Raw genomic sequence first — 57,671 nt, 5'->3', positions numbered from 1 at the left:
ACCCGCGCGTGGGCCTTTGACGCCTGGATGTCGAACGGTGCGAGCACCCAGTCGAACTGCGTCGACTTGCTCAGCGCGGCCATCGCGTCGGCGGGGCCCGATGCGAATCGGCCACCCCAGAGCGATCCCTGGTTGGTCGTGCCCGCGGCCGCGTCGCCCCGATCACTCACCGAGCAGGTCCCGCTTCGCCGCGATCTTCGACGAAAGTCCGTGCAGCTCAACGAATCCACGCGCCGCCGACTGGTCGAAGCTGTCACCCTCGTCGTAGGTGGCGAGATTGAAGTCGTAGAGCGACTCGCCGCTGCGTCGACCGTTGACCGAGATGTGTCCGCCGTGCAGGACAAGTCTGATATCGCCGGAGACATGCTCCTGTGTGGAGTCGACGAACGCGTCGAGCGAGCGCTTGAGCGGCGAGAACCAGAGTCCGTCGTACACGAGCTCCGCCCACTCGCGGTCGGTGCGCCGCTTGAAGCGTCCGAGTTCGCGCTCCAAGGTGACGTGCTCGAGCTCCTCGTGCGCGGTGATCAGCACCATCGCACCCGGTGCCTCATAGATCTCGCGACTCTTGATGCCGACGAGACGGTCCTCGACGACGTCGAGGCGACCGACGCCCTGCGCACCCGCACGCCGATTGAGTTCCTCGATCGCACCGAGGACGCTGACCGGCCTGCCGTCGATCGCGATCGGGCGCCCCTTGTCGAACGTGATGATGACCTCGTCGGGCGAGTTCCAGTTGACCGTCGGATCCTCGGTGTAGCTGTAGACGTCCTTGGTGGGCGCGTTCCACAGGTCCTCGAGGAAGCCTGTCTCCACCGCACGACCCCAGACGTTCTGGTCGATCGAGAACGGCGACTTCTTGGTCACGTTGATCGGGATGTCGTTCTCCTCGGCGAAGGAGATCGCCTTCTCCCGGGTCCACGCGTAGTCACGCACCGGGGCGATCACCTCGAGATCGGGGGCCAGCGAGGCGAAACCGACCTCGAAACGGACCTGATCGTTCCCCTTACCCGTGCAGCCGTGTGCGACGACGGTGCCGCCGTGATCGCGTGCCGCGGTGACGAGATGCTTGGCGATCAACGGTCGCGACAGGGCCGACACCAGCGGATAACGGTCCATGTAGAGGGCGTTCGAGGTGATCGCCGGCAGGCAGTAGTCGTCGGCGAACTCGTCGCGCGCATCGACGAGCACTGCCTCGACGGCGCCGCAATCGAGCGCACGCTGGCGGACCACCTCCATGTCCTCGCCGCCCTGTCCGAGGTCGAGCGCCACCGCGACGACCTCCTTACCGGTCTCCTTGCCGATCCAACTGATGGCAACCGAGGTGTCGAGGCCGCCGGAGTATGCAAGTACGACGCGTTCCGCCATGGTGGTGTCTGCTCCTATGTCGTGGTTCGACATCCATCATCGGATGTCGTGCCCGATGCGATCGGGCTGGGGTCTGATTGTGGTTTCGGGTACGGGCCTCATGCGCGTCCTGATCATGCTGCGGGCTGCCGGCCATCAGGAAGGTGGTGTCACACGAGGCCCTCGATTCGTCGTGCGACCTCGGCCCCGTCGATCGGGGCCCGAGCACACACGAAGATGGTGTCGTCGCCGGCGATCGTGCCGACCACATCCGGCAGGCTGGCCCGGTCGATGGCGCTGGCGAGATAGTGGGCGGCGCCGGGCGGGGTGCGCAGCACTGCGAGATTCCCGCTGGCATCGGTCGACACCAGTAGCTCGCTGAGCAGGCGCGACAGCCGGGCCGTGCCACCGAAGACCCCGCGGACGGGCGCACCGTCCTCGGGGACGACGTACACACCGACGCCGCCATCGGCCGCGCGCAACTTGACGGCACCGAGTTCGTCGAGATCACGCGAGAGCGTCGCCTGCGTGGCGTCGACTCCCCGGTCGGCAAGCAATTGCTGCAACTCCGACTGCGACCGCACCTGATGCGACCCGAGGACTTCGACAATGAGTGCGTGGCGCCCCGCCCTGGTGCTCGCGAGTCGGTTCTCGGAGTGGTCGGCCATCCGTGCTGCACCGCCTGACTCGACGCTGTCTGATTCAGCGCTGCTCGTCACTTCTGCCCCAGCAGCCAGATGAGCAACGCCTTCTGTGCATGCAGACGGTTCTCCGCCTCGTCGAGCACCGCGCTTGCTGGGCCGTCGATCACGTCGTCGGTGATCTCATCGCCACGGTGGGCCGGCAGGCAGTGCAGGACGACCGCGTCGACGTCCGCCGAGGCGAGGAGGTCGGAGTTGATCTGATAGGGCCGGAACGGCGCACGACGGTCCTTACCGTCGTCCTCCTGTCCCATCGACACCCAGGTGTCGGTGACCAGCACGTCCGCACCGCGCGATGCCGCTTTCGGGTCGGATTCGACGCGTACCGATCCCCCGGTCATCGCTGCTCGCTTCTCGGCGTCGGCGATCACGATCGGGTCGGGGGCGAAACCATCGGGCGCGCTGATCGTCACATGCATGCCCGCGGTTACACCGCCGAGCGCCAACGAGTGCGCCATGTTGTTGGCACCGTCACCGAGATAGGTCATCCGCAGCCCCGCGGTCCGGCCTTTGCGCTCAATGATCGTCTGCAGGTCGGCGAGCACCTGACACGGATGGAACAGGTCCGAGAGCGCGTTGACGATCGGGATCGTCGCCGTCGACGCCATCGCCTCGAGACGATCCTGCCCGAAAGTCCGCCACACCACTGCCTCGACGAACCGCGACAGCACGCGACCGGTGTCCTCGAGCGACTCGTCGCGTCCGAGCTGCGTGGTGCGCCCGTCGACGACGACCGCGTGCCCACCCATCTGTGCGATGCCCATCTCGAATGAGAAGCGTGTCCTGGTGGAGTTCTTGTCGAAGATCACGCCGACGCCCCGCGGCCCCTCGAGAGGCCGATACGCGAACGGCTGACGTTTGACCTCGGCAGCGAGGGCCAATACCTCGGCCTGCTCGTCGGGGGTGAGGTCGTCGTCGCGAAGGAAATGTCGTGTCACTGTGTACTGCTCTCGTCTGTTGCGGCGTCGAGGATGTCGGGTAGTACGTCCACGAAATCGCGTGCCTGGTCCTCGGTGATGATCAGCGGCGGTGCGAGCCGCAGGACATCCGGTGCGGGCGCGTTGATCAAGTACCCCTTGTCGCGCGCAGCAGCCTCGACCTTCGCCGACACCGGCTCGGTGAGAACGACTCCGAGGAGCAGCCCCGCCCCGCGAACATGCGAGACCAACGGATGCCCGAGCTCCTCGATACCTGTTGCGATCGACTTCCCCACGGCGGCGACATGTTCGACGATGTCGCCGTTGTCGATTTCCGCGAGCACCGCGAGCGCCGCGGCGGCCGAGACCGGATTGCCGCCGAACGTCGTGCCGTGCTGCCCGGCGGTGAACAGTTCGGCAGCGGGACCGGTGGCGATGCATGCACCGATCGGCAACCCGCCGCCGAGCCCCTTGGCGAGCGTCATCACGTCGGGCACGATCCCGGCGGCCTGATGTGCGAAAAATGTTCCGGTACGTCCGATCCCGGTCTGTACCTCGTCGAGAATCAGCAGGGCGCCGTGCTCGGCGGTGAGGGAGCGTGCATGCGCGAGATAGTCGGCCGGCGGTACCACCACGCCTGCTTCGCCGAGCATCGGCTCGAGAATCACCGCAGCGGTCTCGGCGGACACGGCCGCGGTGAGCGCGTCGCGGTCGCCATAGGGAACGAAATCGACGCCGGCTGGCATCGGCTCGAAGGGTTCGCGCTTGGCAGGCTGGCCGGTCATCGCGAGCGCACCCATCGTGCGTCCGTGAAATGCCTTGTCGGCGGCCACGATCTGCGGCCGGCCGGTCCGTCGGGCAAGTTTGAACGCGGCCTCATTGGCCTCGGTGCCGGAGTTACAGAAGAACACGCGACCCTGCTGCCCGAACTTGTCGAGCAGACGTTCGGCGAGTTCGACGACCCGCGGATTGATGTACAGGTTCGATACGTGGCCGAGTGTCTGGAGTTGTTCTGTCACAGCGGCGACAATCGCCGGATGCGCATGGCCCAGCGCGTTGACTGCGATGCCGCCGAGCAGATCGAGATAACGGTTGCCGTCGGCATCCCAGACATACACGCCCTCGCCCTTGGTGAGGGCGATCGGCGGGGTGCCGTAGTTCTTCATGAGGGCGGCCGACCACCGCTCCTGCCAAGGTGCGGTCATGAGGGGCACGCTCCGTCTCTGGGTGTGGGAGAAAGGTTCTCGGCCGCGACGACAGTCGTGCCGGTGCCGGTGGCTGTCAGCAACTGCGCCAACACGGCGTGCGGCACCCGACCGTCGATCACGTGGGCGCCTGCGACGCCGCCCTCGACCGCGCGCAGGCACGCCTCCATCTTGGGCACCATCCCGGCGTCGAGACCCGGAAGTAGCTGCGCCAGTGCATCGGTCGAGATCTGCGACACGAGCGACGAGCGGTCGGGCCAGTCGGTGTAGAGACCCTCGACATCGGTGAGCATGACGAGACGCGTGGCGCCCAGCGCCTCGGCGAGTGCACCTGCTGCCGTGTCGGCGTTGATGTTGTGCACGACACCGTCGCGGTCCGGCGCGATCGTCGAGACGACCGGAATGCGCCCGGCACCGACGAGATCTCCGATCACGGAGGTGTTGACCGCGGTGATGTCACCGACCAACCCGATGTCTGTGGCGACACCGTCGACGAGCACGGTGCGCCTTGTCGCGGTGAACAGCTGTGCATCCTCACCGGTGAGGCCGACGGCGTAGGGGCCATGCGCGTTGATCAACCCGACCAGCTCACGACCGACCTGACCGAACAGCACCATACGGGCCACCTCCATGACCTCCGGTGTGGTCACCCGGAACCCGCCGCGGAACTCACCCGAGAGCCCGAGACGGGACAGCATCGCTGAGATCTGCGGTCCCCCACCATGAACCACGATGGGGTGCATCCCGCAGGCCCGGAGATACACGATGTCGGCGGCGAAGGCTCGTTTGAGTTCGTCGTCGATCATCGCGTTGCCGCCGTACTTCACGACCACGGTCGCCCCGTGCAATTCCTGCAACGCCGGTAGCGTCTCGGCGAGAACTGCAGCCCTCTGACTACCGTCGAGCGAGCCGTCGCTGCTGATCGTGCCGCCTGAACCGGTGATGTCTGTCGCGGTCATGACGAGTACGCCGAGTTCTCTTCGACATAGGCATGCGAGAGGTCGGTGGTCCGGATACTCCCACTCTCGACGCCCAAGCCCAGGTCCACGAGGACCGCGACGTCGGGGCCCGACAAGTCGACGTCGCGCGCACCGTCGACACCGGTTCCGTTGACGCACACGGCTTTACCGTTGAACGAGACGGCGATCCGATCCGGGTCGATGGTGACCGGCGCGATTCCGGTTGCCGCGAGCACGCGGCCCCAGTTGGGGTCCGACCCGAAGAGCGCCGTCTTGACGAGGCTGTCACGGGCGATCGTCCTGGCGACGGCGATGGCGTCGTCTTCCGTTGCTGCGCCCGTCACGGTGATGACGATCCGTTTGGTGACCCCCTCGGCGTCGGCCATCAGCTGGGCGGCGAGATCGTCGCAGACGGCGAGTACCGCTGCGTCGAGTTCGGCCTGGTCGACCGGGATCTGGCTGGCGCCCGAGCTGAGCAGCAGCACGGTGTCGTTGGTGGATGTGGAGCCATCGATGTCGAGTCTGTCGAAGGTTGTCGACGACGCGCGCCGTAACGCGAGGTCGAGTTGCTCCGCGCTCGCGCGAGCGTCGGTGGTGAGCACACACAGCATCGTTGCCAGCGACGGTGCCATCATGCCCGCCCCCTTGGCCATTCCACCGATATTCCAGCCCTGCGGGTGATGCAGCGCAACCTGCTTCGGAACAGTGTCGGTCGTCATGATCGCGTACGCGGCGTCGGTCCCACCCGAGAGACCGCCGCCCATGTCCTGGACGATCTCCGTCACGCCCGCGAGGATTCTGTCCATCGGCAGGCGGTCGCCGATGAGTCCGGTCGAGCACACCGCGACCTCAACCGCTCCGGTTTCGGTTCCCCAGTTACTCAGCGCCTCCGCGACAGCCTCCGCCGTCGTGTGCGTGTCCTGGAAGCCGAGCGGGCCTGTGCAGGCATTCGCGCCACCGGAGTTGAGGATCACCGCACGGAGCCTGCCGGTGGTGAGAACCTGCTTGCTCCAGAGCACCGGCGCGGCTTTCACCTGGTTGCGGGTGAAGACACCGGCGGCCGCGTAGTCGGGCCCCTCGTTGAAGACGAGCGCGAGGTCGGGCGCTCCGGATGCCTTGATACCGGCGGCGATTCCCGCCGCACGAAAGCCGAGCGGCGCCGTCACACCCTGATTGCGGACGAGTCGAGGCCCCGTTGCGGGAGCGCCACCTGTGATCCGGTCGTCTGTGTCGGCGGAAGTGGTGTCGGCCGACTCGTCGTTGGTCGAGTTGCTGTTCGACGTGCTGTTCGTGCTCACGGTGCGACTCCCACTGTGCTCAGTCCTTCAGCCTCGTCCCAGTCGAGTGCGAGATTCATCGACTGGACCGCTGCGCCGCCGGTGCCCTTGGCGAGGTTGTCGATCGCGCCGACCGCCACGAGCGTGCCCGCTCGCTCATCGACGGTGACCGCGAGCTGCACGGCATTCGAGCCCATCACCGAGCCGGTTGCCGGGAGCCGCCCCTCGGGCAGCAGATAGACGAATTGTTCGTCTGCGTATGCCTTCTCGTACACCGCGCGAACATCTGCGGCCGATGCGGTGGTGCGTGCCGTGCAGGTTGCGAGAATCCCCCGTGACATCGGGACGAGTACCGGCGTGAACGACACCGCCACCGGCTGGTCCGCGGCCTCCGAGAGCGCCTGCGCGATCTCCGGGGTGTGCCGGTGCGCCCCCCCGACCCCGTATGCACGCGCGGAACCGATCACCTCCGACGCGAGCAGGTCGACCTTGGCCGCACGCCCGGCACCCGACGTCCCGCTCACCGCGACGACGGTCACCTGGGGCTCAACGAGTCCTGCGGCCAACGCGGGAAGCAACGAGAGAATCGACACCGTCGGATAGCATCCGGGCACAGCGATTCGACTCGCGTCGCGAAGCACGTCGCGGTTTCCCGGGATCTCGGGAAGGCCGTACGGCCAGGTTCCCGCGTGATCGCCGCCGTAGTACGCCGCCCAGTCATCGGCGTCGCGCAGCCGGAAGTCTGCACCGCAATCGACGATCAACGTCGTCGGCGGAAGTGCGTCAGCGATCTGTGCAGACGTCCCGTGCGGCAGAGCGAGAAAGACCACGTCGTGGCCGGCGAGGGTCTCGGGCGTCGTCTCCAGGAGTTCACGCTCGGCGAGCGGCAGCAGGTTGGGGTGATGAGAGCCGAGCGTCGTTCCGGCATTGCCTCCGGCAGTCAGGGCACCGATCTCCAGTTCACCCGATCGCAGGCGGGGATGTCCGCACAGGAGCCGAAGCACTTCCCCACCCGCGTAGCCGCTTGCACCAGCGACTGCCACCTTGATCGTCATACACATCATTATGCACGGCGACGCAAATCAATACAGGACCGCCCAGTAGGCGCCGTCCTCATCCTTGCACGCACCGCTCGACGGCGCCGACCCTACGAGATCCGGAATGCTGCTCTGCTAGCGAAGACGCGCTCCGACGCCGTCGGCCGCCCGGGAGACAGCTGCCATCTTCGCTTCCGTCGCCTCGTCTTCGGTCAGGGTCCTGTCGTCGGCCCGGAACGTGAGCGCGAAGGTCAGCGACTTGTGTCCGGTTCCGACCTGATCCCCGGTGAACACGTCGAACAGCTCGATGGAGTCGAGGAGTTCGCCTGCTCCCTCGCGGAGGAGCGCCTCGACATCGGCGGCCGGAACATCGTCGGACACGACTACCGCGACGTCTTGCAGCACGGCGGGGAACACCGAGATGTGCGGTGCAGGCAGGCGGGAATCGAGCGGAAGCGCGTCGACGTCGATCTCGACGGCGCAGACGCGCGGGGGCAGATCCGCACGCTCGAGCACCGCGGGATGCAGCTCGCCGGCATGTCCGACGACTCGACCGTCGACGACCACCGCGGCACACCGCCCGGGATGCCACGGGGCGTACGCGTCGGCAACGAGGGTGACATTGACCCCGGCCGCTACCCCGATCTCGCGCGCTGCCTCGAACGCGTCAAGGTAGTCGGCCCGGCGCGCGGGACCCCAGGGACCCGCAGGATCACGCACACCGGTCAGTGCCACCGCCACATGGAGCGGCTGCACGGGCAGTGAGTCGTCGAGTTCGGCGATCTCCTCCGCCGTGGGGCGCCGGGTGACGTCGAGTTCGGCCACCGGGTGCATCTGATCGGTGGCGAGCACCACCTGTCCGATGGCATACAGCGACAGGTCGCGGCGTCCACGTGAGATGTTGCGCGCAACCATCTCCAACAGTCCCGGCAGCAGTGTCGTGTTGAGCTCCGGCCGATCGGACTCGAGTGGATTGAGGACCTTCACCGTGCGCCGGCGGGGGTCGTCAGAGGGCAGATCCCAGACGTCGAACACCCCTGCGGGCATGAAGGGGAACGGCAGCACCTCGACGTATCCGTCGAGCGCCAGGGTGCGGCCGATGCTGCGGCGGCGCCGCTGGGTCGGCGTCAGGCCACGCCCACCGGGAGCCGACGGCAGGACAGCCGGAATGTCCTCGAGTCCTTCGAGACGCAGGACCTCTTCGACCAGATCGGCACGCTGACGTAGATCCGGACGCCACGAGGGCGGCGTCACGGCCAGTGGGTCGGTCCCGGCGACGGTGCACCCGACCTCGACCAGTCGGGCGGCGGTTGTGCCCTCCGGATATTCGACCCCGGCGGTGCGGTCGGGCTCGTCGGCCGCGATCGTGATGGGCGCAGCCGCCGGGACGCGGATCCGTTCCTCGGACAGCGGTGAGGCGATCGCGCCACCGGCCAACTCGACGATCAGCGCTGTTCCGCGATCGGATCCCGCCGCTGTGATCTCGGGGTCGACGATGCGCTCGAAACGCTTGCTTGCCTCCGAGGTGAGTTTGTGGCGCTTGCCGGTACGGAAGACACGGACCGGGTCGAAGGTCGCCGCCTCCAGCAGAACACGCGTGGTGTCCGGGCCGACCTCCGTGGACTCGCCCCCCATCACGCCCGCCAATGCAACGGGGCCGCTGTCATCGGCGATGACCACGTCCTCCGGATCGAGCTCGCGGACGACACCGTCGAGCGTCGTCAGCTTCTCTCCCGACCTGGCGTTGCGCACCGTGATGGTCCCGGAGAGCTTGTCGGCGTCGAAGGCATGCAGTGGTTGGCCCACTTCGAGCATCACGTAGTTGGTGACGTCGACGATCGCCGAGATCGGGCGAACTCCGGCGACCATGAGTCGCTTCTGCATCCACCATGGCGAGACGGCGCCCGAATTAACGCCCTCGATGAGTCGCGCGGTGTACCGGGTCGCGCCGGTGTCCGCCTCGATGGCGACGGGCCACGGTTGGCCGTTCGAGACCGAGATCGTTTCGACGGAGGTTCCCGGGTCGACGAACGGCACGCTGAAGCTGCCTGCCAGCTCCCGACCGAGTCCGCGGATGGAGAACGCGTAGCCGCGGTCGGGGGTCACGTTGACGTCGATTGCGGCGTCGTCGAGACCGAGAACCTCGCGGGCATCGGCACCGGGCTCCGCTGTGCCTGGAGCGAGGACGAGAATGCCGCTGTGGTCGGACCCGATGCCGAGCTCGGACACCGAGCAGATCATGCCGTCGGAGATGTGCCCGTAGGTCTTTCGTGAGGCGATCTCGAACGGGCCTGGCAGCACGGCGCCGGGAAGCGCGGCGACGATGAGATCGCCGGTGCCGAAGTTACGCGCACCACAAACGATTCCGCGTGGTTCCGACTCCCCTACCTCGACCTGGCAGAACCGGATCGGCTTCTTGAATCCGGTCAGTTCTTCGATCTGCTCCACACGCCCGATCACCAGCGGTCCGGTGATCTCCGGGAAGGGCTCGATGTCTTCGATCTCGAACCCGACACGGACAAAACCCGCGTCGATCTCTTCGGTGGTCGCCGACCATGTCGGGTCGCCTGCGCGGAGTACCTCGGTGTACCAGGACTGTGGTGCACGCATCGGTCAATCAGCTTCTTTCATCGGTGAATCGGTGCGGTCGTCTGCGGGCGGAACTCAGGCCGCCGGGCCGAATGGAAGGGTGAAACGGACGTCGCCCTCCACCATGTCGCGCATGTCCGGGATATCGTTGCGGAACTGCAGCGTGCGCTCGAGTCCCATTCCGAACGCGAATCCCGAATAGACATCCGGGTCGATCCCGCTGGCGCGCAATACATTCGGGTTGACCATGCCGCAGCCACCCCATTCAACCCAGCCCGCTCCGCCCTTCTTGGCGGGGAACCACACGTCGACCTCGGCCGACGGTTCGGTGAACGGGAAGTAGCTGGCACGCATGCGGGTCGTCGTCTCCGGGCCGAACAGCGCACGGGCGAACGCCTCGAGCGTGCCGCGCAGGTGCGCCATCGTGAGTCCCTTGTCGACCGCGAGTCCCTCGATCTGATGGAACACCGGCGTGTGTGTGGCGTCGAGTTCGTCTGTGCGGAACGTTCTGCCCGGACATGCGACGTAGATGGGGAGATCCCGCGACAGCATCGAACGCACCTGCACCGGCGAGGTGTGCGTACGAAGCACCTGACGGGAGCCCTCCGGTGCGATGTAGAAGGTGTCCTGCATCGAACGCGCGGGATGATCGGGCAGGAAGTTCAGGGCGTCGAAGTTGTAGTGCTCGGTCTCGACCTCGGGTCCCTCTGCGATCTCCCAGCCCATCCCGACGAAGACGTCGGCAACCTGTTCGGAGATCACCGTGATGGGGTGGCGAGCGCCGGCGGGGCGTCGTCGACTCGGGAGCGTGACGTCAACGGACTCGGAGACGAGGACGGCGGCATCGCGCTCGGCCTTCAACACCGCCGTACGGTTGTCGAGAGCCTCGGCCGCCCTCGCGCGAACCTGGTTGACGAGCTTGCCCGCCTCCGAGCGCTGGTCCTTGGGCAGCGAACCGAGCGCGCGACGGGCGAGCGCGATCGGCGAGCGATCGCCGAGATGCTCGGTCTTGGCGATCGCGAGGGCGTCGAGGTCAGCAGCTGCACCGAACGCCGCAGCAGCGGCCTCGGCCGCCGAATCGAGTTCCTCGATGCTCGGGAACGTTGGCTGCGCTTGATCGTCGGCAGAGCTGGCCACGGGCGGCGGTCTCCTAATGCGTGCGGATTCGGATGGCTGCAGTCTTTTCGGCCATCCCGATCGCGACGTAACCATGGAGCGATTTGCCGGTCGGTGGCCGTGAGACCTCACATCGAGATTAGTCGACCCACCTCGCCCGACGCCCCGACGCCCCCACGAACACCTCGCCTGCGGATAAGTGTCATCCCGACGATCCGAGCAGAACGTCGCGGAGCACTGCCGCCTCGCTGATGTCGGCACGTCTGGATGCGGTCAGCAGTGTCAGCGGCCCCTTCGCCATCAGTTCGCGGAGTTCGTGCAGTGCCCGAGCGTGATCCCGGTCGTCGAGTTCGGCACGGTACCGGCTGGCAAACTCGTCGTACTTCGACGGGTCGTGGTGATACCAGCGGCGGAGTCCGGTGGAGGGCGCCACGTCCTTGAGCCAGAGGTCGAGGTGTGCGCGCTCCTTGCTCATCCCCCGCGGCCACAAGCGGTCGACCAGTACACGGGCGCCCTCGGTGGTGTCGGGATCGTCGTAGACGCGAGCTACCCGGACGTCGTCAGCGGTCATCGTCGAACAGTCCTTCCCGGCGCAGGGTCGAAGGCACGTAGCGGCCACCGTTATGTCTCTCGTGCCGCGATCCCGGCCCGTGTCCAGTGTGCACCGACCACGAGCACACACCGCAGCGCCGTCACCCCACGGCTGCGCGCCGGACGCAAGGCGGGATGCGTGTCGCGCAGCGGCCACGGCACAGAAGCCCCGCCCGCGCATGTCGACGCGCCGTGCGACGTCGGGTCGTAGACTCGTCTTCCGTGCGATACACCGTGGAAGACTCCGTCGTGATCGAGCGTCGTGTGGACGATGTGTACGCGCTGGTCAGCGACGTCACGCGTACCGGCGAATGGAGCGAACAGTGCCACGCCTGCGACTGGGACAGTTCGGCACGCGGCGCAGGCGCGACGTTCACCGGGCACAACCGGACACCGGTGCGCGAGTGGTCGACTGTCTCGACCGTGACCGTGGACGAGCCCGGGGCACGCTTCGAATGGACCGTCGGATCGGGCGGGGTCCGGTGGGGTTATCGACTCGAGGCGGCCGGAGAGAACGTCACCAGGCTGACCGAATACACCGCGTTTCCCGAGACGGGCGAAACGTTCTTCCGCCAGAAGTTCGGCGACGATGCAAACACTCAGATGACGATCCGACTGTCTGCTGCCGCCGCGGGCATACCCGCCACTCTCGCTCGTATCAAAGAGGTTGCCGAGGCCTGATCCGGACGCCGTCTACGTGCCCGTCTGCTGCGCCACCGCACTTTGATACAGGCAGATCGCTGCCGCAGCAGCGAGGTTCAAACTCTCGGCGCGACCATGGATCGGGATCGACACTCGATGGTCGGCGGCACCGAGCACCTCGGCGGGCAAGCCGTGGGCCTCATTACCGAACAGCCATGCCGTCGGTCGGGTGAGCAACTCCCCCGCGGCATCCAGTGACACCTCAGCGTCCGCGGCGGTCGCAAGCACGGTGATCCCGGCCGCGGAGAGCGTGGCCAGGCCGTCTGCGACCGACCGTTCCCGCACGAGTGGTAGATGAAACACACTCCCCGCGGACGAACGTACACACTTTCCGTTGTGTGGATCCACCGAATCACCTAGCAGCACAACGGCATCCGCGCCCATCGCATCGGCGGTGCGGATCAGTGTGCCTGCGTTGCCGGGCTCCCGTGGTTCGACGGCGACAGCGAGAAGTCGAGGTCGGGTCGCCAACACGTCGTCCACTGAGGCGTCGAGCAGCGAGCAGACCGCGAAGATTCCTGGCGTCGTGGTCGTCTCGGAAAGCTTGTCGGCAGCTCGATCGGACAGCTCGACGAGTTCGATGCCCGCACGCGTCGCGCGTTCGATGATCTCCTGGTGCCTGCCGGCGTCCGACCCCCGCACCAGCACTACCTGCGCCCGACCCGTATCCAGCGCAGCGACAACCGAATTGGCGCCCTCGACCAGGAAGCGCCCTTCGGCACGTCGCACCGAGGCCCGATGAAGTTTTGCATACGACACGACCCGCGATGAGCGCTCGGTCAGAACGTCCACCGCGGGTCGGCTCGTATGTCTGGTCGTCGTCAGGCCGCGGGGGCGTTGACGTCGGCGGGCAGCGCCTTGCGGGCCACCTCGACCAGGCCGGTGAAGGCCTCGGGGTCGGTGACGGCGATGTCGGCGAGCACCTTGCGGTCGACCTCGACACCCGCGGCCTTGAGGCCCTGAATAAAGCGGTTGTAGGTGATGTCGTTGGCGCGGGCCGCGGCGTTGATACGCGCGATCCACAACTTGCGGAACTCACCCTTGCGGGCGCGGCGGTCCCGGTAGGCGTAAGTCATCGAGTGGAGCTGCTGCTCCTTGGCCTTGCGGTACAGGCGCGAGCGCTGCCCGCGGTATCCCTTGGAGGCCTCCAGCGTCGAACGACGCTTCTTCTGGGCGTTGACAGCCCTTTTCACGCGTGCCATGTCAGTTCCTCTTGTTCGTCAGATGTGGTGGTCGGGTGCGTCAGCGGTTGAGCAGTCGCTTGATACGCGGTGCGTCGTTCTCGCTCACCACGGCGACGCCGTCGAGACGGCGGGTACGGCGCGAGGACTTGTGCTCGAGCAGGTGGCGACGGTTGGCCTTCTGGCGGACGATCTTGCCGCTACCGGTCACCTTGAAGCGCTTGGCTGTGCCCTTGTGGGTCTTGCTCTTCGGCATGTTGTGTTCCTTCATTCGAGCGAACAGCAACCACACCCGCGGTGGTCGGGTGCGGTGTGTCCGCAGTGGTTCTCCGACGGCCCATGCGGACCGTGTGGATTCAGCTGTTGGTGTCGTCCTTCGCGCCCTGCTGGCGAGGCGCGCGGTCATCACGGTTCTGCTGCGCTTTCACGCGGGTCTTCGCGCCCTTGTGCGGGGCGAGGACCATCGTCATGTTGCGGCCGTCCTGCTTGGCCGAGGTCTCGATGAAGCCGTAGTCGGCGACGTCGTTACCGAGGCGCTGCAGCAGGCGGTACCCGAGTTCGGGTCGCGACTGCTCGCGGCCGCGGAACATGATGGTGACCTTCACCTTCGAGCCTGCCTCGAGGAACCGGATGACGTGACCCTTCTTGGTCTCGTAATCATGGTCGTCGATCTTCGGCCGGAGCTTCTGCTCCTTGATGACGGTCAACTGCTGGTTGCGACGCGACTCGCGTTGCTTCTGCGCTGCTTCGTACTTGAACTTGCCGTAGTCCATGATCTTGCACACCGGCGGTCGGGCGTCGGGTGCGACCTCGACCAGGTCCAGGTCGGCCTCGTAGGCCAGGCGCAGCGCATCTTCAACACGCACGATGCCCACCTGCTCCGAATTGGGTCCGACGAGTCGGACCTCCGGTACGCGGATGCGCTCGTTGATGCGGGTCTCAGTGCTGATGGGGCCTCCTTGATAAATCCTGACAGGGTGGCCGTCGCGGAGCGGTCGAAGGCCGCGCATGGATGGGGCGCTCTCAGCAGAAGAGCCCCGAGATGGTGATCACCATCGTCAGGGCTCCGATACCGACCGGTCCGACATCGACGACGATGCGCAGCGCCAACAGACCGGATACATCCGTTGCCTGCCGGCGGGACCGGACCGCACAACTGCGTGAACACTGGTGCGTAAAGCGCACTGATTCGACGCGTCGTAGCGGTGGGAGCGGAACTCCACTTGCGACCCCGGCGCCAACCGGGGCGGTCGTGCTATGGAAGTCTATCAGCCATGCCCGAAAACACCTATTCGCCCTCGGGCGACGATGCAGGTGACGACCTCGCCACCGTCCGGAATGATGCTCTCGGCGATACCGAGCGTGTCGATGTGACGACTTCCGTAGACGCAATGGATAACGTCCGCGACCTCGTCGACATTCCCTCGATCGAGATCGTCACCAGAGCCATCGTCATGCTGATGAGTGCATCGGCCGAGAAACTCGGATTGGCGCCCGGGGCATCCGAGGACGACGCCGACCTCGACGAAGCCCGCAAACTCATCACCGCTCTGGCCGGGCTCGTCGACGCGGCGAAGCCCGACCTCGGCGTCCACGCCGCGCCGATTCGCGACGGCCTCAAGCAACTGCAGTTGGCGTTCCGTGACGCGAGCGCCTACCCGGACGAGCCCGGCGAGGGGCCCGGCGAGAAGTACACCGGACCGGTCCGCGACCGTCGGCGGTAATGCGGTAGTGCGGTAGTGCACGTTCGTCGCAGACGCGGCTAGCCTGAATTCATGACCTCCGACGGCGCTCACGATCACGACCAGGCCGATCAGACCCGCGCATCCGCGCACACCGGCGATCATCAGCCGATCGGTGAGGTCGTCGACGCGCAGATCGTCGACTCGGATGTGGCCGAGACCGGCGGCACCCCCGCAACTCCGTGTGCGGGTAGCCCTGGACACACCGACCCGGACTACACCGAACAGGGCGTACCGAGCTTCGATTTCGTCCGCGACAAGATCGAGAAACGCATCTCGACCGCTATCGGGTCCCAGGAACTCGCCGAGGCGACGTCCGAGGGACGGGGCGTCGACGAGATGCTGCGCGCACGCGACGAGGCGGCCAGGAAGAAACTCGAGGAGATCCGCAAGTCGATGGGCTCCTGACCGCGTCAATCCAGACCGCGTCAATCCTGAACGGTCGACCTGAGCAGGTCAGCCAGCGGTGGCGACCTGCTCCCCGATATCGAGTACCTCGGCGAGAAACTTTCCGGTGTGGCTGCCGGGAGTTTCGGCGACGTCTTCCGGTGTCCCTTCGGCGATCACTGTGCCGCCTCCGGTTCCGCCTTCGGGCCCCATGTCGATGACCCAGTCGGCGGTCTTGATGACGTCGAGATTGTGCTCGATCACGATGACGGTGTTGCCCTTGTCGACCAGCCCGTTGATCACGTCAAGCAGCTTCTTGATGTCTTCGAAGTGCAGGCCGGTCGTCGGCTCGTCGAGGATGTAGACAGTTCTTCCCGCAGATCGCTTCTGCAGTTCGGCGGCCAGCTTGACACGCTGCGCTTCGCCGCCCGACAGCGTCGGCGCGGGTTGCCCGAGTCGGACGTACCCGAGACCCACGTCGACGAGCGTCTTGAGGTAGCGGTGGATCGAGGTGACCGGCTCGAAGAAGTCGGCGGCCTCCTCGATCGGCATGTCGAGGACCTCTGAGATGGTTTTGCCCTTGTAATGCACCTCGAGCGTCTCCCGGTTGTACCGCGCACCGTGACACACCTCGCACGGAACGTAGACGTCGGGCAGGAAGTTCATCTCGATCTTGATCGTGCCCTCGCCCTGACACGCCTCGCAGCGCCCGCCCTTGACGTTGAACGAGAACCTGCCCGGCTGATAGCCGCGCACCTTGGCCTCGGTCGTCGCCGCGAACAGCGTGCGAATCTTGTCGAATACGCCGGTGTACGTCGCCGGGTTCGAACGCGGCGTCCGACCGATCGGTGACTGGTCGACCTGCACCAACTTGTCGAGGTTGCCAAGGCCGTTCACCCGGGTGTGCCTGCCGGGAACCTGCCGCGCACCGTTGAGCTTATTCGCCAGGACGGTCGCGAGAATGTCGTTGACCAGCGTCGACTTGCCCGAGCCGGACACGCCCGTCACTGCGGTGAGGACTCCGAGCGGGAACGAGACGTCGATGCCGCGCAGGTTGTGCTCGCGCGCTCCCACCACGGTGAGCTGTCGGTTCTTGTTGATGGGCCGACGGATCGGCGGCACCGGGAGCGTGTCGCGGCCGGACAGATAGTTACCCGTCAGCGACTTCCGGTTCTTGAGCAGATCCTTGTAGCTGCCCGAGTGCACGACGTTGCCGCCATGCTCACCCGCGCGCGGACCGATGTCGACAATCCAATCCGCTGCACGGATCGTGTCCTCGTCGTGTTCGACGACGATCAGGGTGTTGCCCAGGTCGCGTAGCCGCGTGAGGGTGTCGATCAACCGACGGTTGTCGCGCTGGTGCAGTCCGATGGACGGTTCGTCGAGCACGTACAGCACACCGGCCAGTCCGGAACCGATCTGGGTGGCCAGTCGGATGCGCTGCGCCTCACCACCCGAGAGGGAACCCGCGGCACGGGACAGCGACAGGTAGTCGAGCCCGACGTCGAGCAGGAACGTGATGCGCGCCTGGACCTCCTTGAGAACGCGACCGGCGATGGCCTGCTGGCGTTTGTCGAGCTTGAGTCCCCCGAGGTAGTCGGCCGCGTCGGCGACCGATAGGGCCGACACCTCGGCGATCGACTTCGGACCGTACTCGGGGTGGTCGAGCGTCACGGCGAGGATCTCCGGACGCAAGCGAGCACCCTGGCACACCGGGCACGGGACGTCGCGCATGTAGCCCTCGTAGCGTTCCTTCATCTGTTCGGATTCGGTCTGATCCATCCGACGGTTGAGGAACGCCATCACGCCCTCGAACTCGGTGTAATACGACCGCGTCCGCCCATACCGGTTGCGGAACTTGACGTGGACCTGGTGGTCACTGCCGTTGAGCAGGGCGTTGCGTGCCTTGGCCGGGAGCTTCTTCCACGGGGTGTCGACGTCGAATCCCATCTGGTCGGCCAGGCCGGACATCAGACGCAGGAAGTAGTCGGCGTTGTGACCGGTCGACCAGGGTGCGATGGCCCCCTCGGAGAGCGAGAGATCGGGGTCGGGTACGACAAGATCCTCGTCGATCTCCTTGCGGATTCCGAGGCCGTCGCATTCCGGACACGCCCCATACGGCGAGTTGAACGAGAAGGCACGGGGCTCCAGGTCGTCGATGGCGATCGGATGACCGTTCGGGCACGCCATGCGCTCGGAGAACCGGCGTTCGCGGTGCGGATCCCTCTCGTCGACGTCGACGAAATCGAGCACGACGATGCCGTCGGCCAGTCGTAGCGCCGTCTCGACCGAATCGGTGAGACGTTGTTTGGCGCTCGACTTGACGACGAGACGGTCGACGACGACATCGATGTCGTGCTTCTCCTGCTTCTTGAGCTTCGGCGGATCAGACAACGAGTGGACCGCTCCGTCGACGCGCGCACGGGAGAACCCCTGGGTCTGCAGCTCAGCAAAGAGATCGACGAACTCACCCTTGCGGGTGCGGACGACCGGCGCCAGCACCTGGAAGCGTGTGCCCTCATCCATCGCGAGCACCTGGTCGACGATCTGCTGAGGAGTCTGTTTGGCGATCACCGCACCGCAGATCGGACAGTGCGCGACACCGGCGCGCGCATACAGCAGACGCAGATAGTCGTACACCTCGGTGATCGTGCCGACGGTCGACCGCGGATTGCGGTTCGTCGACTTCTGATCGATCGACACCGCGGGCGACAGCCCCTCGATGAAATCGACGTCTGGTTTGTCCATCTGTCCCAGGAACTGCCTGGCATACGCCGACAGCGACTCGACGTAGCGCCGCTGGCCCTCGGCGAAGATCGTGTCGAAAGCCAACGATGACTTTCCCGAACCCGAGAGGCCGGTGAACACGATGAGGCTGTCGCGGGGCAGATCCACATCGACACCGCGAAGATTGTGTTCGCGGGCACCACGGACGATCAAACGATCAACCACTACTGTCCTATCTCACAAGTCTGGGGCGGCCTTCTGCGCGAACGCTCCGCACCCAGCCGCCAATGCGCATCGGTTGTCAGGCCGTGCCGCGTCGGACGTGTCCGCGGCCACCATAACGGCGGCCACCGACAAGAATTCTCGGCGCCGAGCCGGCAGTCTCCTCCGCGGCGCTCAACACTTGTCAACGATACGCGGCCCACCTGGTGTTCCCGCCGCCATCAACACCACGCCATCAATAGAGGCATCGGCACCGAGACCCGTCCGCGGTGAACGAGTCCACAGCATCCACCTGCGTCGCTACGCTTGAATTCATGACCTCGTCCGACCTCACCATCACCGACGACTACACCGGCGATCTCTCCGCGAGCGGCCCGCAGCGCCGCACGCTCGGCAACGCCTCGATCGTGAAGCTCTCGGTCGGTCCGATGGACAACAACGTCTACATCGTGACCAGCACCGCCACCGGAGACCAGCTGATCATCGACGCCGCCAACGACGCCCCGACCATTCTCGCCCTGCTCGACGAACTCCCCGGCGAACCCCGCATGATCTTCACCACCCATCAGCACTACGACCACTGGCAGGCTCTCGCCGACGTCGCGAAGGCCACGGGCGCCCCGACGGCGGCAGGCAGGGTCGACGCTCCGGAATTGCCCGTCGCCCCCGACATCCTGCTCGATGACGGAGACGTGCTGACCGTCGGCGACCTGACCTTCGACGCGATTCACCTCGTCGGCCACACGCCCGGCTCGATCGCACTCGCGCTCACCGATCCCGCAACCGGCGTCGTCCATCTGTTCACCGGCGACTCACTGTTCCCTGGCGGAGTCGGGAAGACCTGGGCGCCGGGCGATTTCGAGACACTCGTCGACGACGTCGAGGCCAAACTGTTCGAGCGGTACGCCGACTCCACCGTCGTGTACCCCGGCCATGGCAAGGACACGACCATCGGCACCGAACGCCCGCACCTCGCCGAATGGCGAGAACGCGGCTGGTGACAGAGGTTCCACACCCGCGACGCTTGCACCAGATCATCAACTCGCCCGAGCGCCACCACAGCGGCCAGGTAGCCTCGATAGAGCGCCGTCCAGCTACTCCAGCGCGTGATCGACCAACGCAGTGACGACCAACGCAGTGACGACCAAACGCATGACCACCGAAGGGACCGTGTCAACAAGATGATCCTCCGCCGTATTGCCCGACCGATGCTCGCATCGGTGTTCATCGTCTCCGGCTATGACGCCCTGCGTAACCCGCACAAGCGGGCCGAAATGGCGGAGCCCTTCCTGGAGAGCACCGTCGGCGTGCTTCCCGACGAGGTGACCTCCGCAATCCCGACCGACCCCGTCACTCTGGTCCGGGTCAACGGCGGCGTCCAACTTGCAAGCGGCGTCCTGTTGGCGACGGGCAAGCTCCCGCGCTTCGCCTCCGCGGTGCTCGCGGCTTCGCTTGCGCCGACAACGTTCGCAGGCCATCCGTTCTGGGAAGAGTCCGACCCGGTCGCCCGGAGCATGCAGCGCACACACTTCCTCAAGAACCTGAGCCTGATGGGCGGCCTGCTGATCTCGGCGGCCGACACCGAGGGCAAGCCGTCCCTCGCATGGCGTGGCCGTCGCAAGGCCGACGCCGCGCTCGCAGCACTTCCGATCGGCGCGAAGGCCGGCACGACGGCGTGGGATTCGATCCGTGAGCACGCACAGGAGTCCGCATCGACCCTGGGAGAGAAGTCCAGCGAGGCAGCAGGCCTGCTGAAGCAGGACGCGCACAAATTGGGCGAGCGTTCCGCGGAGGCAGCAGACAAGTTCCGCGACCGTGCGCCCGTGGTCGCCGAGAATGCACGCGAGCGCTCCGCGGAGTTCGCCGACAAGGTCCGCGACCGCGCTCCCGAGATCGCCGAGAATGCACGCGAGCGCTCCGCGGAGTTCGCCGACAAGGTCCGCGACCGCGCTCCCGAGATCGCCGACAAGGTCCGCGACCGCGCTCCCGAGATCGCCGAAACCGCACGCGAACGCTCTGCCGAGTTGGCAGAACTGGCCCGTGAACGCTCTGCCGAGTTGGCCGAGTCGGCGAAGGAGTTCGTTTCTACCGCGGGCGACAAGGCCGATACCGCCGTCTCCGACGGCAAGAAGCGCTGGCGCAAGGCCCGATCCTGACCCCTTCGCTCGACGCGCGGACCCCACCGCCCCCGACGGAATCGACTCCGTACGGGCGCGTGGGGTCCGTCGCGTTTCCGCCTCAGCTCTACCCGTGGCCGACGACGCCGTGCACCTACACGAAGCTCGGGTCGGCGCGCGACGGCGACACACTCGTGGTCGCGGTGGGATCAAACGCTTCACGTGCTGTCCTGAGCGCGAAACTCGCCGACGTTCGCGGCGCCGACATCCTCCCGGCGTGCGTGATCCTGACCGGCATCGCGGTGGGGTATTCAGCCCACGTCTCGGCTCGCGGGTACATCCCGGCGGCACCGTTCGTGTCGCGCGACGCCCGCACGACCCTGACCGCCTTCTGGCTCGAGGACGACCAACTCGCCGCCCTCGACCACACCGAACCGAATTATCATCGATTGACAGTGACCACGACCTCTTACCCGCTACGCGAACTCGCCGACGGCGTGGAGCCGGCCTCTGCGGCCGATGCACACACGCCGGTGCGCGAGTTCGACCTTTACGCTTCTCTGCACGGGGTTCTCACCGACGGACATTCGACACCGCTCCCCTTCACCACTCAGAGCGCGGTACTCAGCCACCTGTCGAACGTCCTCGGCGACCCGTCATTGGCGCAGCCGTCCGCCGAGGTCTGCGCCCGCCTCGCCCAGCCCGGCGGAGCCGAGACCCTGACGCGACGGATCCACCGCTCGGGGCACCGTCGATCCGATGGGCTCGCACATCCCGAGCCCGATGACCGCGCCGAACGCGATGATCAGCTGCACGACGATGAGAGCCGATGAGTACCTCGCCGATACATACCGAACAGACCGATCCGCGCATTGACGAGGAACAGGCACACCTCGACGCCGTCTATCGGCGTCTGGATCGGATGCGCGCCAACACCCGGCGTCGACTCGCCGCAACACTGCGTGAGTCCGCCGGCACCCCACAGGCATTGTCCGAGCGCGAGTCGTACGAGCGCATGTACGTCGACGACCTCGCCAAATACGATGCCGCAGAACATAATCTGTACTTCGGCCGACTCGACCTCGACGATGGCGAGACCCGCAGGATCGGACGCATCGGCGTCCTCGACGACGATGACGACGACACGACGCTCCTTCTCGACTGGCGCGCGCCACTGTCACGAGCGTTCTATCTCGCAACTCCCGCAGCCCCGGAGGACGTCGCTCGACGCCGACACATCCGCACGCGCAACCGCGGCGTTCGTCAGGTCAACGACGAGTTCCTCACTCCCGGTGAAGCCTCCGTCGAGGAGTCGGCGCACGGCGACGTCGTGAACGAGTCTGCACTCGTCGCAGCGCTCAACGCGGCGCGAACCGGCGAGATGACCGACATCGTCGAAACCATCCAGCGCGAGCAGGACCTCATCATCCGGTCACCGCACCGCGGTGTGACCGTCATCCAGGGCGGCCCGGGCACCGGCAAGACCGCGGTGGCCCTGCACCGCGCCGCCTATCTGCTGTACACGCATCGGGACATCCTCTCGCGCAGCGGGATCCTCATCATCGGCCCGAACTCCGACTTCCTCGACTACATCGGACAGGTGTTGCCGTCGCTCGGTGAGTCCGGGGTGTTGCTGGCAACGATCGGTGAGCTTTTTCCCGGCGTCACCGCGACCGCCGACGAACCCCGACGCACCCGCGAGGTGAAGGGCCGGCTACGCATGCTCGACGTCCTCAAGCGCACCGTCCGCGCGTATGAGTCACTGCCATCCAAGCCCGTGTCCGTGGAGTTCGACGGCTACCGGGTGGAGATCGACAGTGCTCTCGTCAAGGCCGCCCGCACGGCCGCACGCGGCTCACGAAGAGCCCACAACCAGGCTCAACCGGTCTTCCTGCGCTCGGCTCTCGACGCTCTCGCCGCCAAGCACTCCGCGGCGATCGGCGCCAGCCTCCTCGACGGGACGCAACTCCTGACGCCCGCCGATCTCAAGGACATCCGCGACGACATGGGGCGCGATTCGGACATACGCGACGCGGTCCTCGCCTTCTGGCCGACGCTTACGCCTACGGACGTTCTGCGTGATCTTTACGACGATCCGGCCGCCGTGCGGAAAGCCACCCCTGGCTGGTCAGACGACGACCGTGCTGCGCTCTTCCGCGCACGAGCGGCCGACGGCGACGACGAGTTCACCCCCGCCGACGTGCCGCTTCTAGACGAGCTGGCCGAGCTCGTCGGCTACGGCACCGACGAAGCGGAGCGCGCCGAGCGCGAGCGCTGGCGTCGACAACTCGCCGATGCTCAGGACGCACTCGATATCTTGACGGGTTCGGCCCCACAGGATCTCGAGGACGAACTCGACCCCGAGATCCTCATGGCGTACGACCTGATCGACGCCGAGCAACTGGCCGCCCGCCAGACCGACGTGCAACGCACGACCACCGCGGAGCGCGCCTTCAACGACCGCACGTGGACCTTCGGCCACGTCATCGTCGACGAGGCCCAGGAGCTGTCGGGTATGGCGTGGCGCATGGTGATGCGTCGAATCCCCAACCGGTGGATGACCATCATCGGCGACACCGCCCAGACCGGCGACCTCGCAGGCACGACGTCGTGGAGCGAGGTGCTGACACCTTACGTCGCCAATCGGTGGCAGTTGCGTGAACTCACCGTCAACTACCGCACGCCGAGCGAGATCATGACCTACGCCGCGCGCGTCCTGGCGCATGTCGGCGACTCGCTCACTCCCCCGACGTCACTGCGCAGCAACGGAATCGAACCGTACGCCCAGTCGGCATCCGCCGCGGACATCGTGTCGACCGCCATCGCGGAGGCGACGAATCCAGACTTGCACGGGCTGACCGGAATCGTGGTGCCGGACGCTCTCGTCGACGCAACCTCCCAAGCTGTCGCCGACCTCGATTCCGCGGCGCTCGGCATCGACGAACTCCCCCGCGTCCACACCGTCACCACATGCAAGGGACTCGAGTTCGACACCACCGTCGTCGTCGAGCCGGGTGCACTGATCAACCAGTCTCCGCGCGGGTACAGCGACCTCTACGTCGCACTGACCCGCAGTACGCAGCGCCTCGTCGTGGTCAACACCGACCCGCTACCAGCAGAACTCGACGACATGCCCCGTCGCTGAACGGCTTTCGACGACGCTCTTCACGCCGTTGAGCGCTCATCCCGATTGCCCGCACACTTCCTCGGGGTACAGGATGACGAGTTCGCGGGTCGCGCGAGTCATCGATACGTAGCGGTCGACGGCCCCGGTGATCCCGGCTCGGAAGACCTCGGATTCGACGACCACGACCAGATCGAACTCGAGGCCCTTCGCGGTGATCGGATCGAGTGCGCGCACCCGGTCGGTACCAGCAAAGTCTGGGTCACCGATCACACACGCCACGCCCTCGTCGTTGCGTGTGAGCCACTCGGCGACAATCGCATCTCGGTCGCGGTGCGAGGCATGTCGCGCGGGAAGTCCCGACGCCCTGATCGACGACGGAACGTTGGCGTCGGGTATGGCGGCTCGGATCACCGGTTCAGCTGCCTCCATGATCTCTGCGGGCGTTCGGTAGTTGATCGACAACGACTGGACGCGCACGTCCCGGCATCCGACACTGCGGAGTCGCTCCGACCACGTCTCGGCGAACCCCGCGCGCGCCTGCGCCCTGTCGCCGACGATCGTGATGCTCCCGGACGGGTTGCGCCGCAGCACCATTCGCCACTGCGCCGGCGTGAGTTCCTGCGCCTCGTCGACGATGATGTGCGCGAAGGGTCCGTCGAGAGCGTCGGGTTCGACGTCGGGCGCGGCCGAATCGTCCACAAGAACGTCGCGCAGGTCGTCTTGCCGAAGCATCGACATCAGGCCCTCGCCGTCGTCGTAGGTCGTCGACGCCATGAGGTCGTCGACGACGAGGTCCATACGACGGCGCTCAGCGCGGAGGGCGGCCGACCGGCGGCGGTGACGATCGTCTGCGTTGCGGTCTCCCAATCGGTTGCGCGCGGCGTCGAGAAGCGGGAGGTCGGCGTCGGTCCACGCGTCCGGACGTTCTCGCTGGAGGAGTCGCAGATCATCCGGCGTCAACCACGGGGCGCACATTCGGAGGAACGCGGGAACCGACCACAGGTCGCCGACGAGATCCGTTGCGTCGAGCATCGGCCACGCGCGCCCTACTGCCGCCGCAAGAGATTCATTGCGCTGCAACGCTTCCTGCACCTCGTCCCGGTCGAGGTCGTCGTCACCTATGCGTCGCTGCACCGTCTCGGCCAGGTACTGCCAGATCGTGCCGCGCGCCTCGTTGTGTGGCGTTCCCGCCTCGGGCGCCGTGAATGCTTCGGCCCAATCCCGCCGCCGCACAGTCACATCCGCCCACTCGGTCTCGACGAGAAGCGGCTCTGTCGGCGGTTCCTCGTACCACCGCACCGCCGTCTCGATCGCGTCGACCATCCCGGCCGTCGACTTCAGTGCCGTCACGGCGTCATCGGTCTCGGGCACCGCGGCATCGCCCTCGGCGACCAGATCGCGCAACGTGCACGTCTGCACGCCTTCTTCACCGAGGCTCGGCAAGACATCGGCGACATAAGACAGGTACTGCTCGTGCGGCCCGACGATCAGGAGGCGGCCACGCGTAAGCCTCGCGTCAGAGTAGAGCAGATAGGCGGCACGATGCAACGCCACCACGGTCTTTCCTGTACCGGGGCCGCCATCGACGACCAGCGCGCCTGCCGAGTCGGCGCGGATGATGGCGTCCTGGTCGGCCTGGATCGTCGACAACACGTCGCGCATGCGTGGCGACCGACTCGCCGAAAGGCCTGCGAAGAGCGCTGAATCGCCATCGAGCCATACCCCGTCGTCGACGGCGTCCGCGGTGAACACTTCGTCCCAGTAGTCGGTGATCTGCCCGCGCGCCCATCGATATCGTCTGCGCGAGCGCAGACCCATCGGCTGCGCCGCCGTCGCGTTGAAGAACAGAGCAGCGGCGGGAGTTCGCCAGTCGACGAGCAGTTGTCGGCCCGTCGCGTCGGTCAGTCCGACGCGGCCGACATACACCGGCTCCGGCTCATCGGTCAGCGTCATCCTGCCGATACACAGGTCGAGCCCGAAGCGACGAAGCGTCCGTAGGCGGCCCGTCAACTGGTGTATCTCGAGGTCGCGATCCGATGCGCGCTGCCCACCTCCGCCCTCTGCCTTTCGCGTGGCATCGAGTCTGGTCGAGAGGACGTCGACGGTGCTGGCGAGCGACGCGGCGGTGTCGGCGAAATGGCGCACGTCGCTCTCGATGCGCGTCGAGGCGGATTTCGGTGAACCGGCGGGAAGGTTGAAGACATGGTCGGTCACTGCAGGCACTGGGCGATTCCGAAAAGGGCTGGGCGGGGGCGGAAGCACCGATTGTGCACCCGTCAGGGGCCTTGCGGCAAGGCCCCTACCTCGCGTTATAGTGAAATGGGCAGGGACGTAGCGGCGATCACGGCGGATCAGGACACGCTCCCCTGAGCACACATCACGACGGCACGCATCACCACGACAGTCATCACAGCCAGCAGCACACGCGCAACAGCCGGGAGACGAATGTGTCTGCCCGGCTGCTGGTTACGCGAAGGAGGACCGACTTAGGTGGTGTGCACGATCAGCACGTCGCACGCCGACTTCCGCGCGACATCGGCGGGCACCGAACCCAGCAGACGACCCGCGATCGAGTTCAATCCCCGGTTTCCCACGACCAGCAGATCGGCCTGCACATCAGTGACCAATTGGAGCAACGCATCGACGGGTGCACCTTTCACCGGGCGCGGGACGATCTGTGTAGCGCCCGACTTCGACGCACGTTCCTTGGCCCGTCGCAGGATCTCGTCCGTCGGAGCGCTCCCGGTAACCTGGTAGGCCTCGTCCTTGAGGACATCTGCAGCCTCACCGGCTCCCCGGTCGTTCGGAAAGTATGCGCATGCGATCACCAATTTCGAATCGCCGGCGATCGCACCCGCGCGATCAACTGCCTTCAACGACGATTCCGACCCGTCGGTTCCGACGACGATCGTTTGGTAAGCGCCCATCCCTGACCTCCACACATGTCTGATTCCGCACGTTCGCGGACTTCATCGATCCACGACAACTCTAGAGTCACCTGAATCGGCAGAGTAGTGTGCCACGCAACATTTGTCCGGTGATCACAGCGATCACTACAATGACGCGCCAGTGGGACGAACGTCCCACATCTGGTGGGGTGACTATTTGATTCCGGCAGCGTCCATCCCCCGGAGCTCCTTCTTGAGGTCGGCGATCTCGTCGCGCAGTCGTCCTGCGAGTTCGAACTGCAGATCACGGGCCGCGCTCATCATCTGCTCGGTCAGTTGAGCGACCAGATCGGCGAGTTCGGCTCTCGGCATCGACCCGACGTCTCGCTTCTCGATCACCCCGGCCGAGCCACCCTTCGACTTGGAGACCTCTCCCTGCGCGCGCCGACCACGGCTCGCATTGCGGCCGGACCCGCCGACGTCGACGGCCGAGTCCTCCGCCTCGCGATACACCTGGTCGAGGATGTCGGCGATCTTCTTGCGCAGCGGCTTCGGGTCGATCCCGTGCTCTTTGTTGTAGGCGATCTGCTTCTCGCGACGACGCTCGGTCTCGTCGATCGCATTGCGCATCGACTCGGTGATGGTGTCGGCATACATGTGCACTTCACCGGAGACGTTACGAGCGGCGCGCCCGACGGTCTGGATCAACGACGTCGTCGATCGCAGGAAACCTTCCTTGTCGGCGTCGAGGATCGCAACGAGCGACACCTCGGGAAGGTCGAGCCCCTCACGCAGGAGGTTGATGCCGACCAGCACGTCGTACTCACCGGACCGCAGTTGTCGCAGAAGCTCGACCCGCCGGAGAGTGTCGACCTCGGAGTGCAGGTAGCGCACGCGGATACCCAGCTCGAGCAGGTAGTCGGTGAGGTCTTCTGCCATCTTCTTCGTCAACGTGGTCACCAGCACGCGCTCATCGCGGTCGGTGCGGTCGCGGATCTCGTGCACCAGATCGTCGATCTGCCCCTTGGTCGGCTTCACCACGATCTGCGGGTCGACCAGTCCGGTCGGCCGGATCACCTGCTCGACGAATTCACCGTTCGACTGGCCGAGTTCGTAGGCGCCGGGCGTCGCAGACAGATACACCGTCTGGCCGATACGACCCACGAACTCGTCCCACGTCAGCGGGCGATTGTCGACCGCCGACGGCAGCCGGAAGCCGTAATCGACGAGGTTGCGCTTGCGCGACATGTCTCCCTCGTACATGCCGCCGATCTGCGGGACCGTCACGTGCGACTCGTCGATGACGAGCAGGAAGTCGTCGGGGAAGTAGTCGATGAGCGTGGCCGGTGCACTGCCTGCCGGCCTGCCGTCGATGTGCCGCGAGTAGTTCTCGATTCCCGAGCAGAAGCCGACCTGCCGCATCATCTCGAGGTCGTAGCTCGTCCGCATGCGCAGGCGCTGTGCCTCGAGGAGCTTGCCCTTGCCCTCGAGGTCGGCGAGGCGGGCCTCGAGTTCTTCCTCAATGCTCGACATGGCCTTCTCCATGCGCTCGGGCCCGGCAACGTAGTGGGTGGCGGGAAAGATCCGAAGCGAGTCGACCTGCCTGATCACGTCACCGGTCAGCGGATGCAGGTAGTAGAGCGCCTCGACCTCGTCGCCGAAGAACTCGATACGCACCGCCAACTCTTCATACGACGGGATGATCTCGACGGTATCGCCGCGGACGCGGAAGCTGCCCCGGGTGAACGAGAGGTCGTTGCGCGTGTACTGGACATCGACGAGTAGTCGCAGAAGCGCGTCCCGGTCGATCTCGTCGCCCACCTCCACCTCGACCGACCGATCCAAGTAGGACTGCGGCGTGCCGAGACCATAAATGCACGACACCGATGCGACGACCACGACATCGCGCCGCGACAGCAGACTCGACGTCGCCGAATGCCGCAGACGCTCGACGTCGTCGTTGATCGACGAGTCTTTTTCGATGTAGGTATCGGTCTGTGCGATATACGCCTCGGGCTGGTAGTAGTCGTAGTACGAGACGAAATATTCAACTGCGTTGTGCGGCAACATCTCTCGAAGCTCGTTGGCGAGCTGCGCGGCGAGCGTCTTGTTCGGCGCCATCACGAGCGTCGGTCGCTGGACCCGCTCGATCAACCATGCGGTGGTCGCCGATTTGCCCGTACCCGTCGCACCGAGCAGGACGATGTCGCGCTCCCCCGCAGCGATCCGGCGTTCGAGATCGTCGATCGCCTTGGGTTGGTCACCTGCGGGTTCGTACTCGCTGACCACCTCGAACCGACCCTCGGTACGTTCGACAGCGCCGACGGGGCGGTGCTCGGAATGCGCGAGAATCGGGTGTTCGGTAGCAAAAGCCATAGTGCCAGGGTAAACGCGCCCTGTGACAATTCTGTTCCGGATTCACACGGCCCGCCTGACCTGCGGTTAGGGTGTGACGATGTCCGGTCTGCACCCGCCCAAGCGGGAGATCTTCGACGTCCAGGCGATGACCAACACCGACAACAAGGGGTTCGTCCGGCCGGTGGAACGCTATCAGGAGATGCCGTTCGGCCTCTACATGTCGCGCACTGCCGATCACCCCAGGTTCTCCCACCTCGAATCCTGGCTGCTCCCGAGCCTCGGACTCCGCGCGAACATCTTCCATTTCGTCCCCGGGCATCGCACCGGCCAGCGACTCTACCTCGACGTCGGGCGCTTCGACGGCCCCGACGGGAACGGCTGCTGGCATGCGGAGGACTGGTATCTCGACCTCGTCGACGTGCCCGGTCGGCCGCTCGAACTCATCGACGTCGATGAGCTGTTCGACGCCCACTCGGCAGGAATGCTGTCGACCACCGAATGCGAAAGCGCGGTACACATCGCGCGGCGTGCGCTCGTGGGCGCAGCCGACCACGCCCACGACGTGCAGCAATGGCTCGACGCAGCCAGTGGTGGTCGCGTGTCCTGGCTCGACACCTGATCGCGTCAGTTCTCCCGACGGTTGGCGCGCCAGGCGGCGATTCGCGCATATGCCTGGTCGAACCAGGGTTCCTTGGCCTCCACGTAACGGTCGATGTCCCCGTCTGCCGCAGCGAGTGCCGTGCGCTTGACGTCCGCGTACTCCTCGCGAGCGACCCGGTCGTCGCGCAACCAATCACGGAAGTCGACCGCGAACCGGGCCCCGGGCGATCCTGTGACCCGCAGGTGCACGTTGACCGGGCGACCCGGATCGGCCGATCCGTGGAACCGCTTACCCCAGTCGCCGCGGTCCACCGAACCCGTGGCCGGATCCGCCTTCGGGTTGTCGCCCTCGATTCCGGGAGCGCGCGGGAAGCCGCCGTCGGCGAGGACGTCGGCGAGTCCGTCCGCGATGTCGAGTCCTGCCACGGTGACCTGGATGTCGATGGTCGGCTTGGCGATCAGTCCGGGCACGGACGTCGACCCGATGTGGTCGATTGCCGAGGCCTTGTCACCGACGATGGCCCAGAGTCGGTTCACCACCCTGGCCCCTGCCTGCGCCCACGCCGGGTCCGGCTCGACGAGCGCGACCGGCCCCCGAGCGATCGTGCGAGACCGCACATTCGCTTCGTAGGGCTCGAGACGCTCGTCCCAGAGTCGCTCGGCAGCGGAAGCAAGTTCTGCGGGCGTGCCCGAATTGTCGAGCCAGACATCTGCGACGGCCCGCCGTTGTTCATCCGTGGCCTGAGCGCGAATCCGCGCGCGGGCGTCATCCTCGGACATGCCGCGCAACTCGGTGAGACGCTGCACGCGCAGTTCCTCGTCGACGCCGACGATCACGACGAGGTGGAAGAAGGGTGCCATATTGCCTTCGACGAGCAATGGAATGTCCTGAACGACAATCGAATCCACCGGAGCGGCGTCGAGCAACTCCTGCGTCCGCGCACCGACAAGTGGATGCGTGATGGAGTTCAGCTTCTGCCTGCTCTCCTCGTCGCGAAAAGCCTTAGCCGCCAGAGCGGGCCGATCGAGCGCACCGTCGTCGTCGAGGATGTCGTCACCGAAAGCCTCCACAAGGCTCGCGAGCCCCGGCGTACCCGGTTCGACCACCTCACGCGCGATCTTGTCAGCGTCGATGTGGTAACCCCCACGCTCGACGAACGTCGTGGCCACTGTCGATTTGCCGGCTCCGATGCCGCCGGAGAGCCCCACTCGGATCACGGCTTCCAGTGTCGCAAATGCCGCGTCACCACCGTCATCCGAGTGGCGACCCGATCAGCCGGTGACGCCGGTGAGCTCGATCGTCTCGTGCGGCAGCGACACCTTGCCGACGACCTTCGCCGCGGTGAGGTCGACGGCGTAGAGGGTCTTGGTCGACGGTTCGCTGACGTACGCCCGCTCGCCCTGGATGAACAGGTTCGGCATCGGCGACTGCCATTCGTCAGGCTCGGCCCAGGCCCGGATCACCGGGATCGACGCGACCTGAGCCGCGGACCGCGGATCAAAGACGTGAAGGTTGCCGTCGGTGCCGAGAATCACGGCCTGCCCGTCGGGGCCACGCTCGATGGATCGGAAACTGTAACTCGAGTCGATCGGCACGACCCGCAACGTGGCAGTACGGGTGTCGGTGAGCGTGAACCGATTCGGTCGCTCGAGGTCAGCGTTCTTGTCGGTCTTGTAGTCGCCGAGAACGATCGGCGAGTCGGCACTACCGGCCTGGTTCCCGATGCGGCCATACGAGTCGGGGCTCGCTACTTTCGTGATCTCGTTTCCTCTCACGATGAGGATGTCGTTTTCGCACCCGAAGGTCAGTACGCCGTTTGCGGCCTCTGCCTCTCCGTGAACTTCCGGGCACTCATCGCTGCGAGTGATCTCCCTGCGCTGCCTGTCGAGTATCGCGATCCCCGACCGTTCGTTCTCGTTGCCGACAGTCACGACGAGAGAACCGTCACCGCGCGACACGGCAACGCCGTGATGCGGTTCCGGCGTCGTGTAGGTCGTCGACGCAGCCTTGCCCTGTGCCAGCGCGACCGGCTCCACGATCGTGACCTCACCCGTGCCGTCGGAGAACAACGTCAACCGATCCTCGAACGACACGGCATGTCCTGGCTCCGCACCGCCGAAGGTGATGTCGGTCATGCGGGGTGACGATGAGTAGTGATGGCCGTGATCCCCGTGTCGGCGGGTCCATACACCCATGTCGAGGACATGGAATCCGTCCGATTCGCTGACCAGCACGTCGCGCCCGTTGTCGGCGCTGTTGAGGCGGACGAATCCGTCGACTCCGATGTCACCGACCTGTGTCAACGAGTCGGCGTCATAGACCAGCACACCGCCGTCGTAGCTCAACGCCAACCGACCGACCGCGTGCTGCTCTTCAGTCGGGCCCGCCGTGGCGGACGACGCGGCGTTCTGCGCGGCGGAGTCGGTGTCGGGGGCACCGCACCCTGCCACAAGGCATGCTGCGACGGTTGCGAGGGTGGTCCAGGTAGTCAGTTTTGTCCGATGTGAATACACGCGGACGAGTGAACACGTTAATGAAAATTATTGTCAACAACTTATCGCTCCACCCAGCCGCTCACACCGAGATCACTGACAGTGCAGTACTACAGAACAAGAGCGCCTCCCGGACGAATCCGGGAGGCGCTCTTGGGTTCTACGTGCGAGACGTATCTATCAGGCGTTGCCCGACAGCTTCTCGCGCAGTGCGGCGAGCTGCTCGTCGCTCGCGAGCGAGCCACCGGTCGACGCCGGGGCGCTCGACGCGCTGCGGCTCTCCGACGATGCCGACGAGTAGTCGGTCGGGGCCTTCTCGGCCTCGGCTGCGGCGGCAGCGAACTTCTCGATCTGAGCGGTGTGCATCTTGTGGCGACGCTCCGCCTCGGCGTAGCGGTTCTCCCACTCTTCCCGCTGCTTCTCGTAGCCTTCGAGCCATTCGTTGGTCTCGGCGTCGAAGCCCTCGGGGAAGATGTAGTTGCCCTGCTCGTCGTAGCTGTCGGCCATGCCGTACTTCGACGGGTCGAACTCCTCGGTGTAGTCCTCGTTGGCCTGCTTGAGGCTCAGCGAGATACGACGACGCTCGAGGTCGATGTCGATGACCTTGACCATCGCGTCGTCGCCGACGGCGACAACCTGGTCCGGGACCTCGACGTGACGCTCGGCCAGCTCGGAGATGTGCACCAGACCCTCGATGCCGTCGTCGACGCGGACGAACGCACCGAACGGAACCAGCTTGGTGACCTTGCCCGGCACGATCTGACCGATCGCGTGGGTGCGGGCGAACTGACGCCACGGGTCTTCCTGAGTTGCCTTGAGCGACAACGACACACGCTCGCGGTCGAGATCGACGTCGAGGACCTCGACGGTGACCTCGTCACCGACGGTGACGACCTCGGACGGGTGATCGATGTGCTTCCAGGAGAGCTCGGAGACGTGGACCAGACCGTCGACGCCGCCGAGATCGACGAACGCACCGAAGTTGACGATCGAGGACACGACGCCCTTGCGGACCTGGCCCTTCTGGAGCTGGTGCAGGAACTCGCTGCGGACCTCGGACTGGGTCTGCTCGAGCCACGCACGACGCGACAGGACCACGTTGTTGCGGTTCTTGTCGAGTTCGATGATCTTGGCTTCGATCTCCTTGCCGATGTACGGCTGCAGATCGCGCACGCGACGCATCTCCACGAGCGATGCCGGGAGGAAGCCGCGCAGGCCGATGTCCAGGATCAGGCCGCCCTTGACGACCTCGATGACGGTGCCCTTGACGGCCTCGTCCTTTTCCTTGAGCTCCTCGATGGTGCCCCAGGCACGCTCGTACTGAGCGCGCTTCTTGGACAGGATGAGGCGGCCTTCTTTGTCCTCCTTGGTGAGAACAAGAGCCTCGACCTCGTCACCGACGTTGACGACCTCAGAGGGGTCGACGTCGTGCTTGATCGACAGTTCGCGAGAGGGGATCACGCCTTCGGTCTTGTAACCGATGTCGAGCAGAACCTCGTCCCGATCGACCTTGACGATGGTCCCTTCGACGATGTCGCCATCGTTGAAGTACTTGATCGTGGAGTCGATGGCTGCGAGGAAGTCCTCAGCCGAGCCGATGTCATTGACGGCTACTTGCGGCGAGGTGATCGTGGGGGACGACATATGTTGAGTTGCTCCGGACAGGTATGTAGTAGGTACAGTTCACATTGTTTGGACAGCGGTGTCGGCGACACAGGCGGCGATCATGCTGACCGATCTGCGTCTTCCCAGGTCACCACACTGTGATGACGTCCAGGTGAAGACAAGCTGAACTGCGCGAAAGATGCCTTCACGCGCTTTGTCCACCTTACTCTAGTGGCGTTGTGCTGGGCAAATACCACTTCTGAGCGCATCCCGCCACTTCGCATGGGCACGGTCCGGGCACCACGAACCAGGGCGTCCGCAGGTAGAGCGTTACGCGAACAGGAGCAACAGTGGCGCACTCGGTGGAATTCCTCTTCGACGACGAGTCCGAGCGCCGTCTGCGCTCACTCTGGGACGCACTCCTGGCCTCGAATCTGCCGAGCGCGGGAACAAACTCCTCGGCCACGAACAGGCCGCATGTCACGATCGCCGCGGCACAGCGCATCACATCTGCCGCGGACACGGCCATCCGCCATGTCGACGTACGACTCCCCATCCGGGTCACGGTCGGATCGCCGATCGTGTTCGGCCACGGCGACAGACTCGTCGTCGCACTGCTCGTGATACCGACCACGCACCTGCTGGCCGCCCATGCCGCGGTGGTCGACGCCCTTGTCGGTCACTCATCGGTTGTCGGTCACTCATCTGCTGTCGGTCACTCATCGGTCGGCAGCGACGAGCCCGGCGTGTTCGAGCACTCGCTGCCCGGTTCGTGGACGCCGCACGTGACCATGGCGCGGCGCGTGCACTCCGAGCAGCTCGGCGACGTCGTGAACACACTCTCTCGGCCGACCGAGGGACTCCCCGCGACCATCACCGCGATCCGACGCTGGGACAGCGACCTGCGCACCACCACCATCGTCACCTCGCACGAGGGAAGTTCGAGAGCCTAATATTCGTGGGATGTCGACGCACCTCACCGATGCCACTCCGTCGATAGCCGCACGTCTCGATCGGCTACCAGTGGTCCGCACCCACCGGATCGCCACCGCTGTGGTCGGCCTCGCACTGTTCTTCGACCTCTACGAGAACTTCCTCGCCGCAACAATCTCCTCGGTCCTCACAACCGAACTCGACCTCTCGCGCACCGAACTGAACCTCATACTCGGGTCGGCGTTCTTCGGGCAGTTCGTCGGAGCGCTGGTGATGGGACGACTGTCCGACCGCATCGGTAGGCGGCCCGCGTTCATGATCAATCTGGGGATCTACTCGGTGTTCTCGCTCATCGCCGCGTTCAGTCCCAATGCCGCCTTCCTGATCGTCATGCGCTTTCTGGCAGGTGTCGGCATCGGCGCGGAGTTCGCCCTCGCCGACTCCTATCTCGCCGATCTCCTGCCGAAAGCTGTTCGCGGACGGTTCATCTCGTGGTCATACACAGTCGCATTCATCGGCGTACCGGTTGTCGGGCTCCTCGCGCGCTGGTTGGTTCCGCTGCATCCACTCGGCTTCGAGGGGTGGCGCTGGCTGTTCTTCCTCGGCGGACTCGGCGCCTTCGCCGTCTGGATCGTGCGTCGCCGACTCCCCGAATCACCGCGCTGGCTGGAAACCCATGGCCGTCATGAGGAGGCCGACGCCGTGTGCACCGCACTCGAGAACGAAGCGCGTGCGGCCGGGCATCGACTCGCCGAACCGGACACGACGTTGGAGGTGCAGAAGGCACACCAGATGCCGTTCTCGTCCCTGTTCGGCCACCGGCTTCGTAGGCGCACCGTCATGCTCTGGTTGCTGTCGATCCTCGAGGTGTTCGGCTACTACGGATTCGGGACGCTCGCGCCGCTGATATTGGTGGCCAAGGGATTCGACGTGCTCACCTCACTCGGCTACGTCACCGCGTCGTACATCGGCTACCCGCTGGGATCGCTCCTCGCGATCCCGATAGTGGAACGCGTGGAGCGAAAGTATCTGGTGATGGGATCGGCCGCGGCGATGGCGATCCTTGGCCTGTGGTTCGGATTCGCCACCAGTCCGGTCGCCATCGTGATCTCGGGCGTCGGCTACACGATGATCAGCAATCTGTTCTCGAACGCCTATCACGTCTATCTCGCGGACTCGTATCCGACGGCCATCCGAGCAACCGGTGCCGGTGCCGCATATTCACTGTCGAAGATCACCACAGGGCTACTGCCCTTCATCCTGCTGCCTCTCCTCGATGCGAGCGGCTCCGGCGCCGTGTTCGGCGTCGTCGCCTTCGCAATGCTGCTTCTGATCATCAACGTCGGAGTTCTCGGACATCGCACGACCGGCCGATCCGCCGACGCACTGGGCTAGACACACTGCATATGCGCGGGTCCTACACTCGTCGACGTGACCGACGACCAGATCCCACGCGCGCCTCGCGTGCTCGGCGACGAGACCCCACGCGCGCCTCGCGTGCTCGGCGACATCGACTCGCGGACAAGTGATGCCGCGAGCCGGTCCTGGTGGGACTCCGAGGCCGACGAGTATCACCGCGAGCACGGCGGCTTCCTCGGTTCCGACTCCCCTGGCGGCGAGTTCGTCTGGGGCCCGGAACGGTTGCGCGAAGCCGACGTTCACCTTCTCGGCGACATCGTCGACCGCGACATCCTCGAAATCGGTTGCGGCTCAGCACCGTGTTCACGTTGGCTTGCCACGCACGGGGCTCGCCCTGTCGGACTCGATCTGTCGCACCGGATGCTCGCCCACGGCCTCGCGACCATGGCGCGATTCGACGAACCACGTGTTCCGCTCATACAGGCGACAGCCGAATCGCTCCCCTTTGCCGACGAGAGCTTCGACATCGCGTTCTCGTCGTTCGGCGCGGTCCCGTTCGTCGCCGACCCTGCCGGGGTGATGGCCGAGGCGGCGCGCGTCATCAAACCCGGCGGGCGGTGGGTCTTCTCGGTCAATCACCCCATGCGCTGGATGTTTCCCGACGACCCCGGACCTGCCGGGTTGACCGTGACCATGCCGTACTTCAGTCGAACGCCCTACTCGGAAGTCGACGCCGACGGAACTGTGACCTACGTCGAGCATCACCGGACCATCGGCGATCGTGTGCGCGAGATCCGTGCCGCGGGGCTGATTCTCGACGACATCGTCGAGCCGGAGTGGCCCGACGACCTCGACGAGGAATGGGGGCAGTGGAGCCCGCTTCGTGGGCAATACTTCCCCGGAACGGCCGTGTTCTGCTGTGTCAAACCGCGTACGACTGCTCCGAATCACCGATAGGCGCGCACAGTCGTCGTCGAGACTTCTCCCTTCCCCGAATCGCCCCGACAGACGTGAAGGAATGCACCGGAGAGCGGGATCAACCCGCTGGCCTCGGAGTGGCCTGCTTCGGAGGCCGACGAGCAGGCGACGCTCGGGTTCTGCCGCACTCTTCCGTCCCAGCCGATCCGTGTCAGAACACTCGGTGCCCCGCCTAAGGCCACTTCCGGCTCGGCCGCGTCGCGGTTACTGAAAGTCTTACCGACCGCACCGAAGGCAGCGGTCAGCAGACCGTCTTTCGCGACGAACCAACGCTGATAACCGGGATCCGCGACAAACCATCCGACCGGGCCCATGCGTGTGATGGTGATTTCCCGCAGCGACGCAACATCGATCACGTTCCAGGAATAGTGCATCTGCTCGCCGCCAAACGCGACATCGTTCGTAGGTGGGAGTACCCCGACAGCCGGGCCCGGTTGGTCGATCTGACCCACGAGGGAGCGGGAGCTGTCGTCGGCGCGCGGACCGAGCACCGTTGTACCGCTTGGAAGATCGACGACCGACACATAGGAGTCGTTGCCGAGGTGGGCGGACATGGAGAATACTGCGACCCGATCACCTGCGATACCGACGATACCGGTCTGTCCCAGGCCTTCGGCCACACGATCAGCCCCGGGGAGACTGTGCGTGCCGTCTCTCCCGGTGTCGGCGTCGAGGACAACGAGCCGGTCCCCACACGTGTAGGCGAGATGGTGCGCGGTGGTGACGAACTGCGCTGCTCGTGAATCGCTTTCGAGGAAGCAGAGATCGCTCTTGATCGACCACTCGGGGGTTCCCGATCGTGGCTCGAGCGCGGTGAGTCGGCCCGGCGACACGATGGGCACAGCGTGTCCGACTATCTGTTGCTGCCCGACCACCAAGTGTTGTCCGAGGCGTGTCCACAGTCGTTGACCGGTCTGCGCATCGAGCGCGACGAGCACGTAGGTACCGGGTGCTTGCTGCGCACCCGGCATGAATGCTCCGTTCTCCCCTACCGTCGATGAACTGGCCGACGATCCGTCGACGAGGCAACTGACGAGCACCACTGCCTCAGCCGACACCCCGGTCGAGAACATGGCTCCCTGCCCGCACGTGCCGAACTCGCTCGCGACGTCGAAGGTCCACCGCGGCGCCTTGTGTGAGGAATCGTAGGAGTCGGGGCCGTACGCCTGCACCACCCCCGCGTCCCATACGACGTAACCCGCTGCTGCGGAAACGATCTCGACATCGCCATCGAATCGCTGTGGTACCCCTGCCCGCATCCCCACTGTCGCGGGAATCGGCGCAACCGACGACTCACGTGACGCTGAGGCCGATGTCGACTGCGGTACACGGAAGACAGCGCCGATCGCACTTCCACAAGCCACTGCGATCACGACGACGAAGACGACCCCGACGGCGATGGCATCGTGGCGGACCGTGTCGCCCGAACGTCGCGACGGCGCCCACTGGGCAATCACCAGTAGCGTTGTCGCGCACACCATCACAGTCGCGATCACGACCGTGATCCGATGCCCGGAGACGCCGACGAGACGATAAAACACGTTCTCCACCGTCGACGTACCAGCCACAACGGCGAACACCAGCCACCCCACCGCGAGCACGCACAGCAGCACGGCACCGACTTTCCGCATGCGCGAGAGGCCGAGTTGCCTTGCGGTGCGATAGGAGAGGGGTACCGCACGCGAATCCGAAGACAATCGTGATCGCCGGGAGCTGGTATACCCCGCGGGTCACATACCGCACCGCACCGTCGAGCTCGACTCCCGAGCCGGCGAACCATATCGCGGCGAGCACGGCGAGCACGACCGCTGCGAGCACCGCGCCCACCGATGCGGACAACCAATACCGTCGAGCACCCACTACCCTCACACTGCCACCCGCCACTCCGCCACCGTCTCGGACATCAAGCCGGGTCGACTATACCGACGTCGTTCACGCGACGAACGACCAGCAGCGTTGCGCTACAGCAGCTTCGACAAGAAGGTCTTCGTCCGCTCATGCTGTGGGTTGGCGAGGACCTCACGCGGATCGCCCTGTTCGACGACGACCCCACCGTCCATGAACACCAACTGATCAGCGACCTCGCGGGCGAAACCCATCTCGTGCGTGACCACCAGCATGGTCATGCCGGTCGAGGCGAGCTCGCGCATCACGCCGAGCACGTCACCGACGAGTTCCGGGTCGAGTGCCGATGTCGGTTCGTCGAAGAGCATCAGCTTCGGTTCCATGGCCAGCGCCCGGGCTATGGCGACGCGCTGCTGCTGCCCGCCCGACAACTGCGCCGGATACGACGACGCCTTGTCGGCCAACCCCACTCGGTCGAGCAGGTACTCCGCACGCTTCGCGGCGTCGGCTTTGCTCTCCCGCTTCACTTGCGTCGGTGCCTCGATCACGTTCTCGAGCACCGTCCTGTGCGGAAACAGGTTGAAGTGCTGGAAGACCATGCCGATGTCGCGACGTTGTTTCGCCGCGTCCTTCGGGCTCATCTCGTAGAGCTTTCCGCCGCGCTCGCGGTATCCGATGAGATCACCGTCGACGTAGAGTCGACCGGCGTTGACCTCCTCGAGGTGATTGACACAGCGCAGGAACGTCGACTTTCCCGAACCCGACGGACCGATGATGCAGAGCACTTCACCGCGGTGCACCTCGAGCGAGATCCCCTTGAGGACCTGGGTGGTACCGAAGCTCTTACAGACGCGGTCGGCGAGCACCATCGGCCGGTCAGCGGTAGCGTCGGCTGCTTCCGTCATAGTTGTCCACCCCCGCCATGCGGGGCACCTTTCGACTCCGTCAATGTCGCCTGAGCCTTCCGCTGCTTGTTCGTCATCGCCCGTGTCGCACCCTTGGCGTAATACCGCTCGAGGTAGTACTGGCCGACCATCAGGATGCTGGTGACCACGAGGTACCAGGTCGAGGCGACCATGAGCAGCGGGATCGGCTGGAAGATCACGCCTGAGATGTCGCGGGCACGTCCGTACAGTTCGAGACTGAACGGCACGGCCGCGACGAGGCTGGTGGTCTTCAGCATGCTGATGACTTCGTTGCCGGTCGGCGGGATGATGACCCGCATCGCCTGGGGCAGCACGGTTCTGCGCATGGTCTGCGACCACGTCATGCCCAGTGCCACCGACGCCTCGGTCTGTCCCTCACCCACCGAGGAGACTCCTGCACGCACGATCTCGGCCATGTATGCGGATTCGTTGAGCGCCAATCCGATCACCGCGAAAAGAAATGCCGCGTTCAGCGATTGGATGTCGAAGTGCGCGAACTGCACCGTGAACGGGATACCGAGATCGATACGCTTGTAGATCGACGGGAACAAACCCCAGAACACCAACTGCACGTACACCGGGGTGCCGCGGAAGATCCACAGATACACCCACGACGTCGCTCGCAGTACCGGATTCGGTGACAGACGCATGATGGCGAGCAGCACGCCCAGGATGATGGCGATCACCATCGACAGCACCGTCAATGCCAGCGTGTAGCCGACGCCCGACATGATCCGGGTGTCGAACAGGTACTTGGCGTAGGTGTCCCACGCATAGGCGTCGTTGGTGGCCGCACCGTAGATGAACAGTGCGACCAGGATCAGGACGATTGCGGCCGCGATCCATTGGCCTGGGTGTTTGAGGGGTACGGCTTTGATCGGGGTCGGCTCCACTTTCGCAGAGTCGGCCCCGACCGTGCCGTCAGACGGCGTCGTCACAGGTCAGCTGACCGCGCCGTTGATGACCGACTTCTGAATGGCGCCCGCCTCGACGCCCCAGTTCTCGGCGATCTGCTTGTACTGCCCGTTGTCGATCAGATGCTGCACCGCCTGCTGAAGAGCCTGCGTCAACGACGATCCCTTCTGCACCGGGTACCCGTAGGGCTGCGAGTCGAAGACGCCACCGGCTGCTTCTAGCTTGCCGTCGGAGCGCTTGATCGCGTACGCGGTGACCGGCGAGTCCGCGGACATCGCGTCGACCTTGCCCAACACCAGGGCATTGGTTGCCTCGTCCTGGCTGTCGAACTTGACCTTCTCGATCGCGGGCTTGCCCGCATCCGTGCACGCCTTGCTCTTCGCGGGCACCTCGTCGGTGTCCTCGACCGTGGTCGACTGCACCGCGACCCGCTTACCGCACGCGTTGTTCGGGTCGATGTTGCCACCCTTCTGCTGGGCCCACTGCACACCCGCGTTGTAGTAGGTGACGAAATCGACCTGCTTCTCGCGCTCCTTACTGTCGGTGAACGACGACATCCCGACGTTGTAGGTGCCCTGCTGAATGGCCGGAATGATCTTGTCGAAGTCGGCTTCCTTCAGATCGGCCTTGAGGCCGAGTACTCCGGCCACGGCTTTCATCAGGTCGACGTCGTAGCCGACGATGTTGCCGGAGGGGTCCTTGAACTCGTTGGGCGAGTACGGCACGTTCACGCCCACGACCAGCGTTCCCGAGTTACGGATGGGCTCAGGTACGAGCGCGGCGATCGAGTCGACCTTGGTCGCCTCCACCGCCTTCGAGGAACTCGCGGCGCCTCCATTTCCGCCTTCGTCGGATTCGTTGTTCGTACACCCGGCGAGCACCATCGCCATGATGGCCACCAGTGCGGCGAACACACCGCCGAACCGCCATGATCGAGTACGAGTCGATCGCTGAATTCGCATCGAGATTCCTTCCCCCGGCGCTTCTATGAGCGCCTCGAGACAACACGCCGACACACGTCGACACCCCGTGTAACTTACTGGCTTCAACCGGATTCCACAGGATAGTTACGAAGGATTAACCCTAGTTCGACGTCGGCCGGTGCTCAGTCGGGAGTGCGCGCTGTCGCAGTCGCGACCGCGTCGCCGAACTCGCGGGTGCTCGCGGTGCCGCCGAGGTCGGCGGTGCGAATGCCCGCAGCGAGCGTCGCCTCGACAGCGTTGTCGATTCTCGATGCGCACCGAGTCAGCGCATCATCGTCGCGATGTTCTCCCCACCACCGCAACATCATCGCCGTCGACGCGAGAATGCCGACGGGATCGGCGATTCCGCGGCCGGCGATGTCTGGGGCGGCGCCGTGACTGGCCTGCGCCATGGCCTTGGTGTCCGAGCAGTTGATCGACCCGGCCGTTCCCAGCGAACCCGCGAGCTCTGCCGCGAGATCGGACAAGATGTCGCCGAACAGATTCTCGGTGACGAGGACGTCGAAGTCCGCCGGCCTACGCACCAACAGTGCTGCCATGGCGTCGACATGCTGTTCGTCGACGACGACGTCGGGATACTCCGCAGCGACCTCTCGGCACGCATCGCGGAAGAGTCCGGTGCTCAAGCGGAGCACATTTGCCTTGTGCACGATCGTGACGTGTCGCGTGCGCTGTTGCGCGAGACGGAACGCCTCTCGAGCGATCCGTCGGCTCGCGTCGCGGGTGATGACCCCGACGGCCAGCGCGACGTCGGGTGTGGGCATGAACTCACCGCTGCCCACCTCCATGTTGCGGTCGGCGTAGAGCCCCTCGGAGTTCTCACGGGCGATCACCACGTCGATGTCGGGGGCGGTGGCCGCCACACCCCGATAGGCGCGGCACGGCCGGATGTTCGCATAGAGACCGAACCTCTTGCGGATCACGGCACCTGGCGTGAGGGCGGTTCTAAATTGCTCGGGGTAGCTCGCCGAATCGTGCGGTCCGAGTATCCACACGTCGAGTGAGTCGAGTGCCGCCAACGTCGACTCAGGCATCGGCGTCCCACACTCCGCGATCGCTTGGCTGCCGAGAGGTGCACGCTCCCAATCGAATTCGATTCCTTCACTCGCTGCCGCAGCGCTCGCCACGTCGACGGCAACCGGAACGATCTCCGGCCCGATCCCGTCGCCGTCGAGAACTCCGACCGACAGACGACGCACATGACTCATCGAATGAATATTGCCAGACCGCTTGACAACCGCATGGAGTGACCCCAGCATGACTACAAACCGAATTTGATTCGGTTTGGCTTTCAACGTCGCAGGCCAACACCGTTTTCTCTGACGACGCTCCCGAAAGGCCCAGCATGAGCACTGCAGACCCCTCTCGACTCGCCGCCGCGCAGGGCAGCTCCGAATCCCCGCTTCCCGTGGGCGTCGACTCCGCACCCCCTTCGGGCATCGACCTCAAACAGGACGCGCTCGGTGCCCCGTCGATCGCATTCATGGTGATCGCGGCGGCAGCCCCACTGACGGTGATGGCCGGTGTCGCACCGTTGGCACTGGCCATCGGCGGAGTGGGTGCTCCGGTCGCCTACCTCGCCGCGGGCGTCGCGTTCGCCGTGTTCGCGGTGGCATTCATGGCCATGACCCGCGCCACCGGAGGCAAGGGCGCGTTCTACTCGTACATCACACTCGGCCTCGGCCGGGTAGCCGGCCTGGCCTCCGGTTTTCTCGCCATCGTCTCGTACAACGCGCTGCAGATCGGTGTGTACGGGCTACTCGCGGTCCAGACACAGGATGCGATCTCGCGCCTGTTCGGCGTCGACATCCCGTGGCCGGTGCTCGCACTGGTGGCAATAGCGATCGTGTGGTTCGTCGGGCGGCGTGGGATCGACGTTGGCGCAAAGTTCCTCGGCGTGCTCTTGGCGCTCGAGACCGGAATCCTCGCAGTTCTCGCAGTCGCAATCCTGGTACAGGGCGGTGCACACGGCATCGAGTTCTCGACCTTCACGCCACACGCGGTGTTCGCGCCGGGAATGGCAGGGGTCCTTGCGTTCGCGTTCGCGGCCTTCATGGGTTTCGAATCCACCGCCCTCTACCGCTCGGAGGCTCGCGACCCGGACCGCTCGATCCCACGCGCCACGTACTGGGCTGTTGGCTTCATGGCCGTGTTCTACTGCTTCATCGTCTGGGCGATCGTGCAGGCTTTCGGCGCTGCGCAGGTGCAACAGGCAGCGGGTGAGAACGTCGCCGACCTCTTCTTCTCGGCGATGACGACCTACGTGGGAACGTGGGCCACGGACGTGATGTCGCTACTCATCGTCACCAGCGCACTTGCCTCCCAGCTCGCGTTCCACAACGCCATCAACCGCTACACCTACGCCCTCGCCCGCGACGGAGCACTCCCCCGCGTTCTCGACCGCACCCATCCCGTCTACAAGTCACCATCTCGCGCGGGAAACCTCCAGACGGCGATCGCGGCCGTGGTCGTCGTCGCGTTCGGGCTGGCGGGAGCGGACCCGTACTACCAGCTGCTGCTCGTTCTCAACACACCCGGAATCGTGGGAATCATTGCACTTCAGGTGATCACGTCCCTGGCGGTGGTTGCCTACTTCGTACGCAAGAAGTTCGTCCGCACCGAACGTGTCGGCGTGGTAGCGGGCGTGTTGAGCACGGTCCTTCTAGGACTCGCGCTCGGCCTCCTCGTCGGAAACATCGGGCTGCTGACAAGCATGGGAGCCGCGGCCAATGCTGCCCTCGTCGGCAGCGTCGCCGTGGTGTTCGTCCTGGGAGTTACTGCGGCACTGTACTTCCGCTTCCGTTCGCCCCACATCTATGCCCACATCGGCGGGCTCTACGACGACCCACACGCAACCATCGAACGCTGAGAGAAGAACATGACCTATCGAGCCGATACCGTGATCCTCGCCGACACGATCCACACGATGAGCGGCGAGCAGGGCAATACCGCAGTCGCCATCTCCGACGGACGGATTTGCGCGTTGGGCGATGCAGATTCCATCTCGCCGTACCTCGGAGCGTCGACGCGTGTCGTCGACCTCGGAAGCGCAACATTGACCCCGGGACTCATCGACGGGCACATCCACCCAGTCATGGGGCTCGACATCTCGGCAGGCGTCGACCTGTCCGTGGTCGACGATCTCGACCAGCTCGTCACCACGCTGCGGAGTGCCCCGGTGATCGACGGCTGGGTGCGGGGCTGGGGCCTGGATCCGAATTCCTTTGGAGGGCTGCCGATCACCAACGACATTCTGGTGACCGCGTTGGGCCCTGACCTGCCGGCCCTGATCTATCTCTTCGACGGTCATTCGGCATTGGCGACACCCGCAGCACTGCGTCGTGCCGGGGTCGACGGTCCACGCATGTTCTCGGGAAACGCTGAGATCGTCTGCCGCGACGGCCTTCCCACGGGACATCTACTGGAGCTCGAAGCCGTCACCATCGTCTCGGCGGTGGTACCACCCGAGTCGCCCGGTCAGCGTCGGCGGCGACTGGCAGATCTGCTCACCTCGATGGCTGCGGCGGGTCTGACGTCAGCCAATGCCATGGATTTCGAGGGCGACAGCGGCGAGCTCATCAGTGCCCTCGAAGATGACATCGACCTGCCCATGCGACTGCGTTTCGCACCGTTCTGTATGCCCGGTACCGATACCGAACAACTCGATCACATCGTCGACATGCAACGTCGGGGCGGCAGACGCTGGCGTGTCGACGGTGTGAAGTTCATGGTCGACGGCACCATCGACGGTGGTACCGCGTGGCTGGAGTTCCCTGACTCCCATGGCGAGTCCGCCGCGCCGCTGTGGCCCGATCCCGAGGAGTATCGACACGCTGTCCGGTATCTGGCCCGTCGCGGCGTGCCCACGGTCACCCACGCAATTGGCGATGCCGGAATCCGTTACGCGCTCGACAGTCTCGCCGAACTTCCCGACCTGCCGTCGGGCGCGCGGCACCGCATCGAACACATCGAGACACTCCCCGACGATCTCGTCGACAGGTTCGCTCGCCAAGGCGTGGTCGCGAGTATGCAGCCGACGCACTGCACGCACTACACACGCGCCGACCACACCGACAACTGGTCGGAGCGGCTCGGTACCGAACGCGCCGACCGCGCATTCCGTACGCGCGACATCCGTGACGCAGGCGCAACCCTTGCACTGGGGTCGGATTGGCCGATCGCACCCTTCGACGCCCGGTCGATCATGGCCGACGCTCAACTGCGTCGGCGCGCGGGCCGACCCGACGATGTACCCGTCCTCGCGGGGCAAGCGCTGACCGCACGCATGGCGCTCGAGGGCTATACCAGCCACGCCGCTCGAGCCCAAGGGTCTGCAGACGCGGGAACCATTGCCGTCGGGAAGCGCGCTGATCTCACGGCTTTCGCCGTCGACCCGCTGCGCTGCCCACCTGACGAACTCATCGAGGCGCCGATAGTGCTGACAACAGTCGGCGGCGACATCGTGCATCGCGGCGATCGGGTCGACGCGTAAGGAGCCTGCACACTCCTGCGATGGCGACTCGTTAGGCTTGCGGCATGCCACGCCCGCACACTCCGATCCTCGATCCGACGACGATTGCGCGAGCAGCTCTCGACGCCCTCGACGCCAACGGATCGTTCACGATGCCGGGCGTGGCGAAACGACTCGATGTCGCGGTGTCGTCGCTCTATCACCACGTCTCTGGTCGGGAGCAGCTACTCGAGCTGATCCGTGGTGTGATCGCAGAGGAGCTTTCGGCGAACATCGAGTGGCCCACTGACTGGCGCGAGGTGGTGCGCGAATGGTTGATTGGTTACCGCAACGGTTTCGGGGCGCACCCAGAATTGGTGCGCGCGCTGACCGCCCAGACGATCCGCGCCCCCGAGGTGTTGTACGGCTACGACCAGTTGGCGCAGAAGCTGGTCGACGCCGGGTTCCCGATCGATCGGGTGCTGCACGTCATCACGTTTCTCGACACGGTCGCGCTGGGGTCTGCGCTCGACCTCGGCGCGCCGGACGAAGTGTGGTCGGCCGATGAGCTACCTCCCGACAGCGCGCTCGCGCGCGCTTTGTCCGCCGCCCCCGTAGGTCGGGTTCGCGCAGACCAGGCATTCGAGTTGGCCGTCGAGTGGGCGGTCACCAGCCTCGAAAGTGAGCTCGCACGGGTACGTAGCTGAGTGCTTCGGTGTACAGCGTGAAGCGCTCCCGACGTATCACAGACGGATCGGGTCAGTGCGCCGCGTCGTCCCACGACCGCCCGAACCCCACCGACACCTCCAGCGGCACAGACAGATCGATTGCGTTACCCATTTCCTCACGGACGACCTTCTCTGCGACGTCCCGCTCTCCCTCTGCCACTTCGACGACCAGTTCGTCGTGCACCTGCAGCAGCATGCGGGAAGCAAGGTTCTCGGCGACGAGTCGTTTGTGGACATTGATCATCGCAACCTTGATGATGTCGGCAGCCGTGCCCTGAATGGGGGCGTTGAGTGCCATCCGCTCGGCAGCCTGCCGACGCTGCCAGTTGTCGCTGTTAAGGTCGGGGAGATAGCGTCGTCGACCGAAAAGCGTTGCGGTGTACTCATTTCGACGCGCTTCGAGCACCACGTCGTGCAGATAGTCACGCACGCCACCGAACCGGTCGAAGTAGGCCTCCATCTGTTCCTTGGCCTCATCGCGACTGATCCGCAGCTGCGCTGCGAGACCGAACGCCGACAGTCCGTACGCGAGACCGTACGACATCGCCTTCACTCGATGACGCATCTCGGTGGTCACCTCGTCGATCGGTACACCGAAGGCGCGCGAACCCACGAAGTTGTGCAGGTCCTCTCCGGTGTTGAACGCCTCGATGAGGCCTGCATCACCGGACAGATGGGCCATGATGCGCATCTCGATCTGGCTGTAGTCAGCCGTCATGAGGGTTTCATACGGCTTGCCCGATCCGCCGGGACCGTTGTCGTACCCGACGACAAAGCCGTGGCGGATCTCGCGGCCCGCTTCTGTCCGGACCGGGATGTTCTGCAGATTGGGTTCCGTGGATGACAGTCGGCCCGTCGCGGCAACTGTCTGGTTGAAGGTCGTGTGGATGCGGCCGTCGTCGGCGACCGACTTCAACAGTCCGTCGACGGTGACCTTCAGCCGGGTCGCATCACGGTGCTCGAGGAGGTAGGCGAGGAAGGGGTGCTCGGTCTTCTCGTAGAGCGTCTGCAGTGCGTCGGCGTCGGTGGTGTAACCGGTCTTGGTCTTCTTCGTCTTGGGCATGTCGAGCTTGTCGAACAACACCGTCTGCAGTTGCTTGGGCGAGCCGAGGTTGATCTGCTCACCGATCACCTCGTATGCGGACTCTGCGGCGGTACGAATGCGCTCGGAGAACGTCTCCTCGAGCTGCCCGAAGTGGTCGACGTCGACCGCGATGCCCGCGGCCTCGAGATCGGCCAGCACGAACAGCAGCGGCAGCTCCATGTCGGTGAGCAGCGGCTTGGAGTCGATGCGATCGAGCTCGGTGTCGAGTGTGTCGGCCAGTTCAGCGACTGCGCGGGCCTCGAGCATCGCCTGCTCGGCGATCTTGCCCGCACCCCCATCGTCGTCGAGGAGCGAGAGCTGACCGGAGTCAGCACCGTCGTCGGCACGCAGTTCTCGTCGCAGGTAGCGCAGGGCGAGGTCGTCGAGGTTGAAGGTTCGCTGACCTGGCCGCACGAGGTAGGCGGCCAGCGCGGTGTCGCTGGAGACCCCGGCGAGCGTCCACCCGCGCGACCGGAGCGCGTGGATGGCCCACTTCGTTTCGTGTAGCGCCTTGTCGATGGCCGGGTCGGCAAACCACTCGCCGAGCGCTTTCTCGTCGTCGGGCCCCAATGCGGTCACGTCGACGTAGCCCGACGTGCCATCGGCGGCAGCGATCGCCACCCCGGTTGCGTCGGCACCGACGACCTGGTGAGGTCCGGTCACGCTGAGTCCGCTGCGGCCGGTGCGGGCGTGCGCGTCGAGCCAGTCACGCACCTGGCCCTCCCCGAGAATCGATCCATCGAGTTCGAACCCTGATTCGGCCTCCGGTTCCACCGAACTGAGCGTCGAGAACAAACGATCACGGAGCACCCGGAACTCGAGGTCGTCGAAGAGCTGATGGATCCGGTCACGATCCCAGCCGACCATGGCGAGATCGTCGGGAGCGGCCGGCAACTGCATGTCGCGCACGAGTTCGGTGAGCTGCCGATTGGTCTGTACCGACGCCAGGTGGGCGCGCAATGCGTCGCCGACCTTCCCCTTGACCTCGTCGACGTGATCGATGAGCGCGGCCAGGGAGCCGTACTCACGAATCCACTTCGACGCCGTCTTCTCCCCCACGCCCGGAATGCCGGGAAGGTTGTCGCTGGGGTCGCCGCGCAGCGCCGCATAGTCGGGGTACTGGGTGGGGGTCAAACCGTACTTCTTCTCGACCTCTTCCGGAGTGAAGCGGGTCAGCTCCGACACGCCCTTACGCGGGTAGAGGACGGTCACCGAGTCGTCGACGAGTTGAAGGGAGTCGCGGTCGCCGGTGACGACAAGCACTTTGTAGCCCTCCGCCTCGGCCTGTGTCGCGAGCGTCGCGATGATGTCGTCGGCCTCATAGCCCTCGATCGCCATGACGGGGATTCCGAGCGCGTCGAGCACCTCCTTGGTCAGGTCGACCTGGCCGTTGAACTCGTCCGGCGACTTCGACCGTTGCGCCTTGTATTCGGGGAACATCTCCGAGCGGAACGTCTTGCGCGACACGTCGAATGCCGCCGCGACGTGCGTCGGCTCCTCGTCGCGGAGCAGGTTGATCAGCATGGACGTGAATCCGTACACGGCGTTGGTGGTCTGCCCGGTCGCCGTTTTGAAGTTCTCGGCGGGCAGCGCGAAAAAAGCACGGTAAGCCAGCGAATGTCCGTCGAGCAGCATCAACGTCGGCTGACGCTTGTTCTTGCCGCCCTTGCCACTCGACCGCGACGACGTCGAAGAAGACGACGCGGTCTCGGTGGAACTCTTCACGGGTGCACTCTGCGCGGGACTCACCCTGACGAGTCTAGTGACGCCCTGCGACAGATCTCAGCCCCCGGCGGCAGCGCGGTACATCGGCCACACCGAGGGCCCTCCGTCGGGCAATCTCACCTCTGCGGTCACGACGAAACCGAAGCGTTCGTAGAGGGGGATGTTGGCTTCGTTGGAACTCTCCAGATACGCCGGCCCGGTAACTGACTCCAGCCCCGTGCGCACCAGCGTGCTGCCGACGCCGCGTCCGTGGAGCGTCGCACCGACGAAGGCGAGATACCAGTGAGGCTCCTTGGGGCGGTACTCGGCGAACATCTCCTCGATCAGTTGACCGCGGCGATAACGGCCCCCAAGCGCGGCGATGAATCGCGGCACGGCAAGAAGTTGCCGACCGCCCGAGAGTCGGAACCCTGGCGGATCCCACACAGCGGCACCCACTGCACGGTCGCCGTCGAAGCACACGTCCATCCGGCCTCGTGATCCGTGGCCGGCCGTCAGCAGCGCTCGGTACAGAGCCGCATACTTCGAGGTGTCGGGCTGCAGCCAGCGCATCACCGGGTCGTCGATGAAGGCCTCGCCGAGAATCTCGCTGACGAGTCTCTTGTCCGAGCCGGAGGTGTCGATTCGGTAGTCGGTCACGGCGTCAGGCTACGCCGAGATAGGCCTCCCTCACGGCATCGTCGACGAGTAGATCCTTGCCCGGCCCCTCTTTGAGAATCGACCCGGTCTCCAGGATGTATCCACGATCTGACCGGCTCAGTGCCTGCTGTGCGTTCTGCTCCACGAGCAGGATGGTTGTGCCCTCCGCGTTGATCTGCGCGATGATCGAGAAGATCTGCTGGATCACCATGGGCGCGAGTCCCATGGACGGCTCGTCGAGCAGTAGCAGTTTGGGCCGTGCCATCAATCCACGCCCTATCGCGAGCATCTGCTGCTCACCGCCGGACATGGTGCCGCCGTACTGTTTGCGGCGTTCCTTCAGTCGCGGGAACAGCTCGAAAACCTGATCGAGGGCTTCACCGTAAGCCGCCTTGGATTCGAATTTTCTTCCGTAGCAACCCATGTCGAGATTCTCGAGCACCGTCATCCCGGGAAAGATGTGCCTGCCCTCCGGGACCTGGATGATGCCACGCGAGACGCGTTCGTGCGGCGCCAGTTTCGTGATCGATTCCCCGTGGAAGCAGATGTCGCCCTGACTGAGTTTGAGCAGGCCCGAGATTCCGCGCATGGTAGTCGATTTGCCTGCGCCGTTGGCGCCCAGAAGGGTCACCAACTCCCCCTCGTCCACACGCAGCGAGATGCCGTGAAGTGCCTGGATGCGACCGTAGTGGATCACCACGTCGGTCATCTCCAGGACAGGAGCTTTGCTCGACGTCCCCGGTGAACTCGTCTCGCCCGAAAGCTTGTCCGTATCAGGCGATCTGGTCATCAGGGACTCCAAGGTATGCGGCGATGACGGCGGGATTCTCGCGCACCTCGCGCGGGGTACCGTCGGCGATCTTGCGGCCGAACTCGAGGACGACGATGCGGTCGGTGACACCCATCACCAGACGCATGTCGTGTTCGATCAGCAGCACCGTGTAGCCGTCCTCACGTATTTTCTGGATCAGCTCCATCAACGCCGACTTCTCGCTCGGGTTGAAGCCCGCGGCCGGTTCGTCGAGGCACAGCAGTTTGGGCTCGGTCGCCAGTGCTCGGGCGATCTCGAGTCGACGTTGATCCCCATAGGGAAGATTCGACGCCTTCTCCGCGGCGCGGGCACCGATGCCGACGAACTCAAGCAGTGCCATGCCCCGGTCGACCGCGTCACGTTCCTCGCGGTAGAGCCGCGGCGTGCGCATGATCGCACCGAACACCGAGGTCTTGTGTCGTGCGTCGGTGCCGACCGAGACGTTCTCCAGTGCTGTCATCTCACCCCAGAGGCGCACGTTCTGAAACGTGCGGGCGATGCCCTTGCGGGTGATCTTGTGCTGCGACATCTTGCCGAGCGGCGCGCCGTCGAAGGTCACCGTTCCACGCGTAGGCCGGTACACACCGGTGATCGCGTTGAAGCACGTGGTCTTGCCTGCTCCGTTGGGCCCGATCAGCCCGAGGATCTCGCCGCGCTTGATGTCGAAGGTGACGTCGTCGAGAGCGGCGAGTCCACCGAACTCGACCGTCAGCCCCTCGACCTTGAGCAGCGGCTCTCCCTCGGCGGTTGCGATGTCACGTTGCGGCGCAACGGCTTCGGCTACGGCTTCCGGATCGGCGAGTTGTGCGTCCACTGCCGCCGGATCGACGACGGCCGTCGACTCGGGATCGGCGAGCACCTCCTCGATCTGCTCCGCGTTGTCCGGGCCGGAGTCGAGTCTGCCTGCATCGACCTCGTGGGAGTCGGTCCTCGGATCTGTGTTGCCAGCAGGGTCGTCTGGTGTCCGGTGCGTCATGCGTGCGCCTCCTCACTTCCCGACGGTAGCGGGTCGGGGTTGCGTCGCACAGCGGCGTACACCTTGCGCCCGAAGGTCAGTAATCGTGCTCGAGCCGGGAACAATCCCTGCGGGCGGAAGATCATCAACACCACGAGGGCGATGCCGAAGAACAGATACTTGAATTCGCTGAGCGACTGACCGCCGACCTCGATGCCCTGCACGCGTGCCGGCAGGTAGACGATGATGAACGCGCCGGCGATCACGCCGAGCTTGTTGCCCTGACCGCCCAGAACGACGGCGCATAGGAAGAGCATCGAGTTGATGACGGTGAATGCCTTCGGGTCGACGTACTGCACCTGGCCCGCGTAGATCGCGCCTGACAGGCCGCCGATGCCCGCGCCGATCACGAAGGCCCACAGCTTGTACTTGAAGGTCGGCACACCCATGATCTCGGCGGCGTCCTCGTCCTCTCGGATGGCCACCCACGACCGGCCCACCCTACTGCGCTCGAGATTGCCGATGATGATCAGCACGAGGATCACGGCGACGATGCCCAGCCAGTACCACCACACGCCGTAGTTGGCGGTCGGGCTGTTGTTGCCCACCGAGAACACGCCGTCGGGGTGCTTGTCCGACCGACCGAGTTCGGGAAACAGAACACCCTGCAATCCTGAGGCGCCGTTGGTGATGTCGGTCAGGTTGTCGGCGAGGAGACGCACGATCTCACCGAATCCGAGCGTCACGATGGCGAGGTAGTCGCCGCGGACACGAAGAGTCGGGGTACCGAGGACCATGCCGGTGATGCCCGTGATGATGATCGCGAGCGGCACGCATGCCAGCCATGCCCACGGTCCGGAGAAGAATCCGTGGTCCTCACTGCCCCACAGTGGGCTGGCCGGACTGGTCAACAAGGCGACGACGTACGCACCGACGGCATAGAAGCCCACGTAGCCGAGGTCGAGTAGACCGGTTTGTCCAACCACCACGTTGAGTCCGATCGCGATCAGCGCTGTCATCGCGAAGGTCGCCATGACGACGCCGAAGTTGGTCGCCGTGGTAGTGATCAGAGGTGGTTTGATGACGGGCAGCAACGCCAACAGGATGATCAGTGGGACGCCGAGTAACCACTGCTGGACGCGCGGGAGACTGTCCCACCAGGTTCTGATCCGGTCGCCGAGCCCACGCGGAGGCATGGCGGGCTGTCCCGAGTGGTTGTTCTTCGCCGACTGGGCGTCATCGGATGTCGTCATACCCTCGCCTTCCCCAGCTTCTCACCGAGAATTCCGGTGGGACGGAACATGAGGACGAGGATCAGGAGCACGAACGCGACCACATCCTTCCACTGGTTACCGAACAACACCGAGCCGTAGTTCTCCATGACACCGAGCAACAAGCCGCCGAGCAGTGCGCCGCGCACGTTGCCGATACCGCCGAGGACGGCAGCGCAGAATGCTTTGATCCCGAGAATGAATCCGCCGTTGTAGACGATGTTGGTCGGTACGCGCAGCGTGTAGAGCAGAGCTGCCGCACCGGCGAGAAGTCCGCCGATGAGGAACGTCACCAGGATTATCCGCTCGCGTGACACGCCCATCAGCAACGCGGCGTCGGAATCCTGTGCCACCGACCGGATGCCGCGTCCCAGACGCGTCTTGTTGATCATGAAGTCGACGCCGAGCGCCAGGATGAGTGCCGAGCCGATGATCACCATCGTCATGTTGAAGACCGGGGCGCCGAAGATCTTGAACTCCTCGACCGGCTCGACCAGACGAATGGTGGGCTGGGCGGTCGAACCGCCCAGCGGAGGATCGACGGGAAACTTCGGCAACACGTAGTGCACGAATTCCTGTAGCACGAAGGACATTCCGATGGCGGTGATGAGGAATGCGAGGGGCTTGGCGCCGCGGCGTCTAAGCGGACGATAGGCGACGAACTCGAGACCGACGGCGGCACCGCCCGCCACGATCATTCCGCAGAGTCCGGCGAGCACGAGGTAGACGATCGTCATGACCGTGCCCTCGGCGTACGTGTTACCCGAGGGACTGAAGCCTAGAAGCAGCAAGCCGATGTAGGTGCCGAACATACCGAGCATGAACACTTCGGAATGCGCGAAGTTGATCAGGCGCAGCACGCCGTAGACGAGGGTGTAGCCGACGGCGACAAGTGCGTACACCGAGCCGTAGGTCAGCCCTTCGATCGTCAGGCCCCAGAAACCGTTGACCAGCGAGTGGACGTCGAATCCGATCGTCGACGCCACTGCGGTCGACGTCTGCGCCACCAGGTACGTGGTGGTCATTCATCCCCCTCAGACTTCGGAAAGTCGCAGCACGAGCGCGCCCGGCCGCCGTGGTGACGGCCGGGCGCTCTCTTGTTCTCGTGAATTGCAGTGGTGCTGGTGATTACTTGACTTCGTACACCCAGATGAGCGACGTGGAGAGTTCACCCTTCGGGGTCCACGAGTACTTTCGCGCCAAGCCCGGTCCGTTGTACTTGCTGATGTATTCGAGGAGCTTCGGTCGCGTGTTGTTGCCCTCTTCGATGCCCTTCATCATGATTGCCGCGATGTCGTATGCCTCGACCGAGTACACGCCGGGCGCCTGGTTGAACGCGGCCTTGTAGTCGGCAGCGAACTTGTCGGGCGCCGGGCCACACGGGCACGACAGGACGGCACCCTTGGCGGAATCGCCTGCCTGCGCGGTGAACTGGGGATCGTTCGCACCGTCTCCCGAGACGAACAGAACGTTGGAGTCGGCAGACTTCAACTGCTGCGCGAGAGGCGCGGCCTCTGCGTAGTAACCCGCGTAGAATACCGCATCCGGTTGTGCCGCAGTGACCTTGGAGATGATGGCCGAGAAGTCGCGCTCGCCCTTCTTGACGTCGCCCGAGCAGTCTGCGTCTGCTGCGGAGCCCAACGCGCCGGTGACAGCCTTCGCGAGGCCCGCACCGTAATCGGTGTCATCCTTGATGACGCAGATCTTCTTCTTGCCCATCGTTCCGGTCAGGTACTTGGCCACTGCGGGCCCCTGGATGTCGTCGTTGGCCAGACCGCGGAAGAACGTCTTCCACCCGTTGTCGGTCAACGTCGGATTGGTCGCCGACGCGGTCACCGACACCAGACCTGCCTGGTTGAAGATTCCGCCGGTTGCCTTGGTCTCACCGGAGAACGCAGGCCCGATCAGTCCGATGATCGAATCATCATTGGTGATGGTGGGCGCCACCTGGGTGGCCTTCTGAGGATCGCCCTCGGTGTCGAAGCGCTTGAGTGTGATCTTGCAGTCCGGGTTGGCTTTGTTGTGCTGATCGACGGCAAGCTGAGCGCCGTCGACGATGTTGATACCGAGCGCAGCATCCGCGCCGGTCAATGCTCCCGCCATGGCGATCGTGGCAGGGTCGCACTTCTTGTCCCCGGGCGACGCCGGGTTGAGTGCGTCTGCTTCAGATGCCTTGGGTTGTTCCTTGCCCTCCGTATTGATCTGGGCGAGAGGCGAAATAGTCAGCCCCGACCCCGCCGAAGCCGACCCACTCGATGACGAATCCGAATCAGTCGACTTACTGCTACATGCCGAAACGGCGAGCACAGCTGCCAGGGTCACCCCGAGCGCTGCGGTCGTCACGCGACGATGCATCTTCACTACCTCTCGTCCAGCCACCCGACCCCCTGTGGCCGGGAGGTCTACTGAGGAGACCTTGAGAAAACATAGACCGAGATACGAGATCGCGCGGGGCAATGAAAGAGAAATCTGCTAGTCGACGTCGACTGATTTTCACAGATTTAACGCAGCCGACTCACGAGGTCAGTCGGTGGGACCCAGCGTCTCGACGACCACCTGTGCGACGGCCTTCATCGTGGTGCGACGATCCATCGCTGCGCGCTGAATCCACTTGAACGCCTCTGGTTCTGACAACGACTGCTTCTCCATGAGCAATCCCTTGGCGCGTTCGACCAGTTTGCGCGTTTCCAACCGGTCCTGCATTGTCGCAACTTCTTTTTCAAGCATCTTCAGTTCGTGATAACGACTGACCGCCACTTCGATGGCCGGAACGAGATCTGCTTTGGAGAACGGTTTGACCAGATATGCCATCGCTCCCGCGTCGCGCGCCTTTTCGATAAAGTCACGCTGACTGAACGCGGTCAACATCACCACGGGCGCGAGTCGCTTCTCGGCGATCTCGGTGGCTGCGTCGATCCCGTCGCGCACCGGCATCTTGATGTCCATGATCACCAGATCGGGCGAGAGTTTCTCAGTGAGGTCAACGGCAGCCTGACCGTTGGGTGCTTCTCCGACGACGTCGTAGCCCTCCTCGCGCAGCATCTCGATGAGGTCCATCCGGATCAGCGAATCGTCCTCGGCGACGAGCACCTTGTGCGCAACCTGCTTGTCCTCGGCCTGGGCCAGAACGTTCTCCACCACTGTCACCAATCCCTCCTCCACGTCGAGCTGACCACAATGGTCACGACCGATCGCATCCGCCTCACGTGCGACCAGCAACAATGCTCCGAAGAGTACCGGTTGACGCGGCATCCGGCCGATCATCTACAGTTGTCTGTTGCAGCTGCTACCCGCGGCGCACGCCCTCGTAGCCCAATTGGCAGAGGCAACGGATTCAAAACCCGTCCAGTGTGAGTTCGAGTCTCACCGAGGGCACCACGAAACCCCTGTTCAGCAGGGGTTTTCTGCTTTCCCGGCATGCCGTCAGGCGGTCGTGAACGGAGTGGGCACTCTCACTGTGCCGACCACCGCCAGAGATCTGAACAACCCAACCTCGTCTGATCAGTCTCGTGCGTACCGCGTCAGCATCTCGGCCAGTTCGTCGAGCGAGTACAGCCGCACATCGGCGACGCTCACCTGCGGCCTGTTCCCGTGAATGTGGCCCCACGGGCCGCGCCGCAGGAACGCCGTACGCAGACCCGCGGCATCTGCAGGCACGATGTCATTGTCGAGTCGATCACCGACGTACAACACCTCAGCCGGCGCAGCACCCGACGCCTGCACGACCCGCTCGAAGAACTCCGGCGAGGGCTTCGCCACCTGCCACCCGGCAGACGACGCCACGAAGTCGGCATCGACGCCGAGTGAGCGCAGACCAGCGACCGCCCCGGCCGGCTGATTGCCCGCGATACCAACGACGAACCCAGCAGCCCGCGCCGCCCGCAGACAGCCGACGGCGTCGGGATAGAGGTCGACGGAGGTAATGGGGGGCGTCGAAGGCGGAACAGCCATCCCGAGCTGCTGCCAGATCTGGCGATGGTCCTCGTCGCGTTCGATCAATGCACCGAGCATGCCCATCAGCGTGAACGGCGTAGTCCCCGCGTCGAGTGCGCGCTCGGCCCACATGCGCGATTCGTCGACCAACGTCTCACCGACGTCGAACACAACGGCACGCAAGCCAGCGGGCAGTCGCTCATCCACCCGTCGGCACGTCAAGCCGAAGTCCTCGCTGCCAGGGTCAGGAT

General features: G+C 65.0%; 50 protein-coding genes and 1 tRNA gene (1 of these 51 running past the window's edge). 15 read left to right on the top strand and 36 right to left on the bottom strand.

Annotated elements, in window-relative coordinates; translation table 11 throughout:
* From argH to GOACH_RS19810, 11 genes are all read right to left on the bottom strand, one after another.
* Positions 1-170, bottom strand: partial view of an argininosuccinate lyase gene (gene argH, locus GOACH_RS19860; RefSeq protein ID WP_005178777.1) — the 5' portion only. 1,285 nt of this gene lie to the left of the window's left edge; 170 of the gene's 1,455 nt are visible here — the first part of the coding sequence; the start codon lies at positions 168-170; the stop codon falls past the left edge of the window.
* A complete protein-coding gene (locus GOACH_RS19855; RefSeq protein ID WP_005178774.1) occupies positions 163-1,365 on the bottom strand; it encodes an argininosuccinate synthase in 1,203 nt (400 codons plus the stop codon). The genes argH and GOACH_RS19855 overlap by 8 nt, the downstream gene beginning before the upstream one ends.
* A gap of 149 nt (positions 1,366-1,514) precedes the next feature.
* The gene (locus GOACH_RS19850) at positions 1,515-2,012 is read right to left on the bottom strand and encodes an arginine repressor (protein ID WP_005178760.1); all 498 of its coding nucleotides are present in this window, start codon (positions 2,010-2,012) and stop codon (positions 1,515-1,517) included.
* 47 nt (positions 2,013-2,059) lie between these two features.
* Positions 2,060-2,983, bottom strand: a complete 924-nt coding sequence (argF, locus tag GOACH_RS19845; protein ID WP_005178756.1) for an ornithine carbamoyltransferase — start codon at positions 2,981-2,983, stop codon at positions 2,060-2,062.
* Entirely contained in the window at positions 2,980-4,167 is a 1,188-nt protein-coding gene (locus tag GOACH_RS19840; protein ID WP_040519251.1) for an acetylornithine transaminase, read from the bottom strand. Before GOACH_RS19840 ends, argF begins: the two co-directional genes overlap by 4 nt.
* Positions 4,164-5,126, bottom strand: a complete 963-nt coding sequence (gene argB / locus GOACH_RS19835; RefSeq protein ID WP_005178751.1) for an acetylglutamate kinase — start codon at positions 5,124-5,126, stop codon at positions 4,164-4,166. The genes GOACH_RS19840 and argB overlap by 4 nt, the downstream gene beginning before the upstream one ends.
* Positions 5,123-6,343, bottom strand: a complete 1,221-nt coding sequence (argJ, locus tag GOACH_RS19830) for a bifunctional glutamate N-acetyltransferase/amino-acid acetyltransferase ArgJ (RefSeq protein WP_040519249.1) — start codon at positions 6,341-6,343, stop codon at positions 5,123-5,125. The genes argB and argJ overlap by 4 nt, the downstream gene beginning before the upstream one ends.
* A gap of 77 nt (positions 6,344-6,420) precedes the next feature.
* Positions 6,421-7,458: an N-acetyl-gamma-glutamyl-phosphate reductase gene (argC, locus tag GOACH_RS19825; RefSeq protein WP_005178741.1), complete on the bottom strand. Its 1,038-nt coding sequence runs from the start codon at positions 7,456-7,458 to the stop codon at positions 6,421-6,423.
* A 117-nt stretch (positions 7,459-7,575) separates the two neighbouring features.
* Positions 7,576-10,050 carry a phenylalanine--tRNA ligase subunit beta gene (pheT, locus tag GOACH_RS19820; protein WP_005178739.1) on the bottom strand — a complete coding sequence of 825 codons (2,475 nt, stop codon included), beginning with the start codon at positions 10,048-10,050 and terminating at the stop codon, positions 7,576-7,578.
* A 54-nt stretch (positions 10,051-10,104) separates the two neighbouring features.
* Positions 10,105-11,166, bottom strand: coding sequence for a phenylalanine--tRNA ligase subunit alpha (gene pheS / locus GOACH_RS19815; RefSeq protein WP_005178738.1), 1,062 nt, complete (start codon positions 11,164-11,166; stop codon positions 10,105-10,107).
* A 181-nt stretch (positions 11,167-11,347) separates the two neighbouring features.
* Positions 11,348-11,716 (bottom strand): DUF488 domain-containing protein, encoded by a 369-nt coding sequence (locus tag GOACH_RS19810; protein WP_005178737.1) that lies wholly within the window; start codon positions 11,714-11,716, stop codon positions 11,348-11,350.
* 242 nt (positions 11,717-11,958) lie between these two features.
* Here GOACH_RS19810 and GOACH_RS19805 point away from each other — a divergent pair, with 242 nt between their 5' ends.
* Positions 11,959-12,417 (top strand): SRPBCC family protein, encoded by a 459-nt coding sequence (locus tag GOACH_RS19805; protein ID WP_005178736.1) that lies wholly within the window; start codon positions 11,959-11,961, stop codon positions 12,415-12,417.
* 12 nt (positions 12,418-12,429) lie between these two features.
* Here GOACH_RS19805 and GOACH_RS19800 read toward each other — a convergent pair whose 3' ends face one another.
* The 4 genes from GOACH_RS19800 to infC form a co-directional block, all read right to left on the bottom strand.
* Positions 12,430-13,230, bottom strand: coding sequence for a TrmH family RNA methyltransferase (locus tag GOACH_RS19800; RefSeq protein ID WP_005178735.1), 801 nt, complete (start codon positions 13,228-13,230; stop codon positions 12,430-12,432).
* 29 nt (positions 13,231-13,259) lie between these two features.
* Entirely contained in the window at positions 13,260-13,640 is a 381-nt protein-coding gene (gene rplT, locus GOACH_RS19795) for a 50S ribosomal protein L20 (protein ID WP_005178731.1), read from the bottom strand.
* A 40-nt stretch (positions 13,641-13,680) separates the two neighbouring features.
* The gene (gene rpmI / locus GOACH_RS19790) at positions 13,681-13,875 is read right to left on the bottom strand and encodes a 50S ribosomal protein L35 (RefSeq protein ID WP_005178720.1); all 195 of its coding nucleotides are present in this window, start codon (positions 13,873-13,875) and stop codon (positions 13,681-13,683) included.
* A 100-nt stretch (positions 13,876-13,975) separates the two neighbouring features.
* On the bottom strand, positions 13,976-14,629 hold the full coding sequence (gene infC, locus GOACH_RS19785; RefSeq protein ID WP_005178714.1) for a translation initiation factor IF-3: 654 nt from the start codon (positions 14,627-14,629) through the stop codon (positions 13,976-13,978).
* Between the two features lie 264 nt (positions 14,630-14,893).
* On the opposite strand from infC, the gene GOACH_RS19780 reads away from it, so the two are divergent.
* Positions 14,894-15,343, top strand: a complete 450-nt coding sequence (locus tag GOACH_RS19780) for a DUF1844 domain-containing protein (protein WP_005178711.1) — start codon at positions 14,894-14,896, stop codon at positions 15,341-15,343.
* Between the two features lie 51 nt (positions 15,344-15,394).
* Positions 15,395-15,769 carry a hypothetical protein gene (locus GOACH_RS19775; protein ID WP_005178706.1) on the top strand — a complete coding sequence of 125 codons (375 nt, stop codon included), beginning with the start codon at positions 15,395-15,397 and terminating at the stop codon, positions 15,767-15,769.
* Positions 15,770-15,817: 48 nt separating this feature from the next.
* Here the strand turns inward: GOACH_RS19775 and uvrA are convergent, their stop codons facing one another.
* Positions 15,818-18,700, bottom strand: coding sequence for an excinuclease ABC subunit UvrA (gene uvrA, locus GOACH_RS19770; protein ID WP_005178703.1), 2,883 nt, complete (start codon positions 18,698-18,700; stop codon positions 15,818-15,820).
* 311 nt (positions 18,701-19,011) lie between these two features.
* Between uvrA and GOACH_RS19765 the strand changes: the two genes are divergently transcribed.
* The 4 genes from GOACH_RS19765 to GOACH_RS19750 all read left to right on the top strand — a co-directional run bounded on the left by GOACH_RS19765 (position 19,012) and on the right by GOACH_RS19750 (position 23,959).
* On the top strand, positions 19,012-19,698 hold the full coding sequence (locus GOACH_RS19765) for an MBL fold metallo-hydrolase (RefSeq protein WP_005178701.1): 687 nt from the start codon (positions 19,012-19,014) through the stop codon (positions 19,696-19,698).
* Between the two features lie 180 nt (positions 19,699-19,878).
* Positions 19,879-20,853: a DoxX family membrane protein gene (locus GOACH_RS19760; RefSeq protein WP_005178698.1), complete on the top strand. Its 975-nt coding sequence runs from the start codon at positions 19,879-19,881 to the stop codon at positions 20,851-20,853.
* A 59-nt stretch (positions 20,854-20,912) separates the two neighbouring features.
* Positions 20,913-21,647 carry a hypothetical protein gene (locus GOACH_RS19755; RefSeq protein ID WP_005178695.1) on the top strand — a complete coding sequence of 245 codons (735 nt, stop codon included), beginning with the start codon at positions 20,913-20,915 and terminating at the stop codon, positions 21,645-21,647.
* Positions 21,644-23,959, top strand: a complete 2,316-nt coding sequence (locus GOACH_RS19750) for a HelD family protein (RefSeq protein WP_005178693.1) — start codon at positions 21,644-21,646, stop codon at positions 23,957-23,959. The genes GOACH_RS19755 and GOACH_RS19750 overlap by 4 nt, the downstream gene beginning before the upstream one ends.
* Before the next feature lie 36 nt (positions 23,960-23,995).
* Here the strand turns inward: GOACH_RS19750 and helR are convergent, their stop codons facing one another.
* From helR to uvrB, 3 genes are all read right to left on the bottom strand, one after another.
* Complete coding sequence (gene helR, locus GOACH_RS19745) at positions 23,996-26,155, bottom strand: RNA polymerase recycling motor ATPase HelR (RefSeq protein WP_005178691.1); 2,160 nt, start codon at positions 26,153-26,155, stop codon at positions 23,996-23,998.
* Positions 26,156-26,427: 272 nt separating this feature from the next.
* Entirely contained in the window at positions 26,428-26,868 is a 441-nt protein-coding gene (locus tag GOACH_RS19740; RefSeq protein WP_005178685.1) for a universal stress protein, read from the bottom strand.
* A 174-nt stretch (positions 26,869-27,042) separates the two neighbouring features.
* Positions 27,043-29,205, bottom strand: coding sequence for an excinuclease ABC subunit UvrB (uvrB, locus tag GOACH_RS19735; protein WP_005178684.1), 2,163 nt, complete (start codon positions 29,203-29,205; stop codon positions 27,043-27,045).
* Positions 29,206-29,284: 79 nt separating this feature from the next.
* Between uvrB and GOACH_RS19730 the strand changes: the two genes are divergently transcribed.
* Positions 29,285-29,806: a ribonuclease FAU-1 family protein gene (locus GOACH_RS19730; RefSeq protein WP_005178683.1), complete on the top strand. Its 522-nt coding sequence runs from the start codon at positions 29,285-29,287 to the stop codon at positions 29,804-29,806.
* A gap of 5 nt (positions 29,807-29,811) precedes the next feature.
* Here GOACH_RS19730 and coaE read toward each other — a convergent pair whose 3' ends face one another.
* The 3 genes from coaE to rpsA all read right to left on the bottom strand — a co-directional run bounded on the left by coaE (position 29,812) and on the right by rpsA (position 33,924).
* Positions 29,812-31,005 carry a dephospho-CoA kinase gene (gene coaE / locus GOACH_RS19725; RefSeq protein ID WP_005178680.1) on the bottom strand — a complete coding sequence of 398 codons (1,194 nt, stop codon included), beginning with the start codon at positions 31,003-31,005 and terminating at the stop codon, positions 29,812-29,814.
* A 54-nt stretch (positions 31,006-31,059) separates the two neighbouring features.
* Positions 31,060-32,301, bottom strand: coding sequence for a hypothetical protein (locus GOACH_RS19720; RefSeq protein ID WP_040519224.1), 1,242 nt, complete (start codon positions 32,299-32,301; stop codon positions 31,060-31,062).
* A gap of 159 nt (positions 32,302-32,460) precedes the next feature.
* Positions 32,461-33,924 carry a 30S ribosomal protein S1 gene (gene rpsA, locus GOACH_RS19715; RefSeq protein WP_005178674.1) on the bottom strand — a complete coding sequence of 488 codons (1,464 nt, stop codon included), beginning with the start codon at positions 33,922-33,924 and terminating at the stop codon, positions 32,461-32,463.
* Between the two features lie 311 nt (positions 33,925-34,235).
* Between rpsA and GOACH_RS19710 the strand changes: the two genes are divergently transcribed.
* The 3 genes from GOACH_RS19710 to GOACH_RS19700 are packed head-to-tail and all read left to right on the top strand — an operon-like array spanning position 34,236 to position 37,134.
* Positions 34,236-34,838: a 2'-5' RNA ligase family protein gene (locus GOACH_RS19710; protein WP_005178671.1), complete on the top strand. Its 603-nt coding sequence runs from the start codon at positions 34,236-34,238 to the stop codon at positions 34,836-34,838.
* A gap of 10 nt (positions 34,839-34,848) precedes the next feature.
* Positions 34,849-36,213 carry an MFS transporter gene (locus GOACH_RS19705; protein ID WP_005178668.1) on the top strand — a complete coding sequence of 455 codons (1,365 nt, stop codon included), beginning with the start codon at positions 34,849-34,851 and terminating at the stop codon, positions 36,211-36,213.
* Positions 36,214-36,249: 36 nt separating this feature from the next.
* A complete protein-coding gene (locus tag GOACH_RS19700) occupies positions 36,250-37,134 on the top strand; it encodes a class I SAM-dependent methyltransferase (RefSeq protein WP_005178665.1) in 885 nt (294 codons plus the stop codon).
* On the opposite strand, the gene GOACH_RS19695 is transcribed toward GOACH_RS19700, so the two are convergent.
* From GOACH_RS19695 to GOACH_RS19675, 5 genes are all read right to left on the bottom strand, one after another.
* A complete protein-coding gene (locus GOACH_RS19695) occupies positions 37,125-38,786 on the bottom strand; it encodes a PQQ-binding-like beta-propeller repeat protein (RefSeq protein WP_157227868.1) in 1,662 nt (553 codons plus the stop codon). The genes GOACH_RS19700 and GOACH_RS19695 overlap by 10 nt on opposite strands.
* Positions 38,787-39,116: 330 nt before the next feature.
* A complete protein-coding gene (locus GOACH_RS19690) occupies positions 39,117-39,905 on the bottom strand; it encodes an amino acid ABC transporter ATP-binding protein (RefSeq protein WP_005178659.1) in 789 nt (262 codons plus the stop codon).
* On the bottom strand, positions 39,902-40,864 hold the full coding sequence (locus tag GOACH_RS19685) for an amino acid ABC transporter permease (RefSeq protein ID WP_005178657.1): 963 nt from the start codon (positions 40,862-40,864) through the stop codon (positions 39,902-39,904). The genes GOACH_RS19690 and GOACH_RS19685 overlap by 4 nt, the downstream gene beginning before the upstream one ends.
* A 3-nt stretch (positions 40,865-40,867) precedes the next feature.
* Positions 40,868-41,803 carry an ABC transporter substrate-binding protein gene (locus GOACH_RS19680; RefSeq protein WP_040519219.1) on the bottom strand — a complete coding sequence of 312 codons (936 nt, stop codon included), beginning with the start codon at positions 41,801-41,803 and terminating at the stop codon, positions 40,868-40,870.
* 143 nt (positions 41,804-41,946) lie between these two features.
* Complete coding sequence (locus GOACH_RS19675) at positions 41,947-43,032, bottom strand: isocitrate/isopropylmalate dehydrogenase family protein (RefSeq protein ID WP_085950635.1); 1,086 nt, start codon at positions 43,030-43,032, stop codon at positions 41,947-41,949.
* A gap of 137 nt (positions 43,033-43,169) precedes the next feature.
* On the opposite strand from GOACH_RS19675, the gene GOACH_RS19670 reads away from it, so the two are divergent.
* Genes GOACH_RS19670 through GOACH_RS19660 form a run of 3 tightly spaced genes read left to right on the top strand, consistent with a single transcriptional unit; the run spans position 43,170 to position 46,981 of the window.
* Positions 43,170-44,693, top strand: a complete 1,524-nt coding sequence (locus tag GOACH_RS19670; protein WP_005178654.1) for an APC family permease — start codon at positions 43,170-43,172, stop codon at positions 44,691-44,693.
* Between the two features lie 9 nt (positions 44,694-44,702).
* Positions 44,703-46,316 (top strand): amidohydrolase, encoded by a 1,614-nt coding sequence (locus tag GOACH_RS19665; RefSeq protein WP_005178652.1) that lies wholly within the window; start codon positions 44,703-44,705, stop codon positions 46,314-46,316.
* 44 nt (positions 46,317-46,360) lie between these two features.
* Complete coding sequence (locus tag GOACH_RS19660) at positions 46,361-46,981, top strand: TetR/AcrR family transcriptional regulator (RefSeq protein WP_005178650.1); 621 nt, start codon at positions 46,361-46,363, stop codon at positions 46,979-46,981.
* A 52-nt stretch (positions 46,982-47,033) separates the two neighbouring features.
* On the opposite strand, the gene polA is transcribed toward GOACH_RS19660, so the two are convergent.
* From polA to GOACH_RS19620, 8 genes are all read right to left on the bottom strand, one after another.
* On the bottom strand, positions 47,034-49,835 hold the full coding sequence (polA, locus tag GOACH_RS19655) for a DNA polymerase I (protein ID WP_005178648.1): 2,802 nt from the start codon (positions 49,833-49,835) through the stop codon (positions 47,034-47,036).
* A 33-nt stretch (positions 49,836-49,868) separates the two neighbouring features.
* Entirely contained in the window at positions 49,869-50,450 is a 582-nt protein-coding gene (locus GOACH_RS19650; protein ID WP_005178647.1) for a GNAT family N-acetyltransferase, read from the bottom strand.
* Between the two features lie 4 nt (positions 50,451-50,454).
* On the bottom strand, positions 50,455-51,240 hold the full coding sequence (locus tag GOACH_RS19645; RefSeq protein ID WP_052004078.1) for an ABC transporter ATP-binding protein: 786 nt from the start codon (positions 51,238-51,240) through the stop codon (positions 50,455-50,457).
* Positions 51,224-52,237 carry an ABC transporter ATP-binding protein gene (locus GOACH_RS19640; protein ID WP_005178644.1) on the bottom strand — a complete coding sequence of 338 codons (1,014 nt, stop codon included), beginning with the start codon at positions 52,235-52,237 and terminating at the stop codon, positions 51,224-51,226. The genes GOACH_RS19645 and GOACH_RS19640 overlap by 17 nt, the downstream gene beginning before the upstream one ends.
* On the bottom strand, positions 52,234-53,469 hold the full coding sequence (locus GOACH_RS19635; RefSeq protein WP_005178639.1) for a branched-chain amino acid ABC transporter permease: 1,236 nt from the start codon (positions 53,467-53,469) through the stop codon (positions 52,234-52,236). The genes GOACH_RS19640 and GOACH_RS19635 overlap by 4 nt, the downstream gene beginning before the upstream one ends.
* Positions 53,466-54,512: a branched-chain amino acid ABC transporter permease gene (locus GOACH_RS19630; protein ID WP_005178637.1), complete on the bottom strand. Its 1,047-nt coding sequence runs from the start codon at positions 54,510-54,512 to the stop codon at positions 53,466-53,468. Before GOACH_RS19630 ends, GOACH_RS19635 begins: the two co-directional genes overlap by 4 nt.
* A gap of 103 nt (positions 54,513-54,615) precedes the next feature.
* Positions 54,616-55,842, bottom strand: coding sequence for a branched-chain amino acid ABC transporter substrate-binding protein (locus GOACH_RS19625; protein WP_005178636.1), 1,227 nt, complete (start codon positions 55,840-55,842; stop codon positions 54,616-54,618).
* A 168-nt stretch (positions 55,843-56,010) separates the two neighbouring features.
* The gene (locus GOACH_RS19620) at positions 56,011-56,634 is read right to left on the bottom strand and encodes an ANTAR domain-containing response regulator (protein WP_085950634.1); all 624 of its coding nucleotides are present in this window, start codon (positions 56,632-56,634) and stop codon (positions 56,011-56,013) included.
* 154 nt (positions 56,635-56,788) lie between these two features.
* Between GOACH_RS19620 and GOACH_RS19615 the strand changes: the two genes are divergently transcribed.
* Positions 56,789-56,865: transfer RNA gene (locus GOACH_RS19615), tRNA-Leu, on the top strand.
* Positions 56,866-56,988: 123 nt separating this feature from the next.
* Here the strand turns inward: GOACH_RS19615 and GOACH_RS19610 are convergent.
* Positions 56,989-57,671 (bottom strand): HAD family hydrolase (locus GOACH_RS19610; protein WP_306302298.1); only part of this gene is annotated, 683 nt, incomplete at its 5' end.

Source organism: Gordonia aichiensis NBRC 108223, assembly GCF_000332975.1.
Taxonomy (GTDB): domain Bacteria; phylum Actinomycetota; class Actinomycetes; order Mycobacteriales; family Mycobacteriaceae; genus Gordonia; species Gordonia aichiensis.
This window is presented reverse-complemented; position numbering and strand designations above follow the sequence as displayed.

Coding starts and splice junctions, on each gene's coding strand:
- GOACH_RS19855 (WP_005178774.1), bottom strand. CDS start 1,365: ATGGCGGAACGCGTCGTACTTGCATACTCCGGCGGCCTCGACACCTCG.
- GOACH_RS19850 (WP_005178760.1), bottom strand. CDS start 2,012: ATGGCCGACCACTCCGAGAACCGACTCGCGAGCACCAGGGCGGGGCGC.
- GOACH_RS19840 (WP_040519251.1), bottom strand. CDS start 4,167: ATGACCGCACCTTGGCAGGAGCGGTGGTCGGCCGCCCTCATGAAGAAC.
- argB (WP_005178751.1), bottom strand. CDS start 5,126: ATGACCGCGACAGACATCACCGGTTCAGGCGGCACGATCAGCAGCGAC.
- argC (WP_005178741.1), bottom strand. CDS start 7,458: ATGACGATCAAGGTGGCAGTCGCTGGTGCAAGCGGCTACGCGGGTGGG.
- pheT (WP_005178739.1), bottom strand. CDS start 10,050: ATGCGTGCACCACAGTCCTGGTACACCGAGGTACTCCGCGCAGGCGAC.
- GOACH_RS19810 (WP_005178737.1), bottom strand. CDS start 11,716: ATGACCGCTGACGACGTCCGGGTAGCTCGCGTCTACGACGATCCCGAC.
- rplT (WP_005178731.1), bottom strand. CDS start 13,640: ATGGCACGCGTGAAAAGGGCTGTCAACGCCCAGAAGAAGCGTCGTTCG.
- rpmI (WP_005178720.1), bottom strand. CDS start 13,875: ATGCCGAAGAGCAAGACCCACAAGGGCACAGCCAAGCGCTTCAAGGTG.
- infC (WP_005178714.1), bottom strand. CDS start 14,629: ATGCGCGGCCTTCGACCGCTCCGCGACGGCCACCCTGTCAGGATTTAT.
- GOACH_RS19780 (WP_005178711.1), top strand. CDS start 14,894: ATGCCCGAAAACACCTATTCGCCCTCGGGCGACGATGCAGGTGACGAC.
- GOACH_RS19775 (WP_005178706.1), top strand. CDS start 15,395: ATGACCTCCGACGGCGCTCACGATCACGACCAGGCCGATCAGACCCGC.
- GOACH_RS19765 (WP_005178701.1), top strand. CDS start 19,012: ATGACCTCGTCCGACCTCACCATCACCGACGACTACACCGGCGATCTC.
- GOACH_RS19760 (WP_005178698.1), top strand. CDS start 19,879: ATGATCCTCCGCCGTATTGCCCGACCGATGCTCGCATCGGTGTTCATC.
- GOACH_RS19750 (WP_005178693.1), top strand. CDS start 21,644: ATGAGTACCTCGCCGATACATACCGAACAGACCGATCCGCGCATTGAC.
- GOACH_RS19740 (WP_005178685.1), bottom strand. CDS start 26,868: ATGGGCGCTTACCAAACGATCGTCGTCGGAACCGACGGGTCGGAATCG.
- uvrB (WP_005178684.1), bottom strand. CDS start 29,205: ATGGCTTTTGCTACCGAACACCCGATTCTCGCGCATTCCGAGCACCGC.
- GOACH_RS19730 (WP_005178683.1), top strand. CDS start 29,285: ATGTCCGGTCTGCACCCGCCCAAGCGGGAGATCTTCGACGTCCAGGCG.
- rpsA (WP_005178674.1), bottom strand. CDS start 33,924: ATGTCGTCCCCCACGATCACCTCGCCGCAAGTAGCCGTCAATGACATC.
- GOACH_RS19705 (WP_005178668.1), top strand. CDS start 34,849: ATGTCGACGCACCTCACCGATGCCACTCCGTCGATAGCCGCACGTCTC.
- GOACH_RS19695 (WP_157227868.1), bottom strand. CDS start 38,786: ATGCGGAAAGTCGGTGCCGTGCTGCTGTGCGTGCTCGCGGTGGGGTGG.
- GOACH_RS19690 (WP_005178659.1), bottom strand. CDS start 39,905: ATGACGGAAGCAGCCGACGCTACCGCTGACCGGCCGATGGTGCTCGCC.
- GOACH_RS19680 (WP_040519219.1), bottom strand. CDS start 41,803: ATGCGAATTCAGCGATCGACTCGTACTCGATCATGGCGGTTCGGCGGT.
- GOACH_RS19675 (WP_085950635.1), bottom strand. CDS start 43,032: ATGAGTCATGTGCGTCGTCTGTCGGTCGGAGTTCTCGACGGCGACGGG.
- GOACH_RS19670 (WP_005178654.1), top strand. CDS start 43,170: ATGAGCACTGCAGACCCCTCTCGACTCGCCGCCGCGCAGGGCAGCTCC.
- GOACH_RS19665 (WP_005178652.1), top strand. CDS start 44,703: ATGACCTATCGAGCCGATACCGTGATCCTCGCCGACACGATCCACACG.
- GOACH_RS19660 (WP_005178650.1), top strand. CDS start 46,361: ATGCCACGCCCGCACACTCCGATCCTCGATCCGACGACGATTGCGCGA.
- GOACH_RS19645 (WP_052004078.1), bottom strand. CDS start 51,240: ATGACCAGATCGCCTGATACGGACAAGCTTTCGGGCGAGACGAGTTCA.
- GOACH_RS19640 (WP_005178644.1), bottom strand. CDS start 52,237: ATGACGCACCGGACACCAGACGACCCTGCTGGCAACACAGATCCGAGG.
- GOACH_RS19635 (WP_005178639.1), bottom strand. CDS start 53,469: ATGACGACATCCGATGACGCCCAGTCGGCGAAGAACAACCACTCGGGA.
- GOACH_RS19630 (WP_005178637.1), bottom strand. CDS start 54,512: ATGACCACCACGTACCTGGTGGCGCAGACGTCGACCGCAGTGGCGTCG.
- GOACH_RS19625 (WP_005178636.1), bottom strand. CDS start 55,842: ATGCATCGTCGCGTGACGACCGCAGCGCTCGGGGTGACCCTGGCAGCT.